The sequence below is a fragment of the Candidatus Synechococcus calcipolaris G9 genome (assembly GCF_029582805.1).
GTDB classification, from domain to species: Bacteria; Cyanobacteriota; Cyanobacteriia; order Thermosynechococcales; family Thermosynechococcaceae; genus Synechococcus_F; species Synechococcus_F calcipolaris.
In genome coordinates this window covers 1-57,671 of record NZ_JAKKUT010000006.1, presented here as the reverse complement: position 1 = coordinate 57,671, position 57,671 = coordinate 1, and the positions used below count along the sequence as shown (strand labels likewise).

The following is a 57,671-nucleotide window of genomic DNA, read 5'->3' as shown; positions in this document are numbered from 1 at the left end:
GAAAAATTCCGTAGTTATCAGAAGTTGTTCCTTGCCCGTCACCCGTAAAGGTAATGGCTCCCGTCCCACTCCGAACAGATGTATTGGCTCCTGTTAGGTAAATACCATGATTGCCAAGAGCAAAATTCCCGCCTGTTCCATTGCCACCCGTGCCGGTATAGGTGATATTTCCACTGGTACTAATGACTTGGGCTGCACCCAGTTGATAAATGCCGTAGTTTCCTGTTCCATTACCTTGCCCAGCTCCAGTCAGGGCGATCGCCCCCCCTTGACTGCTAATGCGTGTATTGAGGTCAGTCAAAAGAATACCGTAGTTGTTATTTGTGCCATCGCCGCCCGTACCAGCATAGGTGATGGTACCATTCCCTGTTGTAATAACTCGGGCTTCACCGAATTGATAAATGCCGTAGTTAACTATTCCATTACCTTGTCCAGTTCCCGTCAAGGCGATTGCCCCATCATCACTGCTAATAGTGGCATTGGCTCCAAATAAAACAATGCCGTGGTTACTACTTGTGCCATTTCCGCCTGTGCCAGAATAGGTAATGTTGCCACTGGTCGTACTTACTTGGGCATCCTGTTGAGAAATACCGCTGTTACCTGAACCATTACCTCGTCCCATTCCGGTCAGGGCGATCGCCCCGGATGTACTGGTAATTGTTGTATTTGCTCCAGTTATAACAATACCGCGGTTATTATTTGTGCCATTGCCACCTGTGCCGGAATAGTTGATGTTGCCACTACCCGTAGTGCTGACTTGGGCACTCTCCTGTTGAAAAATTCCGTAGTTATCAGAAGTTGTTCCTTGCCCGGCACCCGTAAAGGTAATGGCTCCTGTCCCACTCTGAACAGATGTATTGGCTCCTGTTAAGTAAATACCATGATTACCAAGATTAAAATTCCCTCCCGTTCCATTGCCACCCGTGCCAGTATAGGTAATAGTTCCACCAGTACTACTGACTTGGGCTGCATCCAGTTGATAAATGCCGTAGTTTCTTGTGCCGTTTCCTCGTCCGGTTCCCGTCAGGGCGATCTCCCCATTTCCACTAGTGATAGTGGTATTTGCTCCAGATAAAACAATACCGAAGTTGTTACTTGTGCCATTACCACCTGTGCCTGTATAGGTAATGTTCCCAGTACCCGTTGTCTTCACTTGGGCAGAATTCCATTGATAAATACCGTAGTTATTTGCTCCGCTATTTCCACCGTGTCCCGTTAGCCGAATATTGCCATCTTGCGCCGAGAGGGTCGCACCATTTAATTCGATTCCTACAAAGCTGCCCGTCGTTGTACCTGCGGTATTAGCATTAAACACAATCGCATCAAAGGATGTACCGGCATGGGTATTTTCAACCTTAGTACCCGCACTCATCAAGATTTGTCCCACTGCATTCACTGTAAAGGTAGTGTTATTCCCCCAGGTAATATTGGCATCATTAATGAAGCGAATATCACCGCGATCGCTCCCGGAGGTTCCCACTGTAGTAACAATCACATGATTAGTGTCTAATGCTGTTTTGATCGTGCTATCTCGCAAAATCGACCCTGCGCCCGTTGGCTCAAAAGGGCTGGCAGCCGTGACATTTATATCTGTACCTGAGCCACTAATGGAAAGATTGAGGGGATCCAGCAGCCATGTCCCCATATTGCCTAGGGGAGCCGACGTATCGACCCGTGCCATCTCTCCGACCTGTAATACATTCTGTCCAGAGGTTTCTACAAAACCCCCATTACCCCCTAGCTCCCCACCCCGGGCCGTAATTGTGCCATGAAACTGGGTTCTGTTATCAGCCCAATTAATGACTGTGCCGCCATTCCCTTGGGTCACCGCATCCGCATTCATGACGGTGTTGTTATCTACAAAGAGGTTCTGGGCATTAAAACTACTATCCAGGCGATTCGTGCCTGTGGCTCCCCCTAGGTAATCCCCACCTCCCAGAATCGTCCCACCCCCTGTTATTCCCTGGGCATTCAACTGAGCATTGACAAAGGCAACATTAGAACCAAGGACATTAATCTGCCCTCCCACTCCCTCGAGATTCGAGACATCCATCATGCCACTGGCAACCGTTGTTGCTCCGTCCACTGGCACATTCACCTTACTGGGGTCATGAACCAAACTAATCGAACCATCGGCATTGTGTACCACACTATTGACCCGTGGACGATCTTCTCCTCCAGTGATCAATCGCGGTAAATCCACCGCTTCAATCACCCCATCTTCGGGAATCCGATCTGCTGGAATCTCTAAGCTGAGGATCATTCCCTCCTGGGAAATCCGTACCATGCCTGTCTCTGGTACTGCCTGAATTGTGATCATCCCCCCCGGTGCCGATAGGGTTCCGGTATTGAACACCTGGTGACCCATCAAACTTAGGTTTTGTCCCGGGCCAACGGCTAAGTTTCCCTCGTTGACGATAATTCCCGTACTTAAAAACTCAAAGCCGGTGGGATTTCCCACTAAATTGGCGTAGTCATTAAACCCATTAATGTCAAAAATACCGCCGTCAAAATGCACCCGTTGGGCGGTGGAGGCATGGAAGGCTGCTGGTACGTTTAACTGGGCATTGGGCCCAAAAACAATTCCTGCTGGATTGAGCAAATAGAGGTTACTATTTCCCCCCATTACCTGGATTAAACCATTGATATAGCTGACATCGCCACCATTCACGCCCGCCAGGATATTACGTACCCCAGGATTGGATAAAAAGTTGGCAATCTGCCCTTCATTGAGACCAAATCGCTGAAACAAGTGAAATAGATTTTGCCCATCCCTGGAAAATGCACCGCCACCAATGTCAAATTGCTGTCCATTTACGGTAACGACGGTACCTGTCCCCCCCACTGCTGGTGTAATCTGGGCGAGGGCAGGGGAGGAGAAAAAGCAACCTAAAACAGCAATGGGAGTGAACCACCGACGGATTATATTAAACATTTTTTCAGACAGAAAATGAGATGTGAATTAGTATATCAGGGGAATTTTTAACTATCAAGAATTTGTTATATTTCTTTTAATTTATAGTTATATTTTTTTTAATTTATAAGTGACGTGCCCTCCCATTTCACACACAAGGCTACGAGCAGTATTCATGGTTCATGAAGGGAGCAACAATGAGTAAATAAGGCTGTTATCCTGCGGTTTGCCCTATCCCACCCTGTTGCCCTCAGATATTCAATCTCGCCCGGCTCGTCTCTTCCAATTTGCTCTTTCTCTATACTTGACTAATTTTGGCTAAGATAAATGTATTGAATTTCGTACATGAATGATGCAAGGTGGAGTCAAACCCGGAACCGAGCAATCAAGGGGGACGGAAATCGATGCTGAACCTACTACGGCGGCTCGTTTGCCTCTGAGGTTCATGGAGCCGATTCCACTGTGCTTGCATCAACAGCCATTTCCCAGGACGATTCTCTCTGAGCTATATCGTCCTCAACGGGGAGATTCGTTGGCGTTGCCTCTCTACCTAATGCCTGTCTCTGCTGGCTTTCCTTCGCCAGCGGATGATTTTATTGAGCAACGTTTAGACCTTAATCACTATCTCATCCATAATCCAGCCGCTACGTTTATGGCGAGGGTGGCGGGGGATTCGATGATTGGCGGCGGTATCCATGATGGGGATCTGATTATTGTTGACCGTTCCCTGGTACCGAAGGATGGGCAGGTGGTCGTTGCGGTCTTAAATGGGGAGCTTACGATTAAGCGATTGAAATATGTACAGGGTCGGCTTTTCCTACAGGCAGAGAATCCTGTTTATCCTGATATTGAGATTACTGATGCTAGTGCGTTTCTTGTCTGGGGTGTTGTCACCAGTGTGATCCATGCGTTGTAGGGGCTTCTATGTTTGCTCTGGTGGACTGCAATAATTTCTATGTCTCCTGTGAACGAGTCTTTAATCCCAAGCTTCAGGGACGACCTGTGGTTGTTTTGTCTAATAATGATGGCTGTGTGGTGGCTCGCTCTCAGGAGGTGAAGGCGTTGGGGGTGCCGATGGGTATTCCTTTTTTCAAGATCAAAGACCTTGTTGCTGTTCACCATATTCAGGTTTTTTCTAGTAATTATGCTCTTTATGGGGATATGAGTCGGAGGGTGATGCAAATTCTGGCTGATCTCTGCCCGGATTTGGAGGTGTATTCGATTGATGAGGCGTTCCTGGATTTCTCTGGGTTTCAATCTCAACTCTTGGAGCATGGGCAGGTGATTCGTCAAACGGTGCTGCAATGGACGGGTATTCCTGTTTCGATTGGGGTTGCCTCTACTAAGGTGTTGGCTAAGGTCGCTAATAGGATCGCTAAGCAGCAAGCCGGGGTTTTGGTGTTGGCACCAACAATGATCGGTTCAGCGTTAGACTGTCTGGCTGTGGAGGATATTTGGGGCATCTCGACGCGATGGGGTGGTCGATTACGGTCGTTGAATATCACGACGGCTGCTGAGTTACGAGATGCTGATCTGGCGATGATTCGCCAACAATTTAATGTTGTTATGGAGCGTATTGTGCGGGAGTTACGGGGGGAATCGTGTCTTCCGCTGGAGGCGATCTCTAGTCCGCAGCAATGCTTGGTTGTCTCTCGCTCGTTTGGGCAACCGGTCACGACGCTTTCTGAGTTGAAGCAGACGGTGGCGACCTATGTCAGTCGGGCGGCGGAGAAGCTGCGGAGGCGGGGACTAACGGCTACTTATTTAACGGTTTTTGCTCGAACTAATCGGTTTCAGGACAATTACGAGTCGCCTAGTGCTAGTCTCTCGTTACTCAGGGCGACGAACCATACGGGGATGTTGATCGGTGGGGCTTTGCGTTGTGCTGAGGCTATTTACCAGACGGGGCGGTCTTACAGGAAGGCTGGGGTCATGCTTCAAGGGTTAGGTTCTGAACGGGCGATTCAGCAGACTCTTTTTGATTCTCTGGATGATGAAAAGGGGGGGGCGTTGATGGCGACGCTTGACGGAATTAATCATCGGTTTGGACGGCATACTCTTCGTTATGCTGCCATGGGGTTGGAGCAGCCCTGGGCGATACGATGCTGTCAACGTTCTCCTCAGTACACGACGCAGTGGTCTAGTTTATTGACGATTAATGCCTCGTAGGGATACTAGATACTGATGGGGGAAGTCCTCTTCCATCCGTAGCAATACATGAATGATTGCTTGTTTGACCCATTTGCGTAGGGCACTTTCTGTCAAACCCATTTCCTGGGCGACTTGGCTGATCGGCTTGCCTGACTGTTGCACTATTGCCACAGCGTCAGCTTTTTGTTCGGCAGTATATGTTCGTCTTGGTTTTTGGCTCATTTCGACTTTCTCCTTCATTGGCGACTCTTGGAGTTTGTACACTTTTTTCAGTCAGGGTCAGTTGCCTACATCATCTGACGGATCGGGCGAACAATCACTTCGTTGACATCAACATCATCCGGCTGGGATACGGCATACAGGACAGCGCTGGCGATCGTATCTGGGTTGAGTGCATCTTTGCGAAGTTCTTTCAAGAAGCCTTTTGTTGGCTCGTCGGTGATATCAGAGCCGAGTTCAGTCTCAACCACACCGGGAGAGATGACGGTGACGCGAATCATTTTCGACTCCTGCCGCAGTCCTTCAGAGATTGCCCAAACTGCGTACTTGGTCGCGCTGTAAACTGCGCTAGTGGGTACTACCACATGGGCACCAATCGACGCAGTATTGATGATTTGTCCGTCACCTTGCGCTTCCATAATCGGCAAAGCTGCTGCAATGCCATTCAACACTCCGTTGATATTCACGTTAATCATGTTGTCCCATTCCTCGACCTTCAAAGCATTCATCGGGGATAGAGGCATCACGCCTGCGTTGTTAAAGATGACATCGACGCGATCGAACTTGTCTTTCGCAAACCCAATGAACGCTTTCACATCTTCTCGATCGGTGACATCTACGGCTTTGAATTCTGCTGTACCGCCTGAGGTGTGGATCTCCTCAACAATTTTTTCGAGCTTTTCGGTGCGTCGTGCGCCCAAAAGCACCTTTGCACCGTTTCGAGCGAGTAACTTAGCTGTGGCTTCGCCAATCCCGCTACTGGCTCCAGTGATCACAATGACTTTGTTCTCAATGTTTAACATCGTTGTTTTCCTCTCTATTCTGTTCAGCATAGGTTTGAAAAGCTGTTCTTGAAATGTCTGAACCTATCCAATGATTGCCTGATTCTCCAGAGCGATCGTTTGCAGAGATTCTATAATGGTCAAGTGCGAGGTATTGATTTAGTCGAGTCTCTGCTATGACAGTCGCAGTCTCTCATCCTGACATAATCGCGGATCACCGCCAGGAAATTGCCACACGGATCATGCAGCATACCCAATCTAGCGGCAACATGATTCAACCCACGGCAATTGAGCAATTAGACTTTACACGCTCAGATACAGTATCTAATGCACCTCATAGCGTGTACGAACCAATTCTGGCGATCGTCGTTCAAGGTCAGAAAAAAGCATTTCTGGGTGAGGAGATGTATCAGTATGGTGCAATGCAGTATCTCGTCGTTTCCGTTGATTTACCGCTGAGTGGCTTTGTAACTGAGGCGACACCTGACAAGCCGTATTTAGGACTGAAGCTGAACTTAGACTTGATGCAATTGTGTGAGATGGTTGCCCAAATGGGTACCAGTTCGGCAAAAAAAGGAAACTCTGTTCGAGGTGTATTGGTTAGCAACGTCGATCCAGCCTTGATGGAATGTACCCTTCGCCTCATCAAGCTCTTGGACACTCCGCAACACATCTCCATGCTGGCATCGTTGATGATTCGTGAACTCTATTACCATCTGCTGATGGGTGAACAAGGGGAAGCCGTGCGTCAAATTGCTACATCCGGCAGTAATATGCAGCGAATTGCCTCAGCCATTCAACAAATTAAATCTAATTTTACCCAACCGATGCGGATCGAGGATTTAGCGAGTCAGATTGGCATGTCTACCTCGTCGTTGCATCAGCATTTCAAGAAAGTTACTTCGATGAGTCCGCTTCAGTATCAGAAGCAGTTAAGACTGTTAGAAGCGCGTCGTCTGATGCTCGCTGAGGATTTCGATGCGACCTCTACTGCCTACCAGGTGGGATATGAAAGTCCCTCACAGTTCAGTCGGGAATATTCGCGCTTGTTCGGTGCGCCACCCATTCGAGACATTGAACGGTTACGGACAGCTTGAACGAAGACTGCTAGTAGATGTGATTCCAATTTCTGGGCGACCTAGACGCGGGATGTTCTCTAGTGACATCGTTTGAGCTAGAGCAAGTGTATTTGCTGAATCAGTCCCACTGGTGATCAAGTAGTGGTCGAGTAATTCTTTCTCGCTAGGTTCCAGAGCATCTAGACAGCCTACTACCTGGGGCAATGTCTTCTGCATTCGTTGGAATTGTTGGGGAAACTTCTGTTTAATGGGCTGCCATTGACGGTTATATAAATCCTCGATCTGCGGATGACCTAGGAGATTGTACTGATGCTTTGTCCAAAATGCTTCTCCATTGCCTTGGTGCTGTTCACAGATCAGGTTGCCAAGAATCCGCATGACTTTGGGGTGCCCTCCATAGGTCTGGTGGATTGCCTCTAGGGTTGTATCTGAGACGCTGATCTGCCGATGATTCCAGTCGGTGCGCCAATCATCTACGGTTAGACCGACAATCATTAAGCTACGACTGGTGATTTTTGACTCGGCAATGATTTGGTTACTGGTCATTATTGTTAGCCAACCTTCGGCCCAGCGTTGCTCGTACAGAAATTTTGACCAGGACTGGCAATCGGAACGTACATACCCCTGTTGGTCTAAACAGGTCTGGAAACCCTCTATGACTACTGCTGCCCGATGTTGCTTCAAGTAAGTTTGCCATTGACCTGAATGTCCGACTTGTGATTTCAACCAATCGGGGAGATAGGGATCCGGTTGGGCTGTGAGGCGATAAATTTTGCTAAAGCCTAATTCCCCTAGTGCTTGCTGGGCGAGAACTGTTTTTCCTACTCCTGGTAATCCATAGAGGATAATCAGCCGCACTCCACGATGAAAATAGTCTTTCAGGGCTTTAATTTCTTGACGGCGACCTGTAATTGGACTGGCGAAGGTAGGGGGTGGTTTACGTTGACCGGCTCGTTGTGCTTCTGCCCAATCGTGGGGGAGTTGGGTTCTGAGCCAAGTCTGGTAGTCTGTCATATCCTCTAGTCCTGGCAGAATGAGGAAAAAGTGACATTCTTCTTTTTTAGTGCTGATCAATCGCTTAAAGTATCCCAATTCGGTTAGGCGGTAGAGGACTGAACGTAGCCGTTCTAGATTCCGTTTACGAATGGTGGGGTTGGTCTGTGAACCAGGGACAAATAACTGATTAAACTGACTGGTGTATTTCCCGTATTCACGCATATACCGAAGCAACTGGATCAAGGTGGTGCGGACTTCTATCTCGGTTGTGTGGGGTAGGGCGGGGTGGGGATGAATTTCTGATAGCCAACGGTCTAGGGTTTGCTGCTCAGGGGTAATGTTTATTTCTACCCAGAGAATGGTCTCTAGGACAAATCCGACTTGTCTTAGGAAGGTTTTTCCATAACTGGTGCGTGGCATTGATTTAATTCCCCAGGTTCCCAATTGAGTTAAAAGGCTATGATTCAATGTTCACAAGCATTCTAGTCTTATTTTGATTTTAGTTATGCCAGATTTTGGTTCTGCCATGATGTAGATGTTGAGGTTAAAAGCGAGGTGATAGACATGAGGGATCTTTCTGTGGAAGACCGGCGGGCGATGGGGAAAACCCTCTCATTGATGGGACGGCAGGTGCGGGAGGTGGCTTATTGCTTGGATGTGCTTTGGTATGCCGCTGAAGGTGAAGACCCGGATATGGGTTGATTCGATGACTATGACTCAATTAGTAGGAGGTTAATAATGCTCTCTACTCGGTATTTAGATGCGTTGGAATATGCGGCAACGCTCCATGAAAACCAGAAACGGAAAGGCTCTGGTGTTCCCTATATCTCGCACTTGTACGCAGTTTCAGCCCTGGTGATCTCGTTTGGGGGTGGGGAGGATGCGGCGATCTCTGGGCTGCTCCATGATGGCCCGGAAGATCAAGGTGGGATAGATACTCTCAATGCCATCCGAGCTAAGTTTGGGGATGGGGTGGCGACGTTGGTGGAGTTATGTTCTGATTCGTTGATTGATAAGCGCAAAGGTGAAGTCAAAGAGGCCTGGGTTCCCCGGAAAAGCCGCTATATCAACCATGTTGCCACCAGTGATGCCAGCAAACGGGATTACCATTTGGTGACTGCCTGCGATAAGCTCCACAATTTGCTCTCGATTGTGCGGGACTATCGGGCGATGGGGACGGCGTTCTGGATGACGTTTAAGCGGGAGAAAACTCTCTGGTATTACCGGGAAATCATTGTCGCTTTTGATCAGGCTCACCTTATTCCCGCAGTTCTATTGGAGCGGCTGACGACCACCTATGCTGAGCTTACGGAACTGGTGCGGCTGACGGAAGGATTTGTTTTGCCGAAGGATTATGTCCCCAGTGATCCTAAGACGCAGTAGGAGGAATGATGGCTGATTTAAGAATGGCGATTGAGGTTGCCGGATGGGATTCCCTGTACTACGGCCATGCCTCACATCACTGTCTCTCGTATTCGTGAAGCGGAGTCGGTGGAGAGTAATACTATGCTGGCTCTGCCCTTGAGGGAGATTCCAGTTTCATTTATGGTCATGGCTAGGATTGAGTTTAGAATGCTCCAAGCGATGCCCTTTGGTTGCCACTGATTTGGTCAATCGTTGCTTTTTCACCCATTGGCGTAGGGCACTTTCTGTCAATCCCATTTCCTGGGCGACTTGGCTAATCGGCTTGCCTGACTGTTTCACAATTGCCACAGCTTCAACTTTTTGTTCGGCAGTATATGTTCGTCTTGGTTTTTGGCTCATTTGGACTTTCTCCTTCATTGGCGACTCTTGGAGTTTGTCCTTTTTTTTAGTCAGGGTCAGTCGGAGTGGACGTGTCAATATGATTGCGGCTCTGTGTGCAGGTCAATTGATGGCTCCATTTACCGTAGACGGCATGTGTAATCGCTCCATCTTTGAGGTATGGCGAGAAACCTGCTTGATTCCCGTATTGCAGCCAGGGCAGACGCTCGTGATTGACAATGCCAGTTTTCACAAAGGCGGACGAATTGAAGAACTGGTGAAAGCAGCAGGCTGTGAGGTATGGTACTTGCCCCCCTATTCTCCCGACTTGAATCCCATTGAAAAATGTTGGTCATGGATTAAGAGCCGGATTCGCAAATGCTTAGGTGAGTTTGACACCCTACGAGAAGCGATGGAGAACGTTCTAAGCATAGCGTCCTAATCTATATGGCGACTGCTATAAAGCAATCGAGGAGTGGCTATTATGCCTGGTGCAACCGACCATTATCACCCCGAGGTAAGGAGAATGAGACATTGAGCCAAATGATTCAACAGATTCAGCAAGAGAGCCGTCAAACCTATGGCTCACCGAGGATACAAGCAGCCTTAGCTGCTCAAGGCTTCCCGATCAGCCGTCAACGGGTGATCCGATTAATGGCAAACTTGGGGATCAATGCCCATCTGCGACGGAAATTTAAGGGAACAACGGATTCAAATCATCGGCTACCGATAGCAGAGAATACCTTAGATCGTTGCTTTAAGACAGATGCCTCAGACCAAGTGTGGGTGGCCGATATCACCTATATCTGGACAGCCGAAGGATGGGTCTATCTAGCGGTCATTCTCGACCTATTCTCTCGTAGGGTGGTGGGATGGTCTATTGCCGAGCATTTGCGCACCGAACTGGTTTTGACCGCGTTGTCTGCCGCCTTGGGACACCGGAAACCGTCAAGCGCTGGTTTATTATTTCACTCAGACCGGGGGTCACAATATGCCAGTCACGACTATCAACAGGCACTAAGGCAAGCTAATATAGCCTGTAGTATAAGCCGTCGGGGCAACTGCTGGGATAATGCGGTCGCTGAACGCTTTTTCGGCACGATAAAAACCGAGCTGATTCACCCCACGGTGTTTCCAAACCGGGCGATTGCCAGGACGACCATTGTTGAATGGATTGAAGTCTTCTACAACCGTAAACGCCTTCATTCCACTCTCGGTTTTCTATCCCCTGCTCAATTTGAGGATCAGTATTACCGCTCCCTAATTTCACCCATTTCCGCTTAATTTCACTGTCCACTTTTTCCAGACATGGTCAGATCGTACCGTCAAGGAACGCGCGGATCAACGTTGCGACCTCCTCTGCATGAGTCTCCAGCGCGAAATGTCCGGCGTCGAGCAGGTGAATCTTTGCATCTGGGAGATCTCGCTGATAGGCGGCAGCACCAGCGGGCAGAAATGCCGGATCATGACGACCCCAGACGGCGAGAAGCGGCGGACGGTGCTCGCGAAAGTAGGACTGGAAGGCTGGATAAAGCACGACGTTACTGCGGTAGTCGAGGATCAGATCGAGCTGGATCTCCTCCGCGTCTGGCCGCCCCATGTAGGCAATGTCGAGTTCGTAGCCGTCGGGCGATAGAAGGGTTGGATCGGCTCCGGTACCATACTGCCAGTTCCGGATTGTGTCCGGCGCGAGGGAGGGTCGGCAGGCTTCCCGGTTCGCTGCGCTCGGTTCACGCCAATAGGCTACCCATGGCCCCCATTCGTCACTGAACCCCTCAAGGTAGGCGTTGCCGTTTTGCGAGACGATCGCAGATACCCGTTCAGGATGACGCATCGCCAGACGCAGCCCTACCGGCGCACCGTAGTCGAAGATGTAAAGCACGTATTGATCGAGCGACAAAGCCTCGGTAAAGTCCTCGATCACATCGGCAAGGCGGTCGAACGTATAATCGAACGTCCCGCGCGGCGGTGCCTTAGTCTGTCCGAAACCAGGCAGATCCGGCGCAATGAGCCGAAAGTGATCGGCGAGCAGAGGGATCAGGTCGCGGAACATGTGGCTAGCGGTCGGAAAGCCATGCAACAGCAGGATCACTGGCGCATCGCTTGACCCAGCCTCGCGGTAGAACACTTCGATGTCGCCGACCTGTCGAAACCCGTAGCGTAATTTCATCTCTTTTCCTTTGATTGCACGTGTAAAAGTTTTGATCTGCTTCATCAGTACGGGCAGTACTGGTGATAGCTTCACCTTCCAATTCCCGACCTGTAATAGATAGACTCAGATAGAGATCGCCGCGTTTGCCTCTTCTAAGATTGCTTTATTTTTGGCTGACATTTGAATCTCTCCTCTGTTCAATACACAATCAAACTCCGATCCATTTAGCAATTACCAACGTCGTAAAGCTGGACTAATTTTCTGTAAACTTCAGCACAACTTTGCCCCGTGTTCCTCCCTGCTCTAGATGTTGATGTGCCAGAACAACCTGATCCCAAGACCATACTGAATCAATCACTGGGCGAAGCTGTTGACGCTCGATGAGTTTTGTCAAAGCCTCTAATTTTGCTCGGTACTGGGGTGAAAAAACAAAATGAATCGACAGATTCTTACCCCATGCTTCCAGCAGCGATTGCGGTATGGCAACGTCTACAATGCTTGTCAGCCGACCAAAGGGACGAATGATTTCTAGACTGCGCTGAATGGTTTCTCCGCCGATCGTATCTAGAACTAAATCCACACCCAGTCCATTGGTTTCTTGACGAATGACTTCTACATAATTTTCATTTTTGTAATCAATCACCCGATCTGCGCCCAGTGCTGTCACGAAATCTCGGTTTCTAGAACTACACGTCGTAAAAACGTATGCCCCGATCGCTTTGGCGAGTTGAATTGCGATCGAACCCACTCCACCCGCACCCGCATGGATAAGAACTGTTTCACCAACTTGTAGATTGCCCCTAGTCACCAGACAATCCCAAGCAGTCCCACCTGCAAGCGGAAAAGAAGCAGCTTCAATATGCGATAGATTTGCAGGCTTCAATGCAACAATCGCTGCATCAGCCACATGATACTGGGCGTAGCTACCGAATTCTCCAAAAATTTGCGGCGAGTAGTACACGTTGTCTCCCACCTTGAAATCAGTCACAGCTTCGCCAACTGCCTCAATCACCCCTGAAACATCGACTCCAATGATGGCGGGTAATCGAACCAGTTCCTTGTAATCACCACGACGAGTTTGGTAATCGACCGGGTTAATCGAGGTTGCACAAACTCTGACTAACACCTGATTCGCCTTCAGTGTTGGTATGGGAACCGTTTGAATCTCAAACTTCTCAGCATCACCAAACGCAGTTAATACGGCTGCCTTCATAGATTCCATCTGCGCCAACTCTCCTTGATTTAAAGTAAACAGTGACGGGATTTCGGTACCACTCAGCTGAGGTAACTCCCTAACTTCGCAATAGCCTGTTGCCGCTTGTGCAAAACTCACGGAACAATTGCAGTCACGCGGATTTCAATCCGCATCGTTGGCAGTCCCAGCGCCGCGACTCCTATCTGTGTCCAAATTGGCGCGTGGTCGGGCATGTAATGGCGATATAGCCTGACCATCACCTCGTTAACTTCTGGGGGCAACCCGCCAACATGGTAAGAATTGATGTGAACAACATGCTCCCAACCCGCCCCAGCAGTTGCCAGGGTTCGCTCGATATTCCGAAACGCTTGAGCAATCTCGTCCGCCAGCAATTCAGGAATTTGCAGATTGTCATCCCAGCCACCTTGACCTGATGTCTCCACGCGATCGCCAATTTTTACCGCTTGCGAGTAACGCAAGTTATTCAGCATGTATTCCCCATAGCCAGGAGTGACAAAAAACTTGGGTTTACTCATAACGTTCCTTGTATAGTACGTTTGACTCTATCTCGCCTTGCAAAACGGGTTCGGATGCCTTGCCACGTTTGAACACCCGGAAAACAATCACTAGGAAAACGGGAATCAGCACAAGAGAGGTGATATCGTAGAATCTCGCATGGTACTCACTGATGCCTATTTGGGGTAATTCGCCTACCGGACAACGCCACTAGCTTAGCTTTTCAGCTGACAAACAGAGGCTATCCCCTTGTCGAAAAATGGGCTTATGCAAGCGATCTTCTAACTATTCAACTTTGGCAATTTTGGCTTTGAATTCACAGACACGCCCTAGACAAGGAGCTGCTCGTGTGATTGTGTTCACATACAGGAGACAGCACGTTATCTTTTTCAAAATGCTGCCTCCCGTTTTACTTGTTGCTTTCCTAGAGGAAACCTCAAGTATTAATGTGCACCTGCGCTCACTGGAGGGGTTGTTGCAAGGAGTTGAAGTTCCCAGGCCAAGGCTACCGCACTAGCACCGCCATGCTCAAGAAGAACATCTGATACACCCGCAGATGTTTTTGTACGTGCCCAGTCACGTTGCCATTCAGCAAGTACAGCCATCCAGTTGATCGGAACTGCACCAGCCTGAACCATTCGGCGAACAGCCATATCATGAGCTTCCGCAGTAACACCCCCCGAAGCGTCGGTAACGATGAATACTTCATAGCCTTCACCCAGCGCCTGGATTGCTGGCATTGCCAGACAGATCTCGGTCCAAAGCGCCGCAAGAATAAGTTGTTTACGGCCACTTTTCTTCACTACATCTGTAACGTTTGGATCTTCCCAAGTATTGATAAAAGTGCGGTTGATCGGTTTTTGATCGGGAAAAACATCCTGTAGTCCCTTGATAATATAACCCCCTCTCTCTTCAATGACTGTGGTCAGGATTGTGGGGACGTTGAACACTTTTGCCGATTTGGCAAGACCAATAACATTGTTAATGATCATTGTGGGTTCATGGCTATTCAGGTTGGTAAACTGATAAGGCTGGTGGTCAATAAGTACCAAAATGCTATCTTCTGGACGAAGCAGTCCTTCTAGGCCGGTTTTTGGATTTTCAGACATAGCTATAGATTTCCTTTTAGAGATCGATGGTTGCAGAAGGTTTAAAAGTGGGGGCGTTGTTCAACAAACAGGCAAAATCTAACGATCTAATTTTGATGGCTTACTAGAACTTGCAGGCAAGTTAGATATGCATTAGGAGCAGAGATCGTAAACGTTTTCTAAATATCCAGCGTTAATTTTTCAGGAATGACAACAGGTCAGCGTTGAGTTGATCTTTGTGAGTATCGGTCAACCCATGGGGGGCACCGGAGTAGATTTTGAGGTTGGCTTGAGGCACTAGTTTGGCGGCGGCGATCGCAGCAGCTCCAATCGGCACAATCTGGTCATCATCGCCGTGCAGGATGAGCGTGGGCACGTCAAACTTTTTCAGGTCTTCCGTGAAGTCAGTTTCAGAGAAAGCTTTGATACAGTCGAAGGCGTTCTTGTGGCCCGCCTGCATGCCCTGAAGCCAAAACCAGTCGATCATGCCTTGGGAAACCTTGGACTCAGGACGGTTGAAGCCAAAGAAGGGGCCGCTGGCCAGGTTGCGGTAGAGCTGTGAGCGATCGGCAATGGAGCCCGCCCGCAACCCATCGAACACCTCAATGGGTAGACCATCGGGATTGTCCTCCGTTTTCACCATTAACGGAGGGATCGCCGAGATCAGCGCCGCCTTAGAAACTCGACGAGTGCCGTGACGACCGATGTAGCGAGCCACCTCGCCGCCGCCCGTTGAAAAGCCAATTAGGGTGGCATCCGTTAGGTCTAGGGTGTCGATCAGGGTGGCCAGGTCGTCCGCATAGGTATTCATCTCATTGCCGTTCCAGGGCTGGCTTGATCGTCCGTGGCCGCGTCGGTCGTGAGCGATCGCCCGAAATCCATGATCTGCCAGAAACAGCATCTGCGCTTCCCAACTGTCAGAATTCAGTGGCCAGCCGTGGCTGAAGACAACGGGCTGACCTGCGCCCCAGTCTTTGTAATAGAGTTGAGTACCGTCTGGGGTAGTGAGAATTGTCATAAAATTTTCCTTGGGGATAAATTAAGAGTGGAAATGAAAATGGTCATTAGGTTGCTGATCTGTCCCCATTCTTCAGCCACACACCTTTTCGGCCCACTCAAGATCGTTGAGTTAGCACGTGACTTATCGAAATGGGCGTGATATTCTTCAGACAGAAAGGTTCTGGCTGATAAGTTTTACTAATAAGTTTTTAATCAACGCAAGCTATGGTCGCCAGAAGTACCCTGGCAACCTTGTCGTTCCCCTTAGGTAGAAAAGACTGGTAGATAGGCTCGCTTTACTCTTTCGAACCGATACTGATCTATGGATGCCAACCCGAAAGGATCAAGGCGCGATCTCAAACCTCCTAAGCGGGTTCGAGGCGTCGCCCTTTCGCCCAAAGGTTGGCAGCGGTGGCAAACGGTTAAACAGCAAGCCGAATCTACCGAGGGTTGGGGAAAACGGTTTACCCAGGAAGAGCTGAGTAATCGCACCGGTCTATCCCTCAATACCCTGGCTCGTATTATCAAACGTGAACTGGGGGTCGATCGCCAATCCCTGGAACTACTCTTTCAAGCCTTTGGATTGGAGCTGACGAGCGCCGACTATACGACTCCTGCTGTCCTCGCCGCACCCTCAGCGCCACCGCGAAGCAATGACTGGCAGGATTGGGATAATGCAGCCGATGCCTCGGTGTTTTACGGACGCGGGGCCGATCTGGCCCAACTGTGGCAGTGGATGGTGGCCGACCGCTGCCGCGTGGTAGGACTGTTCGGCATTGGCGGTATTGGAAAAAGTACGATCGCCGTCAAAGCAGCCCTGCAAATGCAGTCTGAGTTTGAGGTGGTGGTGTGGCGATCGCTGGCCAACGCACCTTCATTTGAGAACCTGCTAATCAGCCTGCTGAAATTTCTGATGCCGCTTCAAGGGGATGATCCAATCATCCCGGCAGCCTTGCATGAAAAGCTTTCTAAGCTGATGCAATATTTGCGATCGCAGCGATGTCTGCTCCTTTTAGACAACGTTGAAACTATTTTGCAGAGTAAACAGGTGGGTCAGTGGAGATCGGGTTATGAAGCCTACGGGCAATTTTTGAGAGTGCTGGGTGAAACGCCTCACCAAAGCTGTCTATTACTTACCAGCCGCGAGAAACCCCGCGTAATGGCTTTGATGGAAGGAGAACAAAGCCTGGTTAAAACGTTGCCGCTCAGCGGACTAACGCCTGACGATGGACGCGCCATTTTCCGACAAAAGGGCATATTTACAGGTTCAGAAACAGAATGGCAGACCCTGGTAAATCACTATGGCGGCAATCCCCTAGCACTAAAAATGGTCGCATCTGCCACCCAGGATGTATTCAACAATAGCATTCGTGAGTTTTTAGCGTACCTCAGTCAGAGAATCCTGATCTTTGAAGATATCCGTGATTTGCTCGATCGCCAGTTCAGCCGCTTATCAGACGCTGAGAAAAAAACATTATTTTGGTTTGCCATTCACCGTGAACCTCTGACGCTTACAGACATTCAAAATAGTGTGATCGGATCGATGCATCAGCAAAGTATTCCCCAACATATTAATTCCCTACTCCGGCGATCGCTGCTTGAAAAAAAAGATAAAACATTCTTTCTTCAACCCGTTGTTATGGAATATGTGACAGAGCGACTGATTCAACGGCTTTGCACCGAATTTACAACGCAGCAGCTAGATGTATGGCAAAGCCATTCCTTAATTCGCATCCAGGCCAAAGATTATGTTCGAGAGATTCAATTGCGACTGATCATGCAGCCTATGATCGAATGGCTTTTGTCCTCATACCAGAATGTGTCAGTGGTTGAAGATAGAGCCCAGTTATTGCTAACCCAGCAACAATATTCATCCAGTTCCCTAGCAGGCTATGCCGCAGGTAATCTGATCAATCTGCTGGTTCAGCTTAAGGTCGATTTGCGTGGCTCTGACTTTTCGGGGCTGGTCGTGCAGCAAGCTGACTTGCGGCAGGTCAACTTAGCCGGGGTCAACTTTAAAGATACCGATTTGACCCAATCCATTTTTTCCGAGAGCTTAAATAGTGCCATGTCGATCGACCTTAGCCCAGACGGACAGATGGTGGCAGTGGGGGATTCCACTGGGCTGATCTACCTCTGGCAGATCGCCACCACTCAATTACTGGCAACGTTTGTAGGCCATACAAGTTGGGTCTGGTGTGTGGCCTTTAGTCCAGATGGTCGCCAGCTAGCCAGTAGCGGTAGTGACACGTCGGTGCGGTTATGGGATTTGGAGAGCGGTCAGTGTTTATGGGTAGCTACCGAGCATACAGGCTGCGTTTGGTCGGTGACCTTTAGCCCGGATGGGCATCGCTTAGCCAGCGGCAGTGATGACCAGACGGTAAGGGTATGGAACCTCAAGGGAGACTGCCTTCAGGTTCTGCAAGGGCATACTAAAAACGTTTATTCTGTCCACTTCTCGCCGGATAACCAAACCCTAGTCAGCGGTAGCAAAGACGAATCGGTGAGGATTTGGAACACAAGCAGTGGAACCTGTCTGAGTGTATTGCAAGGCTATGGTGATGGGGTTCATTGTGTGCGTTACAGCCCAAACGGTCAACTACTCGCCAGTGGTGGTTTTGACGGGTCAATTCGACTTTGGCATGGGCAGACGGTTACGAGTAATCATCCATCTAGGGTGAGTTCAACGGTGTTGTCTGGCCATACCGGTGGTGTTTGGGGAATGGCGTTTAGCTCAGATGGTTGTATTCTGGCGACAGGGAGTGATGATGGAACACTGCGCCTTTGGCATGTGCAAGAGGCGCAATGCATTAATGTTTTAGATGGCCATACGGATGATGTGCTGGCGATCGCCCTTCGAGGTCAACTCCTTGTCAGTGCGAGCCAAGACCAAACCGTGCGGTTGTGGAATTTGCAAGGACAAAGCCTCAAAACATGGTGTGGTTGTACTAGTGGCATTCGTTCTCTCAGCCTCAGTCCGAATGGAACAACTCTAGCAAGTCGGGGGTTGGATGAAGCCGTTTATCTGTGGGAGTTGCGGTTTGACCCCGGACTCTCCCCCTCACGCCCCGACAAAATTTTGCAGAGACGAACGGGTTTAACATCTCCGTTAACCAGTTGGGTTTCTTCCTTAAGCTTTAGCCCAGATGGTCAAACTGTCGCGACAAATGGACAGGACGGTTCGCTGCTGTTATGGAATGTATCAATGGGTTTGCTGCATCAGTGGTTGGGTCATGATGCGCCTGTATGGACGGTCGCTTTTGATGCAACCGGGAATGTTCTGGCAAGCGGTAGCAAAGACGAATCGGTGCGGCTATGGGATGTCAAAACGCATCGATGCTTGCAAGTGCTGGAGGGGCACAAACACAATGTGTGCGCGATTGCATTTGATGACAACAATCAATACTTGGCGAGTGGCAGTTCTGAGCAAACTATTCGACTGTGGGATGTCCAAACTGGGGTGTGTCGGCATGTATTGCAGGGGCATACAGGAGGCATTTTCAGCCTGGCATTTTCAGCCCACGATCAGCAGTTAATCAGCGGTAGTTTTGATCAAACCATCCGAGTCTGGAATCTCCAGACTGGCGAATGTACACAAGTCTTACGGGGGCATACGGGTGGGATATGGTCGGTTGCTGTATGCCCTGATCATCATCTGTTAGCAAGTGGCAGTGGTGATCAGACCATTCGGCTCTGGAATCTGCAAACTGGATATTGTTTGAACGTCTTGCACGAACACACCAGTTGGGTCACCTCAGTCAGCTTTAGCCCAGATGGTCAGTTTTTAATCAGTGGCAGTGACGATCGCACCCTTAAGGTATGGGATATCACCACCGGATTTTGCATTCAGACATTGATGGTCGATCGACTTTATGAAGGCATGAATATTCAAGGTGCAACTGGATTGACGCACACTCAAGCAGCGACGTTGAGAGCATTAGGAGCAATTTCACAGTGAAGCAAATGACCTTTAGGCATGCGACGCGAACCTTAACTCTGTGCTTAACTCGCGGATATTAAGTGGCGAAATTTGGAGTTGTCTTGCAGACTCAGTTCATGGCGTGATCGCTTACGTCATCAACCAATGAGGGTAAACAGACGTTTCACTTTAAAGCACAAGCAGAGATGTTTGGCTTTTGATTTCATTCTGCAATTCCTCATTCACCAATCACTAAAGTAGGAGATTTCAATGTCTAAAAATAAAAAATTGATTTAATGACTCTGGTGACCTACGTGATTATGCCGCGCCTCACTCAACTCCTTTGCACATGGCTGTATCCCATTTAATCAAGCACCTATTTTGCACATTCACAGGAGCATTCTATGGCTTGTCAACACCTGAACGAACTGACGCTAGAGAATATGATTTCAAAAGCCAATTACCCAGTATTCCGCTGTGAGGAATGCATGCGAGTTGGAGATCGCTGGGTTCACTTGAGAATTTGCCAAAGCTGCGGCAAAATGCTGTGCTGCGACTCGTCTAAGAATCAACACGCGCGCCGCCATTATGAAGAGAGCGAACACGCAGTGATCAGTTCAGCCGAATTGGGTGAACAATGGCTGTGGTGTTTTGCCGATGAACAACAGAAGAACTATTAATCACGCGCCCCTTTTCTACTCACGAGGAAATCATGATGTCAAATCAGCCTGCCCCAATAGATATTTGGCCGAGTTTACCCCTGGACGCATGGCAGGATACCTATGCCACCCTACACATGTGGACTCAAATCATCGGCAAAATCCGGTTGACCCAAACTCCGTGGATTAATCATTCCTGGCATACTCCCCTCTATTTAACCGTTCGGGGATTGACTACGTCCACGATTCCCTATGGTAGCCGGATCTTTCAAATCGACTTCGATTTTATTGATCATGAGCTGCTGATTCAAACCAGCGAAGGGGCAAGACGAGCGATCGCCCTCTACCCTCGCTCTGTCGCTGATTTCTACCAGAACGTGATGGAAACTCTTAGAGCATTAGATATTCATATCACCATTAACACCAAACCGAATGAAGTTCCAGATCCGATTCGATTTGAGCAAGATGAAACCCATGCTGCTTATGATGCAGACTATGCCAATCGATTCTGGCAAGTACTGCTACAGTCTGATCGCGTCTTTCGAGACTTTCGCTCCCATTTTTCTGGCAAGGTCAGCCCCGTTCATTTTTTCTGGGGAAGTTTTGATTTAGCCGTGACTCGCTTTTCGGGGCGATCGGCTCCTGAGCATCCGGGAGGGGTGCCAAATCTACCGGATGCAGTGGCGCAGGAAGCCTATTCCCAGGAAGTCAGTAGTGCCGGATTTTGGCCCGGAGCCGGATTATCATACCCAGCATTTTATTCCTATGCGTACCCAGAACCCGATGGATTGAAGCAGGCGGCAATTCGTCCCGATGCTGCATTTTACAGCAAAGAGTTGGGTGAGTTTATTTTGCCCTATGATGCCGTCCGCGAGGCAGAATCACCGGATCAGATGTTGTTTGACTTTTTACAAAGCACCTATGATGCTGCTGCTAATTTAGGCAACTGGAATCAAGAGGAACTCAAGCAATTAACGTTCAAAATGAACTCTTAAATTCAAATAGAAGAATGAAAAAACCATCGCCTTTGCCGACTATCGCTTGGTGCTGGAGGCGGAGTAAAGGCGGTTTTACCCCCGGATTTTCAAATTACTCTATCGGCTGACCGTGGGTTTAGCTGTGCCACCAAAAACTCTCTTTACTAACGTTTATGCTCAGGATTTTTAAAGTCTGTCTTACAACCAGCATCCCAAACGTCAGGTTGGTTCCCGTGAGCAGGAATTCCTCCATTATCTTTGAGTAGTCTGGCTATATGCATACAGTTCCAAGTTAAAAAGGTGGTATTGCGATTGGTAAATTCGTTCTCCGGCCCTCCAGACCCTGGATCTAAATAGGAAGGACCAGGGCCCACTTCGCCTAGCCAGCCTGCATCCGCTTGTGGAGGGATCGTATAGCCAATATGCGATAGGGAAAACAAAATATTCATAGCGCAATGTTTAACACCATCTTCATTCCCGGTAATGAGGGTTGCCCCAACCTTCCCATAATCTCTATACTGACCTTTCTCATTCAAGAGATGAGTATATCCATACATCCGCTCTAAAACTCGACTACAAACAGAACTTTTTTCACCCAGCCATACTGAAGTACACAGCACTAAGATGTCAGTTGCATCAATTTCTTTCTGGATATGGGGCCATTCATCTGCCTGCCACTCATTGGTTTGTGACATATCTAACCCTAGCCCAGCCGCTATCTCATAATCTACAGGTCGAATAACTTGAGTGGTTACCCCATTGGCCTCAAAAATAGCTTTAGCAATATTGATAACCCCTTGTGTATGGGATAACACTGGCGTTCTATTGAGTGTGCAGTTTAAAAAAAGAGCCTTTAAATCACTATACTGTGCAGGGGTATTTTGGCACTGACGATCTGTGATTGTTTTGAGCTGTTGTGACATGGCTTCGACTCCTATATAAAACAATATTCTGACCTATACAGATGATTTACGCTGAGCTGTTGGTTTCATGATGGACATCGATTTTGATGACAAAAGTCATTCACTCAATAATCTTACTGCAACAAAAGCACCTTCATTTTACCCTCGGTTTTCTATCCCCTGCCCAATTTGAGGATCAGTATTACCGCTCCCTAATTTCACCCATTTCCGCTTAATTTCTCTGTCCACTTTTTCGAGACAAGGTCAATTCCAATATTCACTTAATGCCCTTCGGATTGTCGGATATTCAAATTCATATTGCGCTTGCTCAAGGCACCACTTTAAGTACATTACTATTGCTTGCCTCTGCGCGGGATTCAATGCTGCCAGCTTTAATATTGCGTAATCATCTAACTGTGTCAAGTGAAAAATTGGACTATTTACATTGTTGTCAAGGCTGCCTACGATATAGGCGGGCAGATGAAATCTCATCCCCTCTGCATCAAAAAACGAAAGGCTGCTGTGACAATGCTGTAGTTCATCGTAACTAAGTTGGCTCCAATCTTCTTTTTCGTCTTTGTCACGATTTCTTTTCTGCACTTCTTCGGACTCATAGTCATCGATCGCTTGAGCCTCCCACAAGCCAATACCATTACCAAGAGTCACCCCAGAAAAGGCAGACTTTATTTCCTTTAAGACATTCTCTTTTTTCATAGGAATCTAATGCCTTAAATCACGCGTCATGCATAATCTGGGATTCCCTGACTCAACCTAACCCCAGGTCAGATGTAGGGGAGGGGGCAGCCCTTACCATCGACCACCAGTCAATCAATACCTTAATACATCAGTATCTCAGTATCTACTCAACCCCTTCGATTTTATCCTCCACGTCCTGGTAAAGTTGCCGCAGCAGATCAAGATTACTCTCACTGGTATCCCAATAGCCGCGACCGTTTAATTCCAGCAATGTGCCGACAATCTTACGGAAGGAATGGGGGTTTAGGTTCAAGAGTCGCTGCCGCATCTGCTCATCTTCAATGAATGTGGCATTCACATCCTCATAGACCCAATTATCAACCGCTCCAGCGGTGGCAGACCAGCCCATGGTATTCACAAGCCGTTTGGAAATTTCCCGCACTCCTTCATAGCCGTGGGAAAGCATCCCTTCGTACCATTTAGGATTGAGCAATTTCGTGCGACTGTCTAAGCGGACGGTTTCCGAGAGCGATCGCACCTGGGCATTAGCGGTGGTAGTATCCGCAATATAGGATTTGGGTTGCTTGCCATCTCCCCGCAGATTACTGACAACCTTGGTGGGATCTGAATCAAAATAATGACTCACATCCGTCAAGCTAATTTCTGCTGAATCCAGGTTTTGGAACGTCACATCCACGGTTTTTAGGGCCGATTCCAAAATTTGCCGTGATTGCGTCATCGTACCCGGAGAATCTGCCGAAAAGGCAAAGGACTTACGGGCCAGGTACATATCCTGGAGCTCCGATTCCTGTTCCCAGGTGCTATTTTCCACCGCTAGGTTCACATTGGCAGCATAGGAACCAGAGGCATTGGTGAAGACACGGGTTGCCGCTTGGCGGAGATTAATTCCCATGTCAGCGGCCTGCTTGAGGGCATGTTTGCGGATAAAGTTCATCTCTAGGGGTTCGTCGGCTTCGGCGGCCAATTTTACCGCCCGATCTAAAAGCTCCATTTGATTAATAAACAAATCCCGGAACACCCCAGAACAATTCACGACCACATCAATGCGGGGCCGGCCCAGTTCGTCTAGGGGAATTAATTCCAGTTTGTTCATCCGCCCCAGGGAATCCGGCAGCGGCCGCACCCCCACCATCCACAGGACTTGGGCTAGGGATTCACCATAGGTTTTGATGTTATCCGTTCCCCAGAGAACTAGGGCAATGCTTTCGGGCCAGGCACCGTTGTTTTCGTCCCGTTGACGGGCCAGGAGGCGATCCACCACAACTTTGGCAGACTTGACCGCAGCGGCGGTGGGAATGGCTTGGGGATCCAGGGCATGGATATTTTTACCCGTGGGCAAGACATCGGGATTGCGAATGGGATCTCCCCCCGGCCCTGGAAGAATGTATTCCCCTTCTAGGGCCTGGAGCAATGCCCCCAGTTCATTGTCAGCGACAATTTGCTGCAAACAAAATTCCAGGTATTCCATCAGGGGCTTGATGGTTTCACTATCCACTTGGGTATAGCCCGCACCGTGGAGGGCCTCAATCCAGGGTTCTTTGCGACCCATATTAAAGAAATTTAGCTTAGACACCTTGGAGACGCGGCCATCGGCATCGGCCTGGGCATGGACAAGGGCACTCACGGCTCCACGGGTGGCCTGGTTGATCTCTTGCAGGAGTTGCACATCGTCTAAAACGCCGCGATCGCTCCCCTGGAAGATCGAGTCAATATCCCGATCCACACTGGCGGCAATGATCCGCGGCAAACTCAAGATGTCATCTTCTGGGCGATCCAAACTGGCAATATTCACCAGGGTGGCGATCGCCTCTTCGGTGCTAGGGGGTTTACCAATGACGTGCAAGCCACAGGGTAACAACCGAGATTCAATTTCCATCAGCTTGATATAGACCTTGCCCACCAGAGTATCCCGCTCTTCGCTGCTCATATCTGCGGCATCTGCATCGGGTAATTGCACATCCTGATCCAGATTCACGAGGCGGCATTTGTCCATAATCGTATTCACAATCTGGATACCCCGACCGCTTTCCTTCAAGGTTTGGTAGGAGCCGATCAGATCGCTCAGTTCCCGCAGACCTTTGTAGAGGCCAGCATTTTCCGCCGGTGGAGTCAGGTAACTAATGGTATTGGCATAGCTGCGTCGCTTGGCGATCGTTGCTTCCGAAGGATTATTGGCGGCGTAGTAGTAAAGATTGGGAATATTGCCAATCAGGTTATCGGGGTAGCAATCCCCTGACATTCCCATCTGTTTACCGGGCATAAATTCGAGGGAGCCGTGAGTACCAAAGTGAAGCACCGCATCTGCTTGCCAAATTTGATTCAGAAACGTGTAGTAGGCGGCAAAGCCATGGTGGGGGCTGGCAGACCGCGAAAAGAGCAGCCGCATCGGATCCCCTTCGTAGCCAAAGGTAGGCTGAACGCCAATAAAGACATTCCCGTAGGTTTTGCCATAGATGAGTAGGTTTTGGCCGTCACTGTTGAGTTGGCCGGGGGGTTTGCCCCAGTTCTCTTCGAGACGCTTGGCATAGGGGGTCAGGGTTTCATATTCCGGCACGGGCATCCGGTAGGCAATATTCAGTTCGGGACTCCCCACTTGGGCGCGGGCATCATGGAGAATCTCTTGCATCAGAGTTTCGGCATTCGCGGGCAAATCCGTCACATCATAGCCGTTGTTTTTCAGGCTCTCCATCACTTTGTAGATCGAGCCAAAGACATCCAGGTAGGCTGCCGTACCAATATTTCCCTTGTCCGGTGGAAAACTAAAAATGGTAATGGCAACTTTTTTATTCACCTTGGGTTTACGGCGGAGATTGGCCCACTTCAGGGCCCGCTGGGCAATCATTTCCACCCGATCTTGGAGGGCGATCGCCCGGCCGGTGGTTCCATCCCGTCCTGAAAGAATAATGGGTTCAATGGCCCCATCCAGTTCCGGCAGAGCAATTTGTAGGGCCACCTGAATCGGATGTAACCCCAGATCGCTGTCTTCCCATTCTTCTGTGGTTTGAAACACCAAAGGCAAGGACACCATGTAGGGTCGGTTCAGTTTTTTTAGGGCCGCCACCGCCTTGGGATGATCCTGCTTGGCGGGGCCACCCACAAGGGCAAACCCCGTTAAGGACACCACACAATCCACCATCGTGCGTTGGGGCTGGACGGGATCATAGAAAAACATCTCTAGGGGTTTGGAAAAGTCTAGTCCCCCTGAAAAGACCGGAATCACCCGCGCCCCTTGGGATTCCAGTTCCTGGACAACGGCCACATAATGGGCATCATCCCCCGTCACCAAATGGGTACGCTGGAGAATTAACCCCACCGTGGGCACGAGGGGATCCTTGAGGTCGTCGCCAATATCCCGGCGGCTATTGAACCAGTTACAATACTCCTTCAAATCCTCGAACATCTGGGGAGCCAAGGGATGCCAAATGCCAGTATCGGGATAGGTGACGGGATCTTGGTACTTGAGGGCCGCGCTTTGCAGGTTTTCTCCCTTAAACACGTAGCGATCGCCCAGCATTAGCAAAAAGTTTTCTAGGTTTTCAGGAGAGCCACCCAGCCAATACTGGAAACTGAGCATGAAGTTACGGGCATCCTGGGCCTTATCAATGGGCAGATACTTCAAAACCTTGGGCAGGGTTTGCAGGAGCTTGAGCATCCCATCCTGGAAGCCAGAGCCAGCCTTCCCCTTGCGCTTTTTCATGAACTGGCCAATCACACTCTTGGACTGACCTAACTGGGCCATGGAAAAACTGCCCATCTTGTTTAGGCGCATCACCTGGGGCATGGAGGGAAAAACCACCGCCACATCCAGGCGATCGCGGTAGGGTTGCACCGCTTCTACCACCTTGTCTGCCAGGTCTTCAATGAAAATCAAGGAGGCAATAAAGACATTGGCGCGGGAGACATCTTCACAAAAGGCGGCGTAGTTTTCCGGGTTGCGTAGCTCCTCCAACAGATAACCACTGATCTCAATGCCTAGACTGGGGTTGTGGGCATTGATCGAGCGAACGGCGGCAGAAAGAGCACTCTGGTACTGAGCTTCCAGCACGACATAGACCACTCGCATCAGCGATCGCCCCGGTTGAGACTCTGGCGCGATATGCCGAATGGTGGACTTGACGTGGGTGAACATGCGTTCAAACTCCTTGTTTACGAAACTTTACAAACTTCACAACGGGATACACCCCATTGTGGTTGTACCAAAAATCCAGAGCGAAGGGGGAGCTTTTGGTTAACGAAGTAACAATTTGCAAAGTTTCAGGGGCAGGGCATCACAAAGTATTATATTTATGTCATATCTCTTGACAAGAGTAAGACCCTATGCAAGCCTAGGAATTCTCAAAAATCCGGCTCAGCTTAGATAAAGCCCTGCATCACCATTTCTCCCTGGGGTTGGGGAAAGGGAGTTTCTGGCTCAATCGTAATCACCAAAGCCGTTGAATTCATCAAGTTACTATCCAAGGGAAGTTTGAGGTAAACCCGGCCCGATGCATCGGGTACAATTTCCGAGCATTCAACTTTTTCATCTCCAATGGCTGCCCATAGCCGATAAACCTGGCCCGAGGGCAAGGGGGGTAAATTATCAATACTCACCACCGCCATGCGGTATTGGGGGGCAAAGGCCACCATCCCCGTGGCATTAGAGGTTGGCCCCATTCCCTCTAGCATTAGGGTGCGATCGCCCCTAGGGGCAGGTGTTTCTTGGGCAATATGCTCTAACTTCTCTAAACTTTGCTCCATACTGGCGATTTGCTGCCGTAGGGAATAACTATCCCAGAGCCAGCCGAGGCCGATCAGGAGGGCCATTCCCCCCAACCCCCACCATCGCAGGGGAGATGGAGACGGCAACCGGCGTGTTTTTTGGGCAGCCATCTCCGAAGCACCCATTTCTGAGGCGAGGATCTGCGATCGCAGGGTTTGGGGAACCGGAACCTCCGGCAAGGCCAGGGGTAACAGGGCAAGAATGTCCTGAAAATGCTGAATTTCTGCTAATAATTCTGGATAATCCGTGAGTAATTCTTGGACGGTGCGGGCTTCCTCGGAGGAGAGATCCCCCAAAACATAGCCGGCCAGTAGTTCTTCCCATTCCTGGGGAATATTAGCGTCGCTCATGGCTGCTCCCTCAAGTCTTCGAGTAGGCGTTTGAGTTGAATCAAGCCACTGCGGGCCCGAGACTTCACGGTTCCCAAGGGCAGCTCTAAATGTTCGGAAATTTCTGATTGACTCATGCCACTGTAGTAGGCCATTTCTAGGACTTGACGATGGGTATCGGGTAACTGTTGCAGGGCAGTGATTACTCGATGACTGAGGTAACTATCATCCATATCCTTGGCCGGGGTGTGGTTGGCGGAAATGTGCTGTAAACGCCTTAACATATCCTGCTGGGATCTCACCTTGCGGAGGCGATCAATGGCCCGGGAGCGGGTTAAAACGGTAAGGTAAGCCCTCAAGGAGCCGCGCTCAGGATTGTAGGCTTTATGCACCAAGGAACTGAAAATTTCCTGGGTAAGGTCTTCAGCTTCCTCCAGATTTCCCAGTACCCGGGCCCCTAACCGATACACCAAGGCTCCATAGCGATCGTACAGTACCCCCAGGGCCCCCTGGCGACCCTTCCGTAGGGTTTGCAGTAACTCCGCATCACTCAGATTTGAGAGGATCATTGTTGCTTGTACCCTAAGTACTAGAATAAACGAGCAGAATGGGTAGCTAGATCAAATTGCCAGCGTTGATCGTAGTTGGTCTCACCGTACAGGTTAAAGCTAAGGGTGGGGCCCTGGTCTAGGGCTTGGACGTGGTGGATGGCATCGGCAAAAAAACCAATCATCTGGTCTTGCCCTAGGGTGCATTCGTCCCCAAGTTCTAGGCGGTGGGGATAGGCCGGTTGGGGCGATCGCTGGTAAAAGGTATTTTTTTCTTCTCCTTGCAAAATAGCAACAATTCCCCAGGTACCATGGTTATGGATGGGAGATGTGGCCCCCGCCGCCCAAGCCACCCGCTGCACCGTTAAGGGATAGAAGGGTTCATCATAGAGGGTCTGCACTGCCCAACCCGTTTGCGGATGGGGCACCAAATCTGGGTAGTACAACCAGGGAGAGTCCCGCAAAAGCCGCTGCACCAAGGGGAAGATAGCTTCTAGACGCGGGCGATCGCCCTGAACCCGAGCCAAAATATCCTCTAAATCCGTCAGAAAGCGATAGAGGCGATAGGGGGAATCCTGGGACGGCTCCACCTCTGGTAATTCAACCGTTTCCATAGAGCCGTCGGTGGTCGCAAAATAGATCATTCTAGGGATAAACCTATCGCGAAGCGAGCACTCCAGGGTAGTTTTTGTTGGCTAGGGCAATATTACCCGGTACATCTCGCAGCCATTGGGCTTGCACGGACTTATCATAGTTCAGATATAGCTTGCCCTGATGGATATGCCATGCGTCCGGATCCGTAGGGGCAATATTTCCTTCTGCCATAGCCTTGGCGCAATAACCACCGTACTGGGGCGCGTACTGACTGGGGTTTTTAGCAAAGCGATCGCGGTTGGCCGCACTACTAAATTGCCAGATGGCACCTTGCCATTCATAGGTATATTGGTTGCTCCCAGGCATTGCTTTCCCTTGGGTAAAATAGCTGACCACATCCTGACCTTTGAGGGCAATATTACCGCGATCGCGATAAATCAAGGATGATTGACGAGCGGCAGCACAGGGGTCTTTCGCTGCACAGGGATCCTTTGAGGCACAGGGATTTTTAGCCGCGCAGGGGTCTTTTGCAGCGCAGGGATTAGCCGCAGCGCAGGGATCCACTCGATTTTGGGCAACCACTCCCCCTTCAGGACTGGGGCTAGAGGCATTGCCGTGGTAAATATATCCAGTGGTAATTAGGGCAAGGGAGGTTAAAAAGGCACAATAAATGAGCTTCATGATGGCCTATAGGTAGACAGCTACTATAGGTACGCAACGGAACCTGGGGTTGGATGTGCCTTAGGCTCAAAAGCTTCAAAGAATGGGAGAACCTAATAGTCCTTTTATTCCTGATCTCCCTCACTGGTGTTGAGAATATCCCCTAAAATTCGGGTCTTGTAGTCATCAATGGTTTGGGAAAATTCTTGACGGCGATCGGCAAACAACAGATAGCGATAAATAAACCAACTACTGTAGCCAAAACCCACCAGTTGAAAGGTCGGAGCGAGGAAGGGAATGACATTGATCACTTCTAAAATGGCCACCGCTAGGGCGACAAAGGGAACCGTTGCCAAAATAATAAAGAGGGTCGTGAGGGGTTGCTTGTACTCCCCAAAAAATGCCCCCACCTGCTCCGGGAAGACCGTTAAGATCCAGTAAAGCTTTTCCCGGGCCTGTTGCAATTGCTCTTCCGTCATACCGCCGGGCATTGATTCTGACATTGAGGCGAGTTGACCCGATGGGCTAGAGTCAACCTCAAAGGCCGCAGGCTCACTGGTGGTGACTTCGGGGGTAACGTCGGCTTCAGCCTCAACGGGGCCATTCTCGAATTCATGACTCATGCACAGATACCTCGCCCAACACGACAATTAAAGGTTAAATGTATAACGTGATTATGCCTCAGGTGATTCCAGCCGATATGGGAGTACATAAAGGTTAATTCCTGGAGGGCTTTCATAACCTATGTAACATGGCATGGCCAACTATACCAGGCCCCCCTAGAATTTTCCTGCCAACTCATTTCTGATGCCTGATTTCCCTAGAAAGCAACTATGGGGTGACATGACCTGCTATGGTTAATTGGGAAAGTTTGGAGCTTTGACATTTCGGCATGAGTCCCAAGTATCGCCGTGTCTTGCTAAAGCTAAGTGGTGAAGCACTCATGGGAGATATGCCCTACGGGATTGATCCTAAAATTGTGCAAGCCTTTGCCAGTGAAATTACCCAGGTCATCCGAGCGGGTGTGCAGATTGCCATTGTAGTGGGTGGCGGGAATATTTTTCGAGGGATGAAGGGGGCGGCAGCGGGGATGGATCGGGCCACGGCTGACTATATCGGCATGATTGCCACAGTGATGAATGCCATGACCCTCCAGGATGCCCTAGAGCAAATGGAGATTCCCACCCGCGTCCAGACGGCGATCGCCATGCAAGAGGTGGCCGAACCCTATATTCGTCGAAGGGCCATGCGCCACCTAGAAAAAGGCCGGGTGGTCATTTTTGGGGCCGGTTCTGGCAATCCCTTTTTTACCACCGATACCACCGCCGCCCTCCGGGCCGCTGAGATTGATGCCGAAGTTATTTTTAAGGCCACAAAAGTGGATGGGGTATACGATGACGACCCCCGCAAAAATCCCCAGGCCCGGCGATACAAAAGCCTCACCTATACCCATGCCCTCACCCATAATTTAGCGGTGATGGACAGTACGGCGATCGCCCTGTGTAAAGATAATAATATCCCGATCATTGTGTTTAGCTTGAACGAACCGGGTAATATTTGTCGCGCCCTCTTGGGTGAGTCCATTGGTACGATTGTGGGAGGCTCCTGTGAAATTAGCTGATGTTGAAGAGCGTATGCAAAAGTCCGTTGAAGCAACCCAGCATGACTTTAACAGTGTTCGCACAGGCCGAGCCAGCATTTCCCTCCTAGATCGGATCACCGTGGAATACTATGGTACGGAAACCCCCCTGCGATCCCTGGCGAATATTTCCACACCGGATGCCAGTACGATTACGATTCAACCCTACGATCGCTCCAGCCTGGCTCAAATTGAAAAGGCCATTCAATTGTCGGACTTGGGCCTAACCCCCAATAATGATGGAACCGTTGTCCGCCTTAATATTCCCCCGCTCACTACCGATCGCCGTAAAGAACTGGTTAAAACCGTCTCTAAATTAGCGGAAGCGGGGAAGGTATCCATTCGTAATATTCGCCGAGATGCCATTGATGGCGTGAAAAAACAGGGCAAAAGTGGCGAACTCTCCGAAGATCAAGCCAAAGACCTACAAGATCAAGTGCAAAAACTCACCGATAAGTACATTGCTAAGGTTGACGAAATCTTATCCGAAAAGGAAAAAGATATTATGACGGTATAATACCGTGCCATAATACTATGGCGGTATAGGTAATATCCTTCTTGATCTCCCATATTTTCTAGATATTCTGTCCATGGTAACGGTCATTTACTCCGATAAATTCTTAGAGCATCGGGCCCCATCCTTCCATTTTGAGACCCCAGAACGGCTACGGACGATCGTTCAGAAACTCCATACCGTTAGCGAGGATATCCAGTGGCAGGAACCCACATCCTTAGAGCAACGCTCTCCCCTGCCCCTGCTCCAGGCCATACATACTCCCGAATACCTAGACGGCCTCAAACAGTTGGCGGACAAGGGCGGTGGTTGGCTGGATGCGGATACCTTTGTGGCTGAACCCAGTTACGAAGTGGCTCTGTTGGCGGTGAATGCTTGGTTGGATGGGGTGGATCGGGTGTTAGAGGGTCATCAGCCCGTCTTTGTTTTAGCCCGTCCGCCGGGGCATCATGCCCTACCCGCACGGGGAATGGGGTTTTGTTTATTGGCCAATGGGGCGATCGCGGCCTATTATGCCCTGCAACAGCCAGGGATTCAGCGAGTTGCCATCTTAGATTGGGATGTTCACCATGGCAATGGAACCCAGGCGATCGTTGAGAATCATGCCAATATTGCCTACTGTTCACTCCATGAGGGAGATCACTACCCCTATACAGGCAGTGCCGAGGAAAAAGGTGTTTACGGAAATATTTTGAATATTCCCCTGTTGGCTGGAACTGGCTCCCAGGACTATCGGCAGCAGTTTAGTGATCAGGTCATTCCCTTTTTAGAGGCATTTAACCCAGACCTATTAATGATTAGTGCTGGTTATGATAGCCATGCCGCCGATCCCCTAGGGGATATTAATTTACAAGCTAGTGATTATCAGTGGTTGACAGAGCAATGTTTGGCATTAACGCGCCAGATTGTCTTTGGTTTAGAAGGGGGATATCACCTAGGGGCCCTGGCTGATTCGGTGGCTGCAACTTTAGCTCCATGTCATCCAAAAGCTTAGTCTGAAACTTTAAAATCTTTGGTCTTCTCTTTTCTCCTTTACTAAATTCTGGTTGTCATCCTGGAAAAAACAGTCAGGTAAGGGTGAACTCGTTGGTGATAACATCGCAACGATTACCGTAATTTCATAAATTCATTGAGTGTATGATGCCATTTGAAAAGCAACCGGTATTGGTCACTGGAGTAACCTCAGGCATTGGTCGGGGTCAAGGGTACATAGCCCACGGAGGTGAAGAATTACAGAACCTACAATGGGGGGGATAAGGAGAACCTCCCACGGGTAAGGTAAATGGCTCAAGCCCCGCAATTACCGATTGTTCAACTTGCTCAACCGCGTATTGTGGTCTTAGGAGCAGGTTTTGCTGGACTTCAGGTGGTGCGATCGCTACGCCATGTAAAGGCAGAGATTCTCCTGGTTGATCGCCACAGCTATCACACCTTTGTGCCGCTCCTCTACCAGGTGGCCACGGCAATTTTGCCACCCCAGGCGATCGCCTATCCCATTATTGAGGCGTTACGGGGCCATAAAAATACTCAGTTTCTGGTGACGGAAATCCGGGAAATTAATTTCACCGCCCAGCAAGTTGACACCGAAAATGGCTCCATTCCCTACGATTATTTAGTCATTGCCACCGGCAGTCAAAGCGAATTTTTCCAGGTTCCCGGTGCCCAGGACTATGGCTTTCCCCTGCGAAACCTCCAGCACGCCCTACGGTTCCATCAGCATTTCCTCCAAACCATTGAAAGAATTCAAAGAGAGGCCAATCCCCAACCCCTAGAGATCGCCATTGTCGGGGGTGGAGCCACGGGGGTTGAATTGGCGGGTTCCCTGGCCGAACTTGGACGGCGGCCACCGCCATGGTTAGGGGGGGTAAGGGTACAGATTTATCTCATTCAAGGGGGGGCAAGTCTTTTGCCGGATTTTGCGCCGCGACTACGCCAATACACCCTCAAGCGTTTGCAACAATTGGGGGTGACGGTTCTCCTGAATCATCGGGTAGTTCAGGTCTCGGAAACGAGGCTAGAACTGATGAATGGCTGTGTCATTGAGACTTCGACCGTCCTTTGGGCGGCTGGCGTTCGGGCGGCCCTGCCGTTAATGTCTCCGCCAGCTCAAACCGTCGGCCGTAAAAAGTTGCCAGTGGATCCTACCCTGCAATGGCAAGGGGCGGAAAATGTCTACGTCATTGGCGATAGTGCCTGGCTGAAACAGACCAGGGGACTGGCTCCCGAAGCCCTACAACAGGGCCGAAAGGTGGCCGAAAATTTGCAGCGACAACTCCAAGGCAAGGCCCCAAAACCCTTTCACTATTTTAATAAAGGGCGCATGGCGATCATTGAGGCTAAATCAGCGATCGCCGAAATTGGCCCGATCAAACTAACGGGCTGGTTCCCTTGGCTCCTATGGTTAATCATCCACTGGTTTTACTTACCCGGTGCTTGGCCCCGTGGCGTAGTCCTCGTGAGTTGGTGGCAAACCTATGGTCGGGGCCGTCGCTTCCTGAGTCAACGCCTGTTTTTTCATCCCCGCGACTAGGCTAAACCGACAAGCTGGGCACTCAAATCCCATAACCGTTGAGCCTTTTGATCATCACTGCCTTCCGCTGAAAGCTCCTGCACAAAGGCCTTGCGCCCTTGTTTTTGTCGGTTTCCCCAACTCCAATGCACCCCAGACTGATGGAATTCTGAATCAGCGACCACTGCGGCTAACCGCTGCCCCGCCAACTCCTGGGTGACATAGCCGCCGGTAATATTTTTTTGAAACAGTGGAAATAGTGTCTGGAAGAGGGGAAAGTGATTCCGAAAGAGGGGGGTATCTGCCACACAGCCAGGGTACAACGAGTTAAAAACAATACCCGTAGACTCGTGGAAACGACGGTGTAACTCACGGGTGGTGAGCATATTACACAATTTACTATCTTTGTAAGCTTTCCCTGACTTAAAGGGTTTGCCATTGATCATACTAATGGGGGCCTTGAAGCCCGCCGCCAACCCCTGTAAATCTCCCAAGTCTGGCGGTGCTGGAATGGGAATTTTACCTCCCAATTCCTTACTGTTGGCGGTTACAGTACCTAAGATAATGAGCCTTTTTTCTAGAGCAGAAGAATTTTTTAGATCCTGGAGCATTAAATTACACAGTAAGAAATGACCCAGATGATTGGTGGCCACACTTTCTTCATAACCATCGACGGTGTAGCGGGGTTCCTTCAGCAGAGGATAGTAAACCGCTGCATTGCAGACCAAGGCCGCCAGCGATCGCCCCGTGGCTCGAAACTCATCCACAAATTTCCGTACCGAGTCCAAGGAGGCTAGATCTAAGTGCAGAATGGTGTAGCGATCGCCAGGAATCTTGACCTCTTCTGCCGCAGCTTTCGCTTTTTCGAGATTGCGACAGGCCATGACCACATGCCAGCCTTTTTCAGCGAGGGCCTTAGCACCATAGAGGCCAACACCAGAGGAGGCACCGGTAATAATTGCTGTGGGAAGTTGCTGATCTGACATAGGTTTAGGAATAGTCTTGCAATGTAACAACGCCTCTGATCCTGCCATAGAAGCGGGAACATCCTGGCCCCTTGGCACTGAAATTTTTACAGTGTCTTAATAAAAAGAGTCAATACTTAATCAAGTTTTATCCTTAATCACGTTTTATCCAAGTCATCGCTGCCGACCAGGGATTGAGGCTGAAGGTTAACAGGTTTACGAAATTGGGGGTCATGTCACTCCCCTTACATGGTTTGCCTAAAACTAGATGCCCACGCACATGGGCCTAGCTACGCTGGATCGTAATTTAAGTCGGAAGGTAAATCACTGTCGTTTGTAGCAACTGGCAATAAATATTTCCTTTTCTCATCCTAATTAACCGTTACTTAACAATCAAGATTGAGGTATTTAGAATGTAAAGCAAATAAATTTTCAAGTAATTAAGGATTTTGCCAATGAATATGAGTTACCCTCAGCCTTCGTTCTTAGACGAAAGGTTACGGGACATTGAAGCCCAAATAAAGGAAATTCAAAATTTTATTCAAATCGTTCACACTAAAATAAATCAGCGAGGACTTTGCCAGCAAGCTAAAGAATGGGGATGGCAAGTTGTGTCAGGCGGTAAGGATACCTATAAAGCTGTACGATCTGGCTGGGCAACGGTTCCAATTCTCGGTCATGGAAAGAAAAATCTAGCTAAAAAAGGGACTGCATTAGGCGTACTGAAGGATTTAGCTGAACCTGTATTAGGTGAACTAGAGCAGGAGTTTCTCGATGTTAAACAGCAACTAAAAGAACAAGAACTAGCTAAACTACAGATATATGTTGATGCTCTAGAAAAAGAAATTATCTTCAAAAAGAATGAAGTGACTCAACTCGTTGATGAACTTATAAAAGCTGAAGAAGATACTGAAGTGAGTTTGGAGTTTGCCGCCGAGGTTGAACACCGAAATTTGGCTCTAGTCAAGGAAAATGAAAATCTGAATCGTTCTCTAACAGACCTAATGAAGGAGCGAGTTGAACTAGAGCGTTTGAAACATAAAGTTGGTCAATTGATGAAAGAGCGACGCATATTAGATCAAAAAATGCGTTTTTTTGTCACTCAGTATGAAGCGAGTATTCAGTGGCTTCGCAACTTTGCATCTAAACTTCCTTTCGGCTTAGGTCAAGAATTACTCAACCACTTAAACATTTTAGAGTCAGGCAATTTAGGTATTTCAGGTTCTGAAGGATAAGCCAATGGGATTAGCAGATAAAATGCGTCAAACAATCCTGGCATCACGCCGGAACTATAGTGAGTTATTGGCAACAACTGCCGAGTTGGTTATTGCCCGCGAGGAAAGTTTAGAGGCAGCAACTAAGGCTTTGATCTTCTTACTTAGTAAGGCTTGGACTGTGGAGAAAATGCATCACAAATTTAAGAAGTTTGATATGGCTCGCCGTCATTTTTCTGGAATTTATGGCATTACAGCCCCTAGTTGGAAGATTTTAGTCGATCGCGTTAATGCGATTGAAACGACCTTGATTTATTTCGGGTATGCCTACCGTAGGTGAAAAAAGTACAGATAAATTAAATTTAGTAATGATTCCCCACCTTGCGATGATGAACGGCCGTTAGGGCATCCGGCTTAGAAATTCGCCCCACCGTGATCGTGCTATACACTAACCAGTGATCGTGGGCATCCATCCGACTGATCACCGTGCATTCTAGGTAAGCTAGGGCATCGGCCAAGATGGGACTCCCATTACTGGCAGGATAGGTTTTGACATCGGCAAAGCGATCGCCCCCGGGGGGGAATCGTTTCAGGAAATGGCGCATTAAGAGTTGATAGTTGCCATCCTCTAAAACATTCAGAACAAAGGTATCACCAACATGGAGAAAGGATTCGATCGCCCGATCCTTGGCCACCGCAATAGTAATGCCTAGGGGTTCCAGACTGGCCTGGGCTACCCAGGAGGCCAGCATGGCACTGTTAATGTTTCCCTTCTGGGCAGTAATAATATACAGTCCGCCACTCAACCGTCCCAGGGCCTTATCCAAATCCGTATCTAGGGATTTCATTTGTTTAACGGTGCGATCGCGCAGTAACCACTGCCCCATATCCGTACCGGCTTCCTCTGCCTCCTGCAAAAGGGCATCACTGAGGGTTTCCCCCACCCGAATCACCGGAAAAACGGGGGTTAGACCTAAATCACGGAATTGGTTGATCAGGGGATAGGCCGGCTCTGAATCCATTGCCCCCACTTCAAAAAGCCCAATGGCCTGCTTACTGTGAGCCGCCGCCAACATCGTACTCAAGGCCGCCTGACAAGTACTATCACTGGCGGGCATACCAATAATAATTCCCGCCGCCGCATCCACTAGTTCACGAATATCTTGCAAGTCCACATTTGTGATATCCATGGTTTCCACAACCACGCCGGTTTTACTGGCTCCTCGACTAATGGCCGCCACTAATGGCTCACTGTAGCCGTACTCCCCTTGATAAAAAAGGGCGACGGTAGTAGCAGCTTTGGCCTGTTCTTGACTCCACAGCCGATAGGATTCAATCCAATCGGGAATATGCTCCTGGAGCAGGGGGCCGTGACCGGTGGCAATGAGCTTGGGTTCCGGTAGGTTGGCCATCCGTTTCAGGGCAGATAGGACAGAGCGGGCATTGGGGCCCATCAAACAATCGTAATAAAAGCGAAAATCTGCGGCAATGACATCGGGATCACTATCAAAGGGATCATCGGCACAGTAGTGCATACCAAAAACATCGCAGGTAAAGAGGGTCTCGGTGCCGTGGTCAAAGGTCAAAATCGTATCGGGCCAATGTAAATTTGGAGCCATGATAAATTCGAGGGTGTGGTTCTGGCCTAGGTCTAGGCGATCGCCATTTTTGATTTGTTTGGTTTGAAACGGTTCATGGACTAGGGCGCTGAGAAATTGCAGAGCAACCTTGGAACCCACCACGATCACTTGGGGTGCTTTTGCCAGAACATCCTTTACTAAGCCACTGTGATCCGGCTCGGTATGACTAATGACTAAGTAATCTAGGTCAGCGGGGTCAATTAAGTCCCATAGTTTTTCCAGGTAGCGATCGCCAAATTTTTGATGGGACGTATCGACGAGGGCTGTTTTTTCACCCCGAATTAAAAAGGAGTTATAGGTCGTGCCATTTTCTAGGGCAAACTCAATATCAAATCGCTCCCGATCCCAATCTAGGCAACGGAGAGCCGTGGTATCTGGGGCAACCTCCATCACCTGTAGGGTTAACCGAGCCGAACGAGTTTGGGGTGCAACAACCATCGGCATACCTCCTAGTACAATCTCATGCGCCCAATATTAATATTATGGTGGCACATCCAACATAGTGACATATTCAAGCCGCTGGGCCAGATCGTTCTATCTCCCCTGCCATAAAATTAGGCGCAATAAAATTAGGCACACAGGTTGAGATCGCTATAATAAAACCGATACGGCGCGTGTTTGCCGTCCCCTACGGTTTGCCCATGATCCAACCTGGCTTTCACTACCCTATTTTTGGCCCTGAAATCCGTTGTCCCCACTGTCGGCAGGTGATCCAAGCTCTAACCTTGACAGACACCTACCTCTGTTCTCGCCATGGCCCCTTTGAGGCGGATCCCAAGACCGAGGAACTGGTACATCTGCAATCAGGACGGCTGTGGCGACAATGGCAAGGGGAATGGTATCGCCAACATACCCACCCCGATGGGATTCGCTTTGAAATCCACGATGCCCTCGATCGCCTTTATACCCAAGGCTACCGAGCAACAAAGGTGGTGATTGCCCAACGCTATCAGGAACTATTTACCCACTACCTTGAACGAAATACTCCTTGGCGTGGCCCCTCAGAACCCCATATGTTACGGCTTTTTGGTTTACCCATTGAATTTAGTCCAACGCCGGCAGAGGATCCCCGCTGGGATGTCATTAACTTTGACTTAGCCAAGGAACCGGGAACGCCAATTCGCCCGCCCTACTTTCGCATGTTTGATTAAACTACCACTGGTTGACTGACCAGGGGCATCTCGATTAATTACCTTGCTGCAAATACTCGGAAGCTAAAATTATTAAAATTCAAGAAGAGGTTAATTCTCCTATACATAAGGAGCTAAAAGATTATTGGCTTCTTTTCTTAATCGTTCAATGTAGTCAATGAGTACAGGTTTGACATTATGTCGCTCAGATTCTGTCCCGGATCCAAAAGCTGCCTTAATAGCTTTGTCACAATCTCGTCTAGACACAATAGCATCTTTAACCACTTCAAACCCATAAATCTCGATATTTTTTAGAACTAACTGCTCCAGACACCAGATTCGATGTCTAAGTAATCCTACTTGGGGTAAGTTTACCTGAGCTAGAGCTTTAACTAATCGCTTATCGCCTGTGAACAGTAGGATGTCAGCACCGTTCTCAATAGTCTGGATTGCGTAGGCGGTTAAAATTGCGTCCCCCTTGTCAATACCCTCCGTTTTGGCTAGTTCTGAAAATAGGACTGGATCCGGTGCGTCTTTAATTGAAGATAAACGTTCTGCCAGTGCCAGGATTTGATCATAGTCAATGATCCGATCTACATCAGGCTGACGACTCCTGCCCTTCTGAAACTTTTCCCATTCGCCCCTAAACTTATGCTTTGCTGTGTCTAGGATTCTAATATCTTGGTGATTGATATTAAAGGCCTTAATCGTCTGTTCAAACAGTTGAAAGGTAGCCAGTTTCTTAAGGATGTCATTATCAATGCAGTAGATGCGTATAGGCAACCTTATACTCCAAGTATTTGCTCTAAGTAATCTGCTTGATCATCAGTTAAATTTGACCACTCTATCTGCTTGCATAGGATGCTATTGATCATTTGATCACCCCCTTTAGCACAACCAAGATATTTAGCTAACTCTATAGAGAGTCCCCAGTGATCTGTATTATGCCAACAATAGTTAAATGCTATGGCACAGGGATCAATAGTTGAATCATGTTCCAGTATTTTCTGAATATTACTCTGAAAATTCCTTGCATTTTTGAATTTGCGTGTCCCAAAGTAGTTATCCAACTGATTCACTAATAACTTCACCGCTATTTCGGTACTGGCTATTTCTTCTTGGTCTTCAGAGGCAGGGTCAATCGTGTCATCTACAAGAATGCCCTGGCCTAGTTGAATGTGTCCCAAGGCTAAATGCCCTAGCTCGTGGCTTAAGTTAAAGGCTAGGCGGGCTGGAATGGTTGATTTACCACTAAGAATGATTACAGGCTTAGAGTCTTGCCACTGAATCATACCAGTGATTTTGCGACTTTTATCTGGGTAGTGGTTAAAGTAGGCTACGGCGATCCCGTGTTCCCAGCAGTAGGCTAATAAGCTCTCTAGGGTTACTTGGGGATACTGAGCAAGAATTTCAGCACGGATTTGAGGAGCATTATCGGGAATAGGGCGATACTCAGTCGCTGTTACTTTGGCAACAACTTCGGCCAGCCAGGAAGCAAGTTGATGGGCCATTTCAGGAATATTTTTTTTCCCCTGGAGATGATACTTAAACTTGGTATGGGGCAACGGCTTAAACTGGGGACTTTCGTTCTCAGCGAGGAGGCTTTTTAGATCTAAGTTTAGGCGTTGAGCAATGTGGCCAGCTCCTTCAAGAACGCTTGCAGGATTCTTATTCAGTTCATCGGCCCACCAACTAGGAAGCCCCATCTCTTTAATATATTTTTTAGGAAACCCTAACTGAGCGACTTTACTCAGAATTGCAGACATGGTTAGTGCTTGTGTCATTGGCTTGCCCTCCCTAAAAAAATTTGAGCAAGGATCTGTGTGTGGACTGAGATTCTGAAAAAATTGAATAGTTACTTCCCTTTGTAAAATCAAGAATATTGCAAGGGAGTAGAGTGTTGGGACATTTTGGCTCTAAGAAGCCTGTGAGCCAAAGGACTCCCATTCGGAAGTGTCCTAGTTACGTCTTAATTTGCAATATAACTCTATTCTGGCTGATCTATGGGCCACAATCCACCATGGTTGTTACAAAATCGTGAGGATCAGGCTGGAACTGCCCCTAAATATTCCCACGTCCCAGTTTTAGGTTTGCCAGTCAACCAGAAACAACCTAGCCATGGCGATGTTGATGCCAGACCCAAGCATCCTGAATAATCTGATCTAACTGGCTGTATTGGGGTTGCCAGTCCAGTTCTTTTTGGGCTTTTGCAGAACTGCCCACTAAAATATCTGGATCCCCAGGACGGCGATCGCCATCAATAATATTAATTTCTTTTTGGGTTACCTTTAGGGCTGTATCAAGGACTTCCCGAACCGAAAAGCCATTGCCATTCCCCAAATTAAACACCTCTGAGGGGCCACCATCCAGCAGGTACCTTAAACCCAACACATGGGCCTGAGCCAGATCGCAAACATGAATATAATCCCGAATACAGGTGCCATCGGGGGTATCATAATCCGTACCAAAAACCGTAATGTGGGGGCGTTGGCCTAGGGCAGTCTGGAGCACTAAGGGAATGAGATGGGTTTCAGGGTGATGATCCTCCCCCAATCGTCCCTGGGGATCTGCACCCGCAGCATTAAAGTAGCGAAAGCTCACCGAGCGTAACCCGTAGGCCCGTTCCATATCTTCCAGGATATGTTCCACCATGAGCTTGGACATCCCGTAGGGATTAATGGGTTCACGGGGGTGGGTTTCGGGGATGGGTACTTGGCAAGGAATGCCATAGACTGCGGCCGTAGACGAAAACACAAAACAATCAACCTGGGCCTCAACCATTGCCTGGAGGAGGTTTAAGGAGCCACTGACATTATTGCTATAGTAGCGATCGGGTTGGCTGACAGATTCTCCCACGTTGATATAGGCCGCAAAGTGCATCACCGCCTGAATCGGGAACTGGCTAAATAAATCCTTGAGGAGGGCGCGATCGCGGGTATCACCCACCACGAGCTTTGCGCCGAGAACGCCTTCGACTAATTCCCGATGGCCATGCTCCAAATTGTCGAGAATCACCACACCAAAGCCCGCCTCCTGCAAGGCTAAGACAACGTGGGAACCAATATAGCCCGCACCACCGGCAACTAAAATCAATGGGGTATTCATAGGGGATTGATTAGGGGATCTCCTGTCGAGTCGTTGTGAGCCAGTGAATGATGCGATCGCCCAAACGCTGGTGGCTAAGACGATCAATTTCCCGGATTCCGGTGGGACTTGTCACATTCACTTCCGTTAAATAGCCGCCAATCACATCAATACCCACAAAAAATAGGCCATCTCGCCGCAGGGTGGGTGCTAACTGGGCACAAATCTGGCGATCGCGGTCATTAATGTCTGTCATAGCAACGCGGCCGCCGGTGGCCATATTACCTCGGAATTCATCCCCCGTCGGAATTCGATTCACGGCTCCAATGGGTTCCCCATCCAAGAGAATGATCCGTTTATCCCCATCCTTGGCCGCCGGTAAATATTCCTGGATCATCACCGGTAATGTGCCCCGATCCGTACTAATTTCAATCATGGAATTAAGGTTGCGATCGCCGGCCTGTAGAAACAAAATTCCTTCTCCGGCCTTTCCACCCAGGGGTTTTAGAACGGCCTGACCTTCCCCTTGGACAAACTGACGAATTTGGGCTTTGTTCTGGGAAACAATGGTTTTGGGAATGACCCCTGGGAACTGCAACGCATACATTTTTTCATTAGCTTGGCGTAGTCCTTGGGGAGAATTAATTACCAACGTGGATCGGGGCTCAATATAGTCTAGACAATAGGTGGCATAGAGATAGGCCGTCGTCACTGGCGGGTCTTTACGCATCCAGACCGCTGCAAAATCCTGCAAACAAACGAATTCCGGGGGCCCCACTTGAAACCAATGGGGTTGGGCCTGCCAATGATCGTCAATTAATTCCACAGGATGCAACTGCACTGGCTGCAAATTGCCCCAAGCTTGGCTATTGACCACACTCAAGTCCTGAATACCCCCCACCCAAATCTCATGACCTTGGTGTTGGGCAGCCTCCATGATTGCCACACTCGTATCATGGCCAGGATCGAGGTGTTGAATCGGATCAGTAATAAACGCGATTTTCAAGTTCCGCCCTCAGGCAGAGGTTTGTAGTAGCAGTTCTAGCTTACCCTGAGCATCCAGGCGATGGAGATCATCGCAGCCACCAATCGGTTCATCGTTAATAAAAATTTGTGGTAGGGATCTGCGCCCTTGGGCCCGATCTGCCATTACTTGCCGGGCCGCTTCGTCGCCATCAATATTATATTCCGTAAACTCCACCCCTTTTTGGCTCAAGAGTTGCTTTGCTCGGATGCAAAAGGGACAGAACGTCCATGTATAGATTTCTACATTAGCCATAGGGCTGAATCATAAAACTTAAAGTAAGTATATCGATTAATCATAGTTGGTCTTAGTTAATCTCGGCAAATACCTACCTGAAAAATACTCTGTCGCTTTCCCCCCTGGCCGATCCAGTATTTTGCATGACAAAAAAGAAAAATTCCTAGAAATTGATGGAGTAGTATAGTTTTTGGCTATGTATATATAAAGATTGTCTCGCATTTCTCTGTTTTAGGGTAAGCAGTTGCTCGGAAATGGAGGCGGCTACCAGGTTTTAGGCTGGAATTTATCATCATTGAGAATAATAATACTATCGCCGGACTGAGCTAGGACAAATAATCCCTGGCGGTAGGCATAGAGGGCAACATCGGCGGGAATTACCATGGCGGCAACGGCGGCCATTGCATTCATTTGACGATAACGAGGCATCAGGTCTTTGAATTTGGCTAACCGCTCTAAATGTTCATCCACATCGGTTTGACTGAGTTTGCTTTTCACTTCAATCAAAATCACATCGGTCTCGTTCACCACAAGTAGGTCAATTTCAATGGCTCCTTCCGGTCGGCTAACAGAAATATCGGCATGGAGTTCATGGACATCAATTCCCCGTTCTCGAAAGAGACGGACGGCAGCGGGACGGACTTGCCATTCGACAAATTCGCCGAGGCGGTTACCTAAGTTACCAATTTGTTGATTGACTTGCTGGATTTGGCGATCGGTTTTGCGAGCTTGGTCTTTAAGAATTTGCTCTGTTTCCTGAAAGCGGCGTTCTGCTTCCTGGGATTGCTCCTTGAGAAGCTGCTCTGTTTCTTGAAATCGGCGTTCGGTTTCTTTTTGGGCTTCGGCAAGTTCACCCAGTAAACGCCACACATCATCGGCGGTGGTTGCCATGGTTTCAACCCTAGGGCTTGATCTCTTATCTATCTTCTAGGATACCTCACGGCATTCCTCTACTAGGGCAGACTCGACGGGCACACCATCAATCTCTAAGACTATCTCCTCTCCTTCTTCGAGCAATTGACAGAGGCTTTGCTCTAAGGGCATCTCGTCTTCTTCTTGACCTTGTAAAATGGTGGATAATCCTGAGGGTAAGGGTAAATCTACCGGAGTTAGCACGGATAGTGGATTTTCGGTAGTGGGTGTTTGAGGAGGGGGTGCCTGTGAGGGCTGCGGAGTCACTCCTGGGGTTGTGATGGTTGTTGTTGAGATTGTCGTGACAATGAGGGGTTGGGTTAGACTGGGCGGTGCAAGCGGGGCAATTGGGGCTGCCTCGGAGAAGATAAAGCCATTCCCTGCAAAACTGGGTACCCCTGGATAGGTCAAACCAAATTGCTCAGACCCCGTTAAGCCACCGGGTTGATTTGCCTCTGGACGGGTAGAGTAGACCAACCAACGACCCGAACTAGGTTGGAGGGCATTGGCTCCGGCATTATTAATAAAGTTGTTAGCCGCTACGAGCGTAATATCATCAATGACATTAATCTCTTGATCGAGAATAATATCGCCTCCGGCTTGCAGGAGTACCGCTACTGCATTTTCGATGCCATCGGGATTGACGGTATCAATGGTTAAATCAGTGGTTGTCACCACGCTCAACTCGCCTGTGAAATTCAGATCAGCTCCTAGGGTTTGAATTTCATTGGTGGGATTTTCTAGCAGTACATCCCCTGTGGCTGTAATACCTAGGTTTTGGAGGGTGATGGGTTGGCTTTGGCTCAGTCCGCCCGTGATATTCAGAATCAGGGTATCGGCTGTAATGCCATTGGTGGTGTTAACGGTACTGAGGTCAAGGTCTTGGGTGGTGGTGAAGTTAATGGTTCCGGTCGTATTTGCGGCTAATGCACCAATTTCATTGGCTTGATTGAGAGTAAAATTGCCTGCTCCAAGAAGTTCTAAACCCGTTGCTTGCAATGATGAAACAGCATTTTGAGTGACATTGCCAGGGGAACTGATTTGAATATTACCTGTCGTTTCAAAAGTGACATTATTCAAGGTAATACCATTAGTGAGTGCCGTCAGCGTAATATTCCCGGAAGTCGTCCCGTTGCCGATGAGATTACTGCCATCCTGAGTCCGAATACTATCAGCAGTACCCGAACCTGTCCCTTCATAGGAAATATTGCCAGTCCCGGTAAAGACCTGTGCGCCTAACTGTTGGAAAATGCCATAGTTAAAACCTCCACTGCCCCCGCCAGTACCCGTGAGACTGATATCTCCAGCCCCGCTCGTAATGGTCGTACTTGCCCCAGTTAAATCAATTCCAAGGTTAGTATTTACACCACTACCCCCCTCGCCGGAATAGATAATGTTGCCATTGGCTGTAATGACCCTTGCCCCATTCTGTTGCACAATTCCCCTGTTCAGATTCCCTGTGCCAACTCCCCCGGTACCCGTTAAAGTAATTGAGGCATTGCCGTCGCCCTGAATCAGAGCATTATCTAGCAAAACAACACCATCATTGAAAGAATCGCCATTGCCCGCCTCACCAGTGAGTGAGATATTACCTCCCCCACTCACTTGCCCGTTGACCAAGCGAATGCCAGAATTTGATCCGCCAGTTGTCGCAACTGATGTTCCCGTCAGGTTAATGGTGCCAGTGGTGCTGGTGATATTTGATCCGGTTTCGGAGAGGAAGATGCCAAAATTCTCCAGACCACCAGTGCCCCCCTCGCCGTCATAACTAATGTTGCCACTGGTGGTGCTGACTTGGGCTGCATTTCGCTGAGAAATGCCGTAGTTCTTGGTTCCAGTTCCGCCGCTGTTTCCGGTCAGCGAGATTGTGCCGTTATCACTGCTAATTTGTGTATTGGTTCCGTCTAGATAAATTCCATAGTTGTCATTTGTCCCATTGCCACCCGCTCCGGTGTAGGTAATGTTGCCACTGGTAGTATTAACTTGAGCACCAGTGTGTTGATAAATGCCGTAGTTATCAGAGGTACTGCCTTGGGCAGTTCCAGTAAAGCTAATGGCACCACTACCGCTCTGTACCAGAGTGTTTGCCTGGGCCAGGTGAATCCCATGATTGCCAACTACCGAGTTACCGCCAGTGCCATCACCCCCAGTTCCGGCATAGGTAATATTGCCAGCCCCACTAATGACTTGAGCGCCATTGACTTGATAAATACCAAAGTTTTGTTGCTGGCTCCCTTGACCAAATCCAGTTAGAGAAATTGCCCCATCCACAGTAGTAATTCGCGCTGCTGAACCGATTACATAGGTTCCAATATTCCCGCTGGTGCCGTTTGCACCCGTTCCCATATAAGTGATCGTGCCATTATTGGTGGTGGTGACTTGGGCTTCAGATTGAAAGATACCAAAGTTAAATGTTGTCGTCCCTTGGCCTATGCCAGTAAGGGAAATGTTGCCCCCCAAGGTACTGCGGACGGTTGTATTCGCTCCACTTAGATAAATACCATAGTTATCATTTGTCCCATTGCCGCCTGTTCCGTCATAAGTGATGTTGCCGGTACCTGTTGTACTCACTTGGGCATCTTCTTCTTGAAAAATGCCGTGGTTATTGGTGCCGCTGCCTTGTCCGGTTCCGGTTAGCGAGATTGCGCCATTATCACTGCGAATTTGTGTATTGGTTCCGTCTAGATAAATTCCATAGTTGTCATTTGTGCCATTGCCGCCTGTGCCTGAATAGATAATGTTGCCATTAGCTGTAATGACCCTTGCCCCATTCTGTTGCACAATTCCCCTGTTCAGATTCCCTGTGCCCAGTCCCCCTGTACCGGATAAAGTAACTGAGGCATTGCCGTCGCCCTGAATTAGAGCATTATCTAGAAGGACAACACCATCATTGAAAGAATCGCCATTGCCACCCGTACCGGTGAGTGAGATATTACCTCCCCCACTCACTTGCCCGTTGACCAAGCGAATGCCAGAATTTGATCCCCCAGTTGTCGCAACTGATGTTCCTGTCAGGTTAATGATGCCAGTGGTGCTGGTGATGCTTGATCCGGTTCCAGAGAGAAATATGCCAAAATTCTCCAGACCACCGGTGCCGCCCTCGCCGTCATAACTAATGTTGCCACTGGTGGTGCTGACTTGGGCTGCATTTTGCTGAGAAATGCCGTAGTTATTACTACCACTGTCAAATCCTTGTCCCCGTAAACTAATGTCACCTGCTCCAGCGGTCAGGTTTGCCCCATTCAGTTCAATGCCAACATTATTTGTGGATGTTCCTACGGCTGCTGTGGTTGATGGGTCTGCCCCACCACCCAAGGTAATGTTGCCACCGTTGCTGGTAATTGTGGTTCCAGTGAGGTTAATTGCCCCGCCATTGGTTTCATCTCGATCGCTATTGAGAGTAATGGCTTGGTTTTGAGTCGTAATGCTGCTACCAGAGTTGCCAAAAATACTTTCCCCGGCCTGTAACGTAATGGGGCCTGCGGTTGAACTCATCGGGGTGTTGCTGGCTAGGGTGATGTTGCCGGAAATGGCCTGGAGATCGATGGTGTTGCCACTGCTGAGGCCGACTGTGTTGACCGTTCCGACTGTAAAACTGTTGGCATCGGTAAAGCTAATAGCACCAGTGGTATTCCCCGCTAGGGTAGTGATGTTATTGGTCTCACTATTGAGGGTAAAGTTACCGGCTCCTAAGAGTTCTAAACCAGAGGCAAGTAATGAACTATTGGACTGGGTAACATTGCCAGGGGAATTGATTTGAATATCACCCGTTGTTTCAAGAGTGACATCATTCAAGGTAATGCCATTAGTGAGTGCCGTCAGCGTAATATTCCCGGAAGTCGTCCCGTTGCCGATGAGATTACTGCCATCCTGAGTCCGAATACTATCAGCAGTACCCGAACCTGTCCCTTCATAGGAAATATTGCCAGTCCCGGTAAAGACCTGTGCGCCTAACTGTTGGAAAATGCCATAGTTAAAACCTCCACTGCCCCCGCCAGTACCCGTGAGACTGATATCTCCAGCCCCGCTTGTAATGGTCGTACTTGCCCCAGTTAAATCAATTCCAAGGTTAGTATTTACACCACTACCCCCCTCGCCGGAATAGATAATGTTGCCATTGGCTGTAATGACCCTTGCCCCATTCTGTTGCACAATTCCCCTGTTCAGATTCCCTGTGCCCAGTCCCCCGGTACCCGTTAAAGTAATTGAGGCATTGCCGTCGCCCTGAACCAGAGTATTGTCTAGCAGTACAATCCCATCATTAAAAGAATCGCCATTGCCACCCGTACCAGTGAGTGAGATATTACCTCCCCCACTCACTTGCCCGTTGACCAAGCGAATGCCAGAATTTGATCCGCCCGTGGTCGCAACGGATGTTCCCATCAGGTTAATGGTGCCAGTGGTGCTGGTGGTACTTGATCCGGTTCCGGAGAGGAATATGCCAAAATTCTCTTGACCACCGGTGCCCCCCTCGCCGGAATAGGTAATGTTGCCACTGGTGGTGCTGACTTGAGCGCCAGCGTGTTGATAAATGCCGTAGTTATTACTGCCTGAGTTAAAGCCTTGTCCTTGCAGGCTGATGCTTCCTGCTCCAGCATTCAGGTTTGCGCCATTGAGTTCAATGCCAATGTTATTCGCGGCTGTTCCTATGGCTGCTGTGGTTGATGGATCTGCTCCACCCCCCAGGGTAATGTTGCCGCCATTGCTGGTAATGTTTGTGCCGATTAACTGAATTGCTCCGCCATTGGTGGCATCTCGATCGCTATTGAGGGTAATGGCCTGGTTTTGGGTCGTAATACTGCTGCCAGAGTTGCCAATAATACTTTCCCCGGCCTGTAAGGTAATGGTGCCTGCTTCCGTACCTGTTCCAGTGGATAGGTTGCCGTTGAGATTGATTGTGCCTGTACCTGTGGGTGTGCGAATTAATACATTGTCCTGAAATGCCGCCGTCCGAATATCAACATTGCCGCTGCCGGTTGCGCTACCAATCGTGATTTGACTAAATCCATTCCCTAAGCGGCCAATTTCGTCAGTATCCAGGCGAAGGGTTCCCGCTGCCCCAGTGCCAATACCAATACTTTCTGTTGGGGTAAGGGGTTGAATGAGGAGTTGACCTGTACTGCCGATCGTGCCGGATGTCAGGGCTATTTGATCGGTCGTGATCGTGATATTGCCGTTATTTGCTCCGACCCCAGAGGTTACACTATTTAATGTGAAAACACCGCCCACTTCAATGTTGATCGGAGCGTTGCCACCATTACTGTTGAGGAGGGAACCACTATCGACAATACTAAAATTTCTGCCCGTGGTCACTTCAATACCGCCACTACCATCAGCTTGAGCAAAGGTTTGGTTAGCAATGACAAGATCTTGCCCTGCGTTAAGAACTAGCTTTTGACCACGGGTATCCCCAAAGTTAGATGCTGTACCCAAGAAAATGTCATTAGCGGCATCCAAAGTGGTTATTCCCCCTGTACTCTGAATGCTATTGATCCCCGCTTGCACTGTGATATTGCCGGTACCCAAGGCAGAGAGAGTAATATTTCCTGCAGACTGGATGCCTGTGGTGCTGTTAACGGTTCCCACGGTGAAGCTATTGGCATCGGTGAAACTAATGGCACCAGTAGTATTTCCAGCCAGGGTATTGATGTCGTTACTGGTATTCGTCAGGGTAAAGGTACCAGCTCCTAAAAGTTCTAAACCATTGGCGGTAATCACTCCTGCTCCATTTTGAGTGACACTTCCCCCGGACTGTAACGTTAGATTGCCGTTGGCACCCAGGGAAATTGGAGAATTAATTTCAATATTGTTGGCAGCTTCCAGAAGCAATGTGGCATTTCCACCCATTGTTTTGCTAATGGGAGCATTGACCCTAATATTCCCTGCTTGTGCACCAGGGGATCCGGTGAGTCCGGTGGTAATGGTGACACTCGTTCCGCCATTGAGCGATGCATTGATGGTGGTATTCAGAACCGTGGCATTGTCGGCATTAGGAGTAAAAATATTAGGACTGCCACTATTGAAACTGCCCCCAGCTGTACTGTCGCTGATTGTGACATTGAAAGGATCAAGTAACCATACCCCCGGATTTCCTAATGGTGCACTAGCATCGACACGACCTGTTGCGTGGAGAACTTCTCGTCCAGAGGTTTCCACAAACCCACCATCACCGCCTAAGGCTCCCCCACGGGCTGAGATCATTCCCTGAAACACCGTACTGTTATCCGCCCAATTAATGACTGTCCCACCGTTACCCTGAGTCACCGCATCCGCATTCATGACGGTGTTGCTGTCTACAAACAAATTCTGGGCATTGAAACTACTATCTAGGCGACCTGTGCCTGCACTACCCCCCAGGTAATCCCCACCTCCCAAGATTGTGCCACCACCCGTTTCGCCATCGGCTCTCAATTGGGCATTAAGCATTGCCACATTTTGACCCAGGACATTGATCTGTCCCCCTAATCCCTCGGGATTCGAGACATCAAAGGTGCCACTGGCAACCGCCGTTGCTCCCTCCACTGGCACATTCACCCTATTGGGGTCATGCACCAAACTAATCGAGCCATCGGCATTGTGTACCACACTATTCACCCGTGGACGATCTTCTCCTCCCGTAATCAATCGGGGTAAATCCACCGCTTCAATCACCCCATCTTCAGGAATCCGATCCGCTGGAATCTCTAAACTAAGGATCATTCCCTCCTGGGAAATTCGTACCATGCCCGTTTCTGGTACTGCCTGAATCGTGATCGTTCCCCCCGGTGCCGAAAGGGTTCCTGTATTGAACACCTGATGACCCATCAACGTTAAATTCTGCCCTGGGCTAACGGCTAAATTCCCTTCATTGACAATAATTCCCGTACTTAAAAACTCAAACCCGGTGGGGTTTCCCACTAGGTTGGCGTAGTCATTAAACCCATTAATGTCAAAAATACCGCCGTCAAAATGCACCCGTTGGGCGGTGGAGGCATGGAACGCTGCTGGTACGTTTAGCTGGGCATTGGGGCCAAAAACAATTCCCGCCGGATTAAGGAGATAGAGGTTGCTGTTGCCTCCCATTACCTGGATGAGTCCATTGATATAGCTGACATCGCCACCATTCACGCCCGCCAGGATATTTTGAACCTTGGAATTGGATAAAAAATTAGCAATCTGACCCTCGTTCAAGCCAAATTTCTGGAATAGGTGAAATAGATTCTGCCCATCCCTGGAAAAGGCACCGCCACCAATGTCAAATTGCTGTCCATTTACTGTAACGACTGTACCTGTGCCCCCAACGGCTGGTGTAATCTGGGCTAGGGCAGGGGAGGGAAGAAGACAACCTAATACGGCAACAGGAGTGAACCACTGACGGATTGTTTTTAGCATTTCCTTAGCAAGAAATGGGAATACCCTCAAACATAGCGATGGAATCCCTGGCTGTCAAGGATTTTTTACATTTCTTTTGGTTAATATTGATGGTTTATTAACTTACTCCCTGAAACCACTGTTCTAGGTCATTCATGGCACTGAAATCTAGCAGGGCTTCCCCCAAGGATTCCAATTGATCGAGGGATAGATGATTAATTTGGGTCGCGAAAGATTCAGGGATGGGCCCCACTCGACGAGTGAGTTGACGCAGGATGAGGGTACAGGCTTCCTCCCGTTGACCTTCTTGCCGTCCCTCTTGTCGTCCTTCTTGTCGTCCTTTGCGTTCCCCTTCCTGAAGAATCTCTTGATAAATCACTGATTCCCGCATCATTCCCTCCCGAAAAATGCTTTGAATAAGCTCCTTACTGTACTGTAACCCAGCCAGTAGTTGGACGACGGTACTCAGTTCTTGCCGAGTCTGCTCAGATTCAATCTGGCTAATTTGATTAGCTACGGTCTGCAATAGAACTTCTTCGTTTTCGGTTTTTCCAAGAACCGCAAAGGGTAATAAGGCAGGAATCTGAAAAAATTGGTTGGGTTCTTCTTCCCAGAGTTTAACCACTCGGTAGCGATGAATGGTGCTTGGCAACTCGAACACATTGGGCACATGCACTTTTGTCCGTCTTAGCAAGATCAAAACTTGGACAATTTCACAGTGATAGGTGCGATAGATTCTTAGCCAATAGTCGAGCATCCGCAAAGGCAGGGTTGGTTCTGGCTCAACCTGAAACTCTAAATGGAGAATACAGTTTTGGGTTTGTACCAAGGTTACGGAATCCGCTCGAATGGGTTCGAGATTCAGTTCGGTTTTCAGGATGGATACATCTTCTGAGGAATCCTTGATGAGCCACTGGGTAAAGGCGGTGGGATATTTTTCGGCTAGGTATTTACAGAGATTGTCACGCATTTTCCTAGCTTATCGGTAACTCGACCAAGCGATCGCGGCCGTCATCTAGTGTTATCCGTGAAAGTAGCTTTTTAAGTAAGTTAAGTATTCTATAAGTATTTTTGGGGTGGTTCCCCTTCGGATGATAATGCAAGAAGACCCGCACAGGAATGTTCTCCTATGGCTGATGTAACGATTGAATCCATTCTTCAGGAAAACCGCTCATTTAAGCCCGATGCCGCATTTGTGGAGACGGCACAAATCAATTCCTTGGCAGCCTACGAGGAACTCTACAGCAAAGCCCAGGCAGACCCACAGACCTTTTGGGCCGAATTAGCCACCCAGGAGTTGGATTGGTTTCAGCATTGGGATCAGGTTTTAGATTGGCAGCCGCCCTTTGCGAAATGGTTTGTCAATGGCAAAATCAATATTTCCTACAACTGCTTAGATCGGCATCTCACCACCTGGCGCAAAAACAAAGCGGCCCTGATCTGGGAAGGGGAGCCGGGGGATAGTCGTACCCTTACCTACGCCCAACTCTATCGAGAGGTTTGCCAATTTGCCAATGTTCTCAAGCAATTGGGGGTGAAAAAAGGAGATTTGGTCGGGGTCTATATGCCGATGATCCCGGAAGCGGCGATCGCCATGTTGGCCTGTGCCCGCATTGGAGCCGCCCATTCCGTTGTTTTTGGTGGATTTAGTGCCGAAGCCCTGCGCGATCGCCTCATTGATGCCCAGGCCAAGCTGGTAATTACGGCGGATGGGGGCTGGCGCAAAGATGCCATCGTCCCCCTCAAAGAACAGGTGGACAAAGCCTTAGCCAATCAGGCAGTGCCTTCCGTGGAAAATGTCCTCGTTGTCAAGCGCACCCAGCAGGATATTGCCATGGAGCCGGGTCGAGATCACTGGTGGCATGAGTTGCAAAAAACCGCATCGGCGGACTGTCCTGCAGAACCCATGGACAGCGAAGATATGCTCTTTGTCCTTTATACCTCTGGTTCTACCGGCAAACCCAAGGGTGTGGTTCATACCACCGGCGGCTATAACCTCTATACCCATGTCACGACAAAATGGGTGTTTGACCTCCAGGATACGGATGTGTACTGGTGTACCGCCGATGTGGGTTGGATTACCGGCCATAGCTATATCGTTTATGGCCCCCTCTCCAATGGAGCCACCACCCTCATGTATGAGGGGGCCCCCCGTGCCTCCAATCCGGGCTGCTTTTGGGATGTGATTGAAAAGTACGGAGTCACAATTTTTTACACGGCTCCCACGGCCATTCGCGCCTTTATCAAAATGGGGGAACACCTGCCCAAAGCCCGGAATCTTTCGTCCCTGCGTCTTTTAGGAACGGTGGGGGAACCCATTAATCCGGAAGCTTGGATGTGGTACTACCGCGTCATCGGTGGCGATCGCTGTCCGATTGTGGATACCTGGTGGCAAACGGAAACGGGCGGTCACATGATCACATCCCTGCCAGGGGCCATTCCCATGAAACCCGGTTCTGCCACACGGCCCTTCCCTGGAATTTTGGCGGATATTGTGGATTTAGAGGGTAATCCTGTCCCGGCCAATCAGGGGGGCTATTTAGTCGTACGTCACCCCTGGCCCGGCATGATGCGAACGGTGTATGGAGATGCGGAACGCTTCCGCCGCACCTACTGGGAACATATTCCCCCCAAGGATGGGCAATATCTATATTTTGCCGGAGATGGGGCCCGCAAGGATGAGGACGGCTATTTCTGGGTGATGGGCCGGGTGGATGACGTGATCAGTGTGTCTGGGCATCGCTTGGGAACCATGGAAATTGAATCGGCATTGGTGTCCCATCCAGCCGTTGCTGAAGCTGCCGTAGTTGGCAAGCCGGATGCTCTCAAGGGCGAAGAAATTGTTGCCTTTATTACCCTAGATAGTGAAGCTAAGGCCAGCGAAACCCTAGCAAAAGAACTGAAGCAACACGTCGTTTCTGAAATTGGGGCCCTAGCCCGACCGGGAGAGATTCGTTTTAGTGATGCCCTGCCCAAAACTCGATCTGGTAAGATTATGCGTCGCCTGTTGCGATCGCTCGCCTCCGGTGAAGAAGTTTCGGGAGATACCTCAACTCTGGAAGATCGCTCGGTGCTGGATAAATTACGTCAAGGGAATTAATTTTTCATTACTGATAGAAATAAGAAAAAAGTTCGGTTTCTGGAATGTAGCGGCAAGCCTGTCTATAGATTGAGCGACAAGTTCCCGTGTCTAGCTGACGATGAATAGGAACGGTGAGCGTTTCTTTGTGCGCTGTACTGACTCGGCGTAGTTTGACGTGGCTTCCTCGTTGACTGTAGACCTGAAAGCCAAATTGCTCCAGAATGTCAACAACTTCAGCACCTGAAAGACGTTTAAGCCTCGGCATAGCTGGGCTGCAATTCAAAAGTTACCAAAACTGAAGGATCATCGACTAAGCCAAACTCTGCTAGATCTTCACCCTCCAGATGGAGCGCAATGGCTTCTTGCAGGTTTTTGACGACCTCATCTAGGGTTTCGCCTTGGGTTACAACTGATATTTCTAAACATTCAGCGATATAACCGCTTTGATCTCCTAGATGAATGAACGATTTAATGGTGCGTTGAAGTTGCATGATCTCTCCTTAGAAATTACAGATTTACCATGATCGAGGTCTGCCCTTTAACCAGGCAAACACATCATTCACAGTGAGCACCAATGCTAAACCCGGTAACACAGGCAGCACCTCATCACCCACCAATTCAGTCGGTGCTTGCTCTGGGTGAAACACCAAAATTACCCGCTCTTCTGGATCAATCAACCAACCCAATAGGGAACCATGCTTCATGCAGTGCAAAATATTACGAATTACCTTAGTTGTTGTTTGATCTGGCGAAAGGATTTCCACCGTCCAGTCTGGATGTGTCTCAAAGGCATTAGCGACTTCACCATCGGCATCAAATGGAATGCGTTCCCAGCAAAACACAGCGGCATCAGGCACGATCGACCGCCCTGCAAATGTACACCGCAGTTCCGGGAATGCCATCGCGATCTGAGCGGACTCGGCAGACTCATTAACCTGATCACAAAATCGAAGTTGCAGACGGGAGTGCTTTCCCTGGGGCATCGGTTTTTGCTCCACTCGACCGTCAATAAATTCGCTGGCTGGTGTTGTTTCTGGTTGTTTCAGAAAGGCTTCAAGGGTGAGGATGGCTGGTTTGATAACACCTGTCATGGGCGATCGCCTCCTATTCAATCAATCGCAGCTTGGCTTGGGGCAGATCATACCCACAGGCGAATATTCTCCTATGCTACTACGCAGCAAAAAGAGGGCTTCCCGGAATCTTAACTTTGCCCACGGTAATGAAACATTTTTGTCATCATCCGATTGACATAGGCCTGGCCATAGATTGTTTTCGGCTCATTGGGTCGGGTTAGATGATCATCCTTGGAGGTAGTAGTGATCTCTGACGGCGGCGGATGGCTATCCCCAGAACCGATCTCAGCAAGACCCACTTGAGCAGGTGTCGGTATCTCGGTTGGATTAACTTCTTTAACCTGATCGGGAGGGGTATGAGATGAATTGGTCTGGTGCGGTTGGTTGATCGGTGGAGAGAAAGACTCCGTACTACTTTCTGGCACAGACTGTTCTTGGGAAAGCCATGGATCAGTGGTTTGGTTGGGAATCGTTTCAGTTTTATGGCTATAAACGTATGTTTCACTAGTGGCACTTATTTTTTGAGTCGGTGCTGCCTCAGTCGGTTTTGGTTGGGCTGGTGCTGGGCGGCTGGTATCCCCGATTAAAGACCCCGGCGATATGACGGCCCCAGGGGCGATCGCCCCGGCTAAAATCGTTGTCCCTGCACCAATACAGGCCTGATACCCCACCGTGGTAGACCCCATAATTAGCACCCCAGCCCCCAGATTGGCCCCTTCTCCAATCTCTAAACACCCATCGCGTCCATGGAGAATACAACCCATACCAATACACACCCCAGGGCCAATGCGAATGCGACTCCCTTCCTCTGCCCAAAGGAGAACCCCAGCCCCCAGAACCGCTTGAGGATGAACAATAACATCACCAATCATGCGCGTTTCTGGATAAGCCGGGAGAGAAAGGGGAGGCAAATACATTAGGAGCCTTGCGGCAATGCCAGAAAAAGGGAGTTATTTATGGGCTTGCTGAAGCATGATTTCGGCAACCCGCCGTTTCGCCGTCGGATCAATCCCAATCAAGCGCACGTATTCCCCAGGGTATTCCTGTAAACAGGCCTCAACAGCGGCGATCGCCTCCGGTTCACGGGTGACCTGAAGCTGCGGCCCACTCTGCCAAGACCCCGTCCGATAACGACGGGCATCCACATGTTCAATGCCTAAGCGAAACCCGCTCTGTAGAAGCTGACGCACCTGATTCACCACATCCCCACTCAAACGACTCGAACTGGAGTGGGAACGGCTAGAGGAACTAGAGCTAGATTTGGCCGATGGGGTGGGAGCAAATCCCTTACCCCGCGTACTGGAGCCATTATTACTGCCCTTGCCATTGGGCCGCTGAATAATGGTTTCCATCAACCGCTTTTTCAGTTTTGGATCTACACCCACAAGGCGAACATAATC

At 49.2% G+C, this 57,671-nt stretch carries 50 protein-coding genes and 1 pseudogene (1 of these 51 running past the window's edge); 18 read left to right on the top strand and 33 right to left on the bottom strand.

Annotated elements, in window-relative coordinates:
* On the bottom strand, positions 1 to 2,935 hold the 5' portion of the coding sequence (locus L3556_RS13705) for a beta strand repeat-containing protein (protein WP_277867905.1). 1,610 nt of this gene lie to the left of the window's left edge; the window shows 2,935 of its 4,545 coding nt (coding positions 1-2,935); its start codon is at positions 2,933 to 2,935; its stop codon lies beyond the left edge, outside the window.
* A 328-nt stretch (positions 2,936 to 3,263) separates the two neighbouring features.
* Between L3556_RS13705 and L3556_RS13700 the strand changes: the two genes are divergently transcribed.
* Both L3556_RS13700 and L3556_RS13695 read left to right on the top strand, forming a co-directional pair.
* A complete protein-coding gene (locus L3556_RS13700) occupies positions 3,264 to 3,830 on the top strand; it encodes a LexA family protein (protein WP_422110789.1) in 567 nt (188 codons plus the stop codon).
* 8 nt (positions 3,831 to 3,838) lie between these two features.
* Complete coding sequence (locus tag L3556_RS13695; protein ID WP_277867904.1) at positions 3,839 to 5,083, top strand: Y-family DNA polymerase; 1,245 nt, start codon at positions 3,839 to 3,841, stop codon at positions 5,081 to 5,083.
* Here L3556_RS13695 and L3556_RS13690 read toward each other — a convergent pair.
* Both L3556_RS13690 and L3556_RS13685 read right to left on the bottom strand, forming a co-directional pair.
* Positions 5,060 to 5,305 (bottom strand): transposase, encoded by a 246-nt coding sequence (locus L3556_RS13690; RefSeq protein WP_277867903.1) that lies wholly within the window; start codon positions 5,303 to 5,305, stop codon positions 5,060 to 5,062. The two genes, L3556_RS13695 and L3556_RS13690, sit on opposite strands and share 24 nt — an antisense overlap.
* Before the next feature lie 47 nt (positions 5,306 to 5,352).
* A complete protein-coding gene (locus L3556_RS13685) occupies positions 5,353 to 6,087 on the bottom strand; it encodes an SDR family oxidoreductase (RefSeq protein ID WP_277867902.1) in 735 nt (244 codons plus the stop codon).
* Between the two features lie 155 nt (positions 6,088 to 6,242).
* Here L3556_RS13685 and L3556_RS13680 point away from each other — a divergent pair, with 155 nt between their 5' ends.
* Positions 6,243 to 7,163, top strand: a complete 921-nt coding sequence (locus L3556_RS13680) for an AraC family transcriptional regulator (protein WP_277867901.1) — start codon at positions 6,243 to 6,245, stop codon at positions 7,161 to 7,163.
* Here the strand turns inward: L3556_RS13680 and L3556_RS13675 are convergent.
* Positions 7,149 to 8,561 carry an ATP-binding protein gene (locus L3556_RS13675; protein ID WP_277867900.1) on the bottom strand — a complete coding sequence of 471 codons (1,413 nt, stop codon included), beginning with the start codon at positions 8,559 to 8,561 and terminating at the stop codon, positions 7,149 to 7,151. The two genes, L3556_RS13680 and L3556_RS13675, sit on opposite strands and share 15 nt — an antisense overlap.
* A 144-nt stretch (positions 8,562 to 8,705) precedes the next feature.
* On the opposite strand from L3556_RS13675, the gene L3556_RS13670 reads away from it, so the two are divergent.
* Entirely contained in the window at positions 8,706 to 8,843 is a 138-nt protein-coding gene (locus tag L3556_RS13670; RefSeq protein ID WP_277867899.1) for a hypothetical protein, read from the top strand.
* 36 nt (positions 8,844 to 8,879) lie between these two features.
* Entirely contained in the window at positions 8,880 to 9,524 is a 645-nt protein-coding gene (locus tag L3556_RS13665; RefSeq protein ID WP_277867898.1) for an HD domain-containing protein, read from the top strand.
* Positions 9,525 to 9,680: 156 nt separating this feature from the next.
* Here the strand turns inward: L3556_RS13665 and L3556_RS13660 are convergent, their stop codons facing one another.
* Positions 9,681 to 9,923 (bottom strand): transposase, encoded by a 243-nt coding sequence (locus L3556_RS13660; RefSeq protein WP_277867897.1) that lies wholly within the window; start codon positions 9,921 to 9,923, stop codon positions 9,681 to 9,683.
* A 43-nt stretch (positions 9,924 to 9,966) separates the two neighbouring features.
* Here L3556_RS13660 and L3556_RS13655 point away from each other — a divergent pair.
* Positions 9,967 to 10,326, top strand: a pseudogene (locus L3556_RS13655) (IS630 family transposase); the annotation flags it as partial.
* Between the two features lie 5 nt (positions 10,327 to 10,331).
* The gene (locus L3556_RS13650) at positions 10,332 to 11,168 is read left to right on the top strand and encodes an IS3 family transposase (protein WP_277867896.1); all 837 of its coding nucleotides are present in this window, start codon (positions 10,332 to 10,334) and stop codon (positions 11,166 to 11,168) included.
* A gap of 28 nt (positions 11,169 to 11,196) precedes the next feature.
* Here the strand turns inward: L3556_RS13650 and L3556_RS13645 are convergent, their stop codons facing one another.
* The 5 genes from L3556_RS13645 to L3556_RS13625 form a co-directional block, all read right to left on the bottom strand.
* A complete protein-coding gene (locus L3556_RS13645) occupies positions 11,197 to 12,129 on the bottom strand; it encodes an alpha/beta fold hydrolase (RefSeq protein ID WP_277867895.1) in 933 nt (310 codons plus the stop codon).
* Positions 12,130 to 12,289: 160 nt separating this feature from the next.
* Entirely contained in the window at positions 12,290 to 13,369 is a 1,080-nt protein-coding gene (locus L3556_RS13640) for a zinc-dependent alcohol dehydrogenase family protein (protein ID WP_277867894.1), read from the bottom strand.
* Positions 13,366 to 13,767, bottom strand: coding sequence for a RidA family protein (locus L3556_RS13635; RefSeq protein WP_277867893.1), 402 nt, complete (start codon positions 13,765 to 13,767; stop codon positions 13,366 to 13,368). The genes L3556_RS13640 and L3556_RS13635 overlap by 4 nt, the downstream gene beginning before the upstream one ends.
* A 423-nt stretch (positions 13,768 to 14,190) precedes the next feature.
* Positions 14,191 to 14,856, bottom strand: a complete 666-nt coding sequence (locus L3556_RS13630) for a hydrolase (RefSeq protein ID WP_277867892.1) — start codon at positions 14,854 to 14,856, stop codon at positions 14,191 to 14,193.
* A gap of 172 nt (positions 14,857 to 15,028) precedes the next feature.
* Positions 15,029 to 15,853 (bottom strand): alpha/beta fold hydrolase, encoded by an 825-nt coding sequence (locus L3556_RS13625; protein ID WP_277867891.1) that lies wholly within the window; start codon positions 15,851 to 15,853, stop codon positions 15,029 to 15,031.
* Between the two features lie 303 nt (positions 15,854 to 16,156).
* On the opposite strand from L3556_RS13625, the gene L3556_RS13620 reads away from it, so the two are divergent.
* The 3 genes from L3556_RS13620 to L3556_RS13610 all read left to right on the top strand — a co-directional run bounded on the left by L3556_RS13620 (position 16,157) and on the right by L3556_RS13610 (position 21,407).
* Positions 16,157 to 19,792: a WD40 domain-containing protein gene (locus L3556_RS13620; protein WP_277867890.1), complete on the top strand. Its 3,636-nt coding sequence runs from the start codon at positions 16,157 to 16,159 to the stop codon at positions 19,790 to 19,792.
* A gap of 365 nt (positions 19,793 to 20,157) precedes the next feature.
* The gene (locus tag L3556_RS13615) at positions 20,158 to 20,433 is read left to right on the top strand and encodes a UBP-type zinc finger domain-containing protein (RefSeq protein WP_277867889.1); all 276 of its coding nucleotides are present in this window, start codon (positions 20,158 to 20,160) and stop codon (positions 20,431 to 20,433) included.
* Between the two features lie 32 nt (positions 20,434 to 20,465).
* The gene (locus L3556_RS13610; RefSeq protein ID WP_277867888.1) at positions 20,466 to 21,407 is read left to right on the top strand and encodes a DUF5996 family protein; all 942 of its coding nucleotides are present in this window, start codon (positions 20,466 to 20,468) and stop codon (positions 21,405 to 21,407) included.
* Positions 21,408 to 21,553: 146 nt separating this feature from the next.
* Here L3556_RS13610 and L3556_RS13605 read toward each other — a convergent pair whose 3' ends face one another.
* From L3556_RS13605 to L3556_RS13570, 8 genes are all read right to left on the bottom strand, one after another.
* Positions 21,554 to 22,312 carry a flavodoxin family protein gene (locus L3556_RS13605; RefSeq protein ID WP_277867887.1) on the bottom strand — a complete coding sequence of 253 codons (759 nt, stop codon included), beginning with the start codon at positions 22,310 to 22,312 and terminating at the stop codon, positions 21,554 to 21,556.
* Between the two features lie 243 nt (positions 22,313 to 22,555).
* Positions 22,556 to 23,005: a DUF6714 family protein gene (locus L3556_RS13600; protein ID WP_277867886.1), complete on the bottom strand. Its 450-nt coding sequence runs from the start codon at positions 23,003 to 23,005 to the stop codon at positions 22,556 to 22,558.
* Positions 23,006 to 23,150: 145 nt separating this feature from the next.
* A complete protein-coding gene (locus tag L3556_RS13595; RefSeq protein ID WP_277867885.1) occupies positions 23,151 to 27,137 on the bottom strand; it encodes a magnesium chelatase subunit H in 3,987 nt (1,328 codons plus the stop codon).
* A gap of 224 nt (positions 27,138 to 27,361) precedes the next feature.
* Complete coding sequence (locus L3556_RS13590; protein WP_277867884.1) at positions 27,362 to 28,117, bottom strand: anti-sigma factor; 756 nt, start codon at positions 28,115 to 28,117, stop codon at positions 27,362 to 27,364.
* Positions 28,114 to 28,665: a sigma-70 family RNA polymerase sigma factor gene (locus L3556_RS13585; protein WP_277867883.1), complete on the bottom strand. Its 552-nt coding sequence runs from the start codon at positions 28,663 to 28,665 to the stop codon at positions 28,114 to 28,116. The genes L3556_RS13590 and L3556_RS13585 overlap by 4 nt, the downstream gene beginning before the upstream one ends.
* A 20-nt stretch (positions 28,666 to 28,685) precedes the next feature.
* The gene (locus tag L3556_RS13580; protein ID WP_277867882.1) at positions 28,686 to 29,288 is read right to left on the bottom strand and encodes a cysteine dioxygenase family protein; all 603 of its coding nucleotides are present in this window, start codon (positions 29,286 to 29,288) and stop codon (positions 28,686 to 28,688) included.
* A gap of 13 nt (positions 29,289 to 29,301) precedes the next feature.
* Entirely contained in the window at positions 29,302 to 29,919 is a 618-nt protein-coding gene (locus L3556_RS13575) for a YHS domain-containing (seleno)protein (protein WP_277867881.1), read from the bottom strand.
* Positions 29,920 to 30,023: 104 nt separating this feature from the next.
* A complete protein-coding gene (locus L3556_RS13570; RefSeq protein ID WP_277867880.1) occupies positions 30,024 to 30,521 on the bottom strand; it encodes a CAAD domain-containing protein in 498 nt (165 codons plus the stop codon).
* A 269-nt stretch (positions 30,522 to 30,790) separates the two neighbouring features.
* On the opposite strand from L3556_RS13570, the gene pyrH reads away from it, so the two are divergent.
* From pyrH to L3556_RS13550, 4 genes are all read left to right on the top strand, one after another.
* Positions 30,791 to 31,519, top strand: coding sequence for a UMP kinase (gene pyrH / locus L3556_RS13565; protein WP_277867879.1), 729 nt, complete (start codon positions 30,791 to 30,793; stop codon positions 31,517 to 31,519).
* Positions 31,506 to 32,054, top strand: a complete 549-nt coding sequence (gene frr / locus L3556_RS13560; protein WP_277867878.1) for a ribosome recycling factor — start codon at positions 31,506 to 31,508, stop codon at positions 32,052 to 32,054. The genes pyrH and frr overlap by 14 nt, the downstream gene beginning before the upstream one ends.
* Positions 32,055 to 32,127: 73 nt before the next feature.
* Entirely contained in the window at positions 32,128 to 33,045 is a 918-nt protein-coding gene (locus L3556_RS13555) for a histone deacetylase family protein (RefSeq protein WP_277867877.1), read from the top strand.
* Positions 33,046 to 33,333: 288 nt separating this feature from the next.
* Entirely contained in the window at positions 33,334 to 34,581 is a 1,248-nt protein-coding gene (locus L3556_RS13550) for an NAD(P)/FAD-dependent oxidoreductase (protein ID WP_277867876.1), read from the top strand.
* On the opposite strand, the gene L3556_RS13545 is transcribed toward L3556_RS13550, so the two are convergent.
* Positions 34,578 to 35,546 (bottom strand): protochlorophyllide reductase, encoded by a 969-nt coding sequence (locus tag L3556_RS13545; RefSeq protein WP_277867875.1) that lies wholly within the window; start codon positions 35,544 to 35,546, stop codon positions 34,578 to 34,580. The genes L3556_RS13550 and L3556_RS13545 overlap by 4 nt on opposite strands.
* A gap of 434 nt (positions 35,547 to 35,980) precedes the next feature.
* On the opposite strand from L3556_RS13545, the gene L3556_RS13540 reads away from it, so the two are divergent.
* Positions 35,981 to 36,760, top strand: a complete 780-nt coding sequence (locus L3556_RS13540) for a hypothetical protein (RefSeq protein WP_277867874.1) — start codon at positions 35,981 to 35,983, stop codon at positions 36,758 to 36,760.
* A gap of 4 nt (positions 36,761 to 36,764) precedes the next feature.
* The gene (locus tag L3556_RS13535; RefSeq protein WP_277867873.1) at positions 36,765 to 37,079 is read left to right on the top strand and encodes a hypothetical protein; all 315 of its coding nucleotides are present in this window, start codon (positions 36,765 to 36,767) and stop codon (positions 37,077 to 37,079) included.
* Between the two features lie 22 nt (positions 37,080 to 37,101).
* Here the strand turns inward: L3556_RS13535 and L3556_RS13530 are convergent, their stop codons facing one another.
* Entirely contained in the window at positions 37,102 to 38,817 is a 1,716-nt protein-coding gene (locus tag L3556_RS13530) for a diflavin flavoprotein (RefSeq protein ID WP_277867872.1), read from the bottom strand.
* Positions 38,818 to 39,020: 203 nt separating this feature from the next.
* On the opposite strand from L3556_RS13530, the gene L3556_RS13525 reads away from it, so the two are divergent.
* Positions 39,021 to 39,530: a TIGR02652 family protein gene (locus tag L3556_RS13525; protein ID WP_277867871.1), complete on the top strand. Its 510-nt coding sequence runs from the start codon at positions 39,021 to 39,023 to the stop codon at positions 39,528 to 39,530.
* 99 nt (positions 39,531 to 39,629) lie between these two features.
* On the opposite strand, the gene L3556_RS13520 is transcribed toward L3556_RS13525, so the two are convergent.
* From L3556_RS13520 to L3556_RS13485, 8 genes are all read right to left on the bottom strand, one after another.
* Positions 39,630 to 40,292, bottom strand: coding sequence for a hypothetical protein (locus L3556_RS13520; RefSeq protein WP_277867870.1), 663 nt, complete (start codon positions 40,290 to 40,292; stop codon positions 39,630 to 39,632).
* Positions 40,293 to 40,294: 2 nt separating this feature from the next.
* Positions 40,295 to 41,386: an ImmA/IrrE family metallo-endopeptidase gene (locus L3556_RS13515; protein ID WP_277867869.1), complete on the bottom strand. Its 1,092-nt coding sequence runs from the start codon at positions 41,384 to 41,386 to the stop codon at positions 40,295 to 40,297.
* A 235-nt stretch (positions 41,387 to 41,621) separates the two neighbouring features.
* Positions 41,622 to 42,614, bottom strand: a complete 993-nt coding sequence (galE, locus tag L3556_RS13510; protein WP_277867868.1) for a UDP-glucose 4-epimerase GalE — start codon at positions 42,612 to 42,614, stop codon at positions 41,622 to 41,624.
* A gap of 10 nt (positions 42,615 to 42,624) precedes the next feature.
* Complete coding sequence (gene gshB, locus L3556_RS13505; protein WP_277867867.1) at positions 42,625 to 43,599, bottom strand: glutathione synthase; 975 nt, start codon at positions 43,597 to 43,599, stop codon at positions 42,625 to 42,627.
* A 9-nt stretch (positions 43,600 to 43,608) separates the two neighbouring features.
* Positions 43,609 to 43,872: a glutaredoxin 3 gene (grxC, locus tag L3556_RS13500; protein ID WP_277867866.1), complete on the bottom strand. Its 264-nt coding sequence runs from the start codon at positions 43,870 to 43,872 to the stop codon at positions 43,609 to 43,611.
* Between the two features lie 246 nt (positions 43,873 to 44,118).
* Positions 44,119 to 44,745, bottom strand: coding sequence for a DUF3782 domain-containing protein (locus tag L3556_RS13495; protein WP_277867865.1), 627 nt, complete (start codon positions 44,743 to 44,745; stop codon positions 44,119 to 44,121).
* A gap of 36 nt (positions 44,746 to 44,781) precedes the next feature.
* A complete protein-coding gene (locus tag L3556_RS13490) occupies positions 44,782 to 52,137 on the bottom strand; it encodes a filamentous hemagglutinin N-terminal domain-containing protein (protein WP_277867864.1) in 7,356 nt (2,451 codons plus the stop codon).
* Between the two features lie 97 nt (positions 52,138 to 52,234).
* The gene (locus L3556_RS13485; protein ID WP_277867863.1) at positions 52,235 to 53,086 is read right to left on the bottom strand and encodes an Rpn family recombination-promoting nuclease/putative transposase; all 852 of its coding nucleotides are present in this window, start codon (positions 53,084 to 53,086) and stop codon (positions 52,235 to 52,237) included.
* 159 nt (positions 53,087 to 53,245) lie between these two features.
* On the opposite strand from L3556_RS13485, the gene acs reads away from it, so the two are divergent.
* Positions 53,246 to 55,216 carry an acetate--CoA ligase gene (acs, locus tag L3556_RS13480; RefSeq protein ID WP_277867862.1) on the top strand — a complete coding sequence of 657 codons (1,971 nt, stop codon included), beginning with the start codon at positions 53,246 to 53,248 and terminating at the stop codon, positions 55,214 to 55,216.
* A 7-nt stretch (positions 55,217 to 55,223) separates the two neighbouring features.
* Here acs and L3556_RS13475 read toward each other — a convergent pair whose 3' ends face one another.
* From L3556_RS13475 to L3556_RS13455, 5 genes are all read right to left on the bottom strand, one after another.
* Positions 55,224 to 55,463, bottom strand: coding sequence for a type II toxin-antitoxin system HicA family toxin (locus L3556_RS13475; protein WP_277867861.1), 240 nt, complete (start codon positions 55,461 to 55,463; stop codon positions 55,224 to 55,226).
* Positions 55,450 to 55,689 carry a type II toxin-antitoxin system HicB family antitoxin gene (locus tag L3556_RS13470; protein WP_277867860.1) on the bottom strand — a complete coding sequence of 80 codons (240 nt, stop codon included), beginning with the start codon at positions 55,687 to 55,689 and terminating at the stop codon, positions 55,450 to 55,452. Before L3556_RS13470 ends, L3556_RS13475 begins: the two co-directional genes overlap by 14 nt.
* 24 nt (positions 55,690 to 55,713) lie before the next feature.
* The gene (locus L3556_RS13465; RefSeq protein ID WP_277867859.1) at positions 55,714 to 56,289 is read right to left on the bottom strand and encodes a Uma2 family endonuclease; all 576 of its coding nucleotides are present in this window, start codon (positions 56,287 to 56,289) and stop codon (positions 55,714 to 55,716) included.
* A 110-nt stretch (positions 56,290 to 56,399) separates the two neighbouring features.
* Positions 56,400 to 57,143: a beta-carboxysome scaffolding protein CcmN gene (locus L3556_RS13460; protein ID WP_277867858.1), complete on the bottom strand. Its 744-nt coding sequence runs from the start codon at positions 57,141 to 57,143 to the stop codon at positions 56,400 to 56,402.
* Between the two features lie 78 nt (positions 57,144 to 57,221).
* Positions 57,222 to 57,671: RuBisCO small subunit-like domain-containing protein (locus tag L3556_RS13455; protein WP_277867857.1), on the bottom strand; the 450-nt coding region annotated here is incomplete at its 5' end.

What these genes read in the sequence shown, in the direction of transcription:
- L3556_RS13550 (WP_277867876.1), top strand. Translation starts at nt 33,334, where the DNA reads ATGGCTCAAGCCCCGCAATTACCGATTGTTCAACTTGCTCAACCGCGT.
- L3556_RS13625 (WP_277867891.1), bottom strand. Translation starts at nt 15,853, where the DNA reads ATGACAATTCTCACTACCCCAGACGGTACTCAACTCTATTACAAAGAC.
- L3556_RS13605 (WP_277867887.1), bottom strand. Translation starts at nt 22,312, where the DNA reads ATGTCACAACAGCTCAAAACAATCACAGATCGTCAGTGCCAAAATACC.
- galE (WP_277867868.1), bottom strand. Translation starts at nt 42,614, where the DNA reads ATGAATACCCCATTGATTTTAGTTGCCGGTGGTGCGGGCTATATTGGT.
- L3556_RS13540 (WP_277867874.1), top strand. Translation starts at nt 35,981, where the DNA reads ATGAATATGAGTTACCCTCAGCCTTCGTTCTTAGACGAAAGGTTACGG.
- L3556_RS13570 (WP_277867880.1), bottom strand. Translation starts at nt 30,521, where the DNA reads ATGAGTCATGAATTCGAGAATGGCCCCGTTGAGGCTGAAGCCGACGTT.
- L3556_RS13635 (WP_277867893.1), bottom strand. Translation starts at nt 13,767, where the DNA reads ATGAGTAAACCCAAGTTTTTTGTCACTCCTGGCTATGGGGAATACATG.
- L3556_RS13495 (WP_277867865.1), bottom strand. Translation starts at nt 44,745, where the DNA reads ATGGCAACCACCGCCGATGATGTGTGGCGTTTACTGGGTGAACTTGCC.
- L3556_RS13620 (WP_277867890.1), top strand. Translation starts at nt 16,157, where the DNA reads ATGGATGCCAACCCGAAAGGATCAAGGCGCGATCTCAAACCTCCTAAG.
- L3556_RS13580 (WP_277867882.1), bottom strand. Translation starts at nt 29,288, where the DNA reads ATGATCTATTTTGCGACCACCGACGGCTCTATGGAAACGGTTGAATTA.
- pyrH (WP_277867879.1), top strand. Translation starts at nt 30,791, where the DNA reads ATGAGTCCCAAGTATCGCCGTGTCTTGCTAAAGCTAAGTGGTGAAGCA.
- L3556_RS13695 (WP_277867904.1), top strand. Translation starts at nt 3,839, where the DNA reads ATGTTTGCTCTGGTGGACTGCAATAATTTCTATGTCTCCTGTGAACGA.
- L3556_RS13595 (WP_277867885.1), bottom strand. Translation starts at nt 27,137, where the DNA reads ATGTTCACCCACGTCAAGTCCACCATTCGGCATATCGCGCCAGAGTCT.
- L3556_RS13575 (WP_277867881.1), bottom strand. Translation starts at nt 29,919, where the DNA reads ATGAAGCTCATTTATTGTGCCTTTTTAACCTCCCTTGCCCTAATTACC.
- L3556_RS13665 (WP_277867898.1), top strand. Translation starts at nt 8,880, where the DNA reads ATGCTCTCTACTCGGTATTTAGATGCGTTGGAATATGCGGCAACGCTC.
- L3556_RS13465 (WP_277867859.1), bottom strand. Translation starts at nt 56,289, where the DNA reads ATGACAGGTGTTATCAAACCAGCCATCCTCACCCTTGAAGCCTTTCTG.
- L3556_RS13600 (WP_277867886.1), bottom strand. Translation starts at nt 23,005, where the DNA reads ATGAAAAAAGAGAATGTCTTAAAGGAAATAAAGTCTGCCTTTTCTGGG.
- L3556_RS13585 (WP_277867883.1), bottom strand. Translation starts at nt 28,665, where the DNA reads ATGATCCTCTCAAATCTGAGTGATGCGGAGTTACTGCAAACCCTACGG.
- L3556_RS13490 (WP_277867864.1), bottom strand. Translation starts at nt 52,137, where the DNA reads ATGCTAAAAACAATCCGTCAGTGGTTCACTCCTGTTGCCGTATTAGGT.
- L3556_RS13475 (WP_277867861.1), bottom strand. Translation starts at nt 55,463, where the DNA reads ATGCCGAGGCTTAAACGTCTTTCAGGTGCTGAAGTTGTTGACATTCTG.
- L3556_RS13615 (WP_277867889.1), top strand. Translation starts at nt 20,158, where the DNA reads ATGGCTTGTCAACACCTGAACGAACTGACGCTAGAGAATATGATTTCA.
- L3556_RS13530 (WP_277867872.1), bottom strand. Translation starts at nt 38,817, where the DNA reads ATGGTTGTTGCACCCCAAACTCGTTCGGCTCGGTTAACCCTACAGGTG.
- L3556_RS13460 (WP_277867858.1), bottom strand. Translation starts at nt 57,143, where the DNA reads ATGATTGGTGATGTTATTGTTCATCCTCAAGCGGTTCTGGGGGCTGGG.
- L3556_RS13590 (WP_277867884.1), bottom strand. Translation starts at nt 28,117, where the DNA reads ATGAGCGACGCTAATATTCCCCAGGAATGGGAAGAACTACTGGCCGGC.
- L3556_RS13675 (WP_277867900.1), bottom strand. Translation starts at nt 8,561, where the DNA reads ATGCCACGCACCAGTTATGGAAAAACCTTCCTAAGACAAGTCGGATTT.
- L3556_RS13690 (WP_277867903.1), bottom strand. Translation starts at nt 5,305, where the DNA reads ATGAAGGAGAAAGTCGAAATGAGCCAAAAACCAAGACGAACATATACT.
- L3556_RS13630 (WP_277867892.1), bottom strand. Translation starts at nt 14,856, where the DNA reads ATGTCTGAAAATCCAAAAACCGGCCTAGAAGGACTGCTTCGTCCAGAA.
- L3556_RS13660 (WP_277867897.1), bottom strand. Translation starts at nt 9,923, where the DNA reads ATGAAGGAGAAAGTCCAAATGAGCCAAAAACCAAGACGAACATATACT.
- L3556_RS13555 (WP_277867877.1), top strand. Translation starts at nt 32,128, where the DNA reads ATGGTAACGGTCATTTACTCCGATAAATTCTTAGAGCATCGGGCCCCA.
- L3556_RS13685 (WP_277867902.1), bottom strand. Translation starts at nt 6,087, where the DNA reads ATGTTAAACATTGAGAACAAAGTCATTGTGATCACTGGAGCCAGTAGC.
- L3556_RS13545 (WP_277867875.1), bottom strand. Translation starts at nt 35,546, where the DNA reads ATGTCAGATCAGCAACTTCCCACAGCAATTATTACCGGTGCCTCCTCT.
- L3556_RS13650 (WP_277867896.1), top strand. Translation starts at nt 10,332, where the DNA reads ATGGCGACTGCTATAAAGCAATCGAGGAGTGGCTATTATGCCTGGTGC.
- acs (WP_277867862.1), top strand. Translation starts at nt 53,246, where the DNA reads ATGGCTGATGTAACGATTGAATCCATTCTTCAGGAAAACCGCTCATTT.
- L3556_RS13485 (WP_277867863.1), bottom strand. Translation starts at nt 53,086, where the DNA reads ATGCGTGACAATCTCTGTAAATACCTAGCCGAAAAATATCCCACCGCC.
- L3556_RS13700 (WP_422110789.1), top strand. Translation starts at nt 3,264, where the DNA reads ATGATGCAAGGTGGAGTCAAACCCGGAACCGAGCAATCAAGGGGGACG.
- L3556_RS13610 (WP_277867888.1), top strand. Translation starts at nt 20,466, where the DNA reads ATGATGTCAAATCAGCCTGCCCCAATAGATATTTGGCCGAGTTTACCC.
- L3556_RS13525 (WP_277867871.1), top strand. Translation starts at nt 39,021, where the DNA reads ATGATCCAACCTGGCTTTCACTACCCTATTTTTGGCCCTGAAATCCGT.
- L3556_RS13535 (WP_277867873.1), top strand. Translation starts at nt 36,765, where the DNA reads ATGGGATTAGCAGATAAAATGCGTCAAACAATCCTGGCATCACGCCGG.
- L3556_RS13680 (WP_277867901.1), top strand. Translation starts at nt 6,243, where the DNA reads ATGACAGTCGCAGTCTCTCATCCTGACATAATCGCGGATCACCGCCAG.
- L3556_RS13670 (WP_277867899.1), top strand. Translation starts at nt 8,706, where the DNA reads ATGAGGGATCTTTCTGTGGAAGACCGGCGGGCGATGGGGAAAACCCTC.
- grxC (WP_277867866.1), bottom strand. Translation starts at nt 43,872, where the DNA reads ATGGCTAATGTAGAAATCTATACATGGACGTTCTGTCCCTTTTGCATC.
- L3556_RS13470 (WP_277867860.1), bottom strand. Translation starts at nt 55,689, where the DNA reads ATGCAACTTCAACGCACCATTAAATCGTTCATTCATCTAGGAGATCAA.